This is a genomic window from Bacillus sp. 204(2023) (genome assembly GCF_037027505.1).
Classification (GTDB): Bacteria; Bacillota; Bacilli; order Bacillales; family Bacillaceae; genus Bacillus; species Bacillus subtilis.
In genome coordinates this window covers 1-57,671 of record NZ_JAXCHE010000008.1, presented here as the reverse complement: position 1 = coordinate 57,671, position 57,671 = coordinate 1, and the positions used below count along the sequence as shown (strand labels likewise).

Annotated in this window: 39 protein-coding genes and 1 pseudogene (1 of these 40 running past the window's edge); 24 read left to right on the top strand and 16 right to left on the bottom strand. The window is 44.6% G+C overall.

The window, feature by feature from the left end; all coding sequences use genetic code 11:
• From ppsB to nrnB, 16 genes and pseudogenes are all read left to right on the top strand, one after another.
• Positions 1–1,063 carry the end of a plipastatin non-ribosomal peptide synthetase PpsB gene (ppsB, locus tag WA279_RS16040; RefSeq protein WP_336155970.1) on the top strand. Its footprint begins 6,620 nt before the window's first position, so only the last 1,063 of its 7,683 coding nucleotides appear in the window; its start codon lies beyond the left edge, outside the window; its stop codon occupies positions 1,061–1,063.
• A 17-nt stretch (positions 1,064–1,080) separates the two neighbouring features.
• On the top strand, positions 1,081–8,748 hold the full coding sequence (gene ppsC / locus WA279_RS16035; RefSeq protein WP_336155969.1) for a plipastatin non-ribosomal peptide synthetase PpsC: 7,668 nt from the start codon (positions 1,081–1,083) through the stop codon (positions 8,746–8,748).
• Positions 8,749–8,773: 25 nt separating this feature from the next.
• Positions 8,774–19,588 (top strand): plipastatin non-ribosomal peptide synthetase PpsD, encoded by a 10,815-nt coding sequence (gene ppsD / locus WA279_RS16030; RefSeq protein WP_336155967.1) that lies wholly within the window; start codon positions 8,774–8,776, stop codon positions 19,586–19,588.
• 7 nt (positions 19,589–19,595) lie between these two features.
• On the top strand, positions 19,596–23,435 hold the full coding sequence (ppsE, locus tag WA279_RS16025; RefSeq protein WP_336155966.1) for a plipastatin non-ribosomal peptide synthetase PpsE: 3,840 nt from the start codon (positions 19,596–19,598) through the stop codon (positions 23,433–23,435).
• Between the two features lie 107 nt (positions 23,436–23,542).
• Complete coding sequence (locus WA279_RS16020) at positions 23,543–23,935, top strand: DUF1360 domain-containing protein (RefSeq protein ID WP_014476970.1); 393 nt, start codon at positions 23,543–23,545, stop codon at positions 23,933–23,935.
• 135 nt (positions 23,936–24,070) lie between these two features.
• Positions 24,071–25,603, top strand: a complete 1,533-nt coding sequence (locus WA279_RS16015; protein ID WP_251188418.1) for a glycoside hydrolase family 10 protein — start codon at positions 24,071–24,073, stop codon at positions 25,601–25,603.
• A gap of 111 nt (positions 25,604–25,714) precedes the next feature.
• A complete protein-coding gene (locus tag WA279_RS16010) occupies positions 25,715–25,879 on the top strand; it encodes a hypothetical protein (protein WP_336156055.1) in 165 nt (54 codons plus the stop codon).
• Positions 25,869–26,172: pseudogene (locus tag WA279_RS16005) on the top strand (DUF5367 family protein). Before WA279_RS16010 ends, WA279_RS16005 begins: the two are co-directional and overlap by 11 nt.
• A 51-nt stretch (positions 26,173–26,223) precedes the next feature.
• Positions 26,224–27,366 carry an acyl-CoA dehydrogenase gene (locus WA279_RS16000; protein ID WP_047182687.1) on the top strand — a complete coding sequence of 381 codons (1,143 nt, stop codon included), beginning with the start codon at positions 26,224–26,226 and terminating at the stop codon, positions 27,364–27,366.
• Between the two features lie 45 nt (positions 27,367–27,411).
• Positions 27,412–29,061: an AMP-binding protein gene (locus tag WA279_RS15995; RefSeq protein ID WP_336155964.1), complete on the top strand. Its 1,650-nt coding sequence runs from the start codon at positions 27,412–27,414 to the stop codon at positions 29,059–29,061.
• A gap of 9 nt (positions 29,062–29,070) precedes the next feature.
• A complete protein-coding gene (locus WA279_RS15990) occupies positions 29,071–30,405 on the top strand; it encodes an acetyl-CoA carboxylase biotin carboxylase subunit (protein ID WP_251188421.1) in 1,335 nt (444 codons plus the stop codon).
• Positions 30,406–30,419: 14 nt separating this feature from the next.
• Positions 30,420–30,641 (top strand): acetyl-CoA carboxylase biotin carboxyl carrier protein subunit, encoded by a 222-nt coding sequence (locus WA279_RS15985; RefSeq protein WP_014476962.1) that lies wholly within the window; start codon positions 30,420–30,422, stop codon positions 30,639–30,641.
• 14 nt (positions 30,642–30,655) lie between these two features.
• Positions 30,656–31,555, top strand: a complete 900-nt coding sequence (ldeG, locus tag WA279_RS15980) for a hydroxymethylglutaryl-CoA lyase (protein WP_336155961.1) — start codon at positions 30,656–30,658, stop codon at positions 31,553–31,555.
• A gap of 20 nt (positions 31,556–31,575) precedes the next feature.
• The gene (locus WA279_RS15975; RefSeq protein WP_336155960.1) at positions 31,576–32,358 is read left to right on the top strand and encodes an enoyl-CoA hydratase; all 783 of its coding nucleotides are present in this window, start codon (positions 31,576–31,578) and stop codon (positions 32,356–32,358) included.
• A 10-nt stretch (positions 32,359–32,368) separates the two neighbouring features.
• Positions 32,369–33,904 carry an acyl-CoA carboxylase subunit beta gene (locus WA279_RS15970; protein ID WP_072174027.1) on the top strand — a complete coding sequence of 512 codons (1,536 nt, stop codon included), beginning with the start codon at positions 32,369–32,371 and terminating at the stop codon, positions 33,902–33,904.
• Between the two features lie 169 nt (positions 33,905–34,073).
• Positions 34,074–35,273: an oligoribonuclease NrnB gene (gene nrnB / locus WA279_RS15965; protein ID WP_336155959.1), complete on the top strand. Its 1,200-nt coding sequence runs from the start codon at positions 34,074–34,076 to the stop codon at positions 35,271–35,273.
• Positions 35,274–35,321: 48 nt separating this feature from the next.
• On the opposite strand, the gene WA279_RS15960 is transcribed toward nrnB, so the two are convergent.
• The 3 genes from WA279_RS15960 to WA279_RS15950 form a co-directional block, all read right to left on the bottom strand.
• On the bottom strand, positions 35,322–35,918 hold the full coding sequence (locus WA279_RS15960; RefSeq protein ID WP_003231529.1) for a DedA family protein: 597 nt from the start codon (positions 35,916–35,918) through the stop codon (positions 35,322–35,324).
• Between the two features lie 72 nt (positions 35,919–35,990).
• Positions 35,991–36,884 (bottom strand): UTP--glucose-1-phosphate uridylyltransferase GalU, encoded by an 894-nt coding sequence (gene galU, locus WA279_RS15955; protein ID WP_003245127.1) that lies wholly within the window; start codon positions 36,882–36,884, stop codon positions 35,991–35,993.
• A 6-nt stretch (positions 36,885–36,890) separates the two neighbouring features.
• Positions 36,891–37,295, bottom strand: a complete 405-nt coding sequence (locus WA279_RS15950) for a GtrA family protein (RefSeq protein WP_041518234.1) — start codon at positions 37,293–37,295, stop codon at positions 36,891–36,893.
• Between the two features lie 718 nt (positions 37,296–38,013).
• On the opposite strand from WA279_RS15950, the gene xynD reads away from it, so the two are divergent.
• Together xynD and xynC are read left to right on the top strand one after the other, a co-directional pair.
• Positions 38,014–39,555, top strand: coding sequence for an alpha-L-arabinofuranosidase (gene xynD / locus WA279_RS15945; RefSeq protein ID WP_336155957.1), 1,542 nt, complete (start codon positions 38,014–38,016; stop codon positions 39,553–39,555).
• A 130-nt stretch (positions 39,556–39,685) separates the two neighbouring features.
• Positions 39,686–40,954, top strand: coding sequence for a glucuronoarabinoxylan endo-1,4-beta-xylanase XynC (xynC, locus tag WA279_RS15940; protein WP_029317861.1), 1,269 nt, complete (start codon positions 39,686–39,688; stop codon positions 40,952–40,954).
• 240 nt (positions 40,955–41,194) lie between these two features.
• Here the strand turns inward: xynC and WA279_RS15935 are convergent, their stop codons facing one another.
• The 3 genes from WA279_RS15935 to WA279_RS15925 all read right to left on the bottom strand — a co-directional run bounded on the left by WA279_RS15935 (position 41,195) and on the right by WA279_RS15925 (position 44,722).
• Complete coding sequence (locus tag WA279_RS15935) at positions 41,195–41,458, bottom strand: YnfE family protein (RefSeq protein ID WP_251188425.1); 264 nt, start codon at positions 41,456–41,458, stop codon at positions 41,195–41,197.
• Positions 41,459–41,524: 66 nt separating this feature from the next.
• The gene (gene eglS, locus WA279_RS15930; RefSeq protein ID WP_336155956.1) at positions 41,525–43,024 is read right to left on the bottom strand and encodes an endo-1,4-beta-glucanase EglS; all 1,500 of its coding nucleotides are present in this window, start codon (positions 43,022–43,024) and stop codon (positions 41,525–41,527) included.
• Positions 43,025–43,324: 300 nt separating this feature from the next.
• The gene (locus WA279_RS15925; protein WP_336155955.1) at positions 43,325–44,722 is read right to left on the bottom strand and encodes an alanine/glycine:cation symporter family protein; all 1,398 of its coding nucleotides are present in this window, start codon (positions 44,720–44,722) and stop codon (positions 43,325–43,327) included.
• Positions 44,723–45,232: 510 nt separating this feature from the next.
• On the opposite strand from WA279_RS15925, the gene WA279_RS15920 reads away from it, so the two are divergent.
• Both WA279_RS15920 and WA279_RS15915 read left to right on the top strand, forming a co-directional pair.
• A complete protein-coding gene (locus WA279_RS15920; RefSeq protein WP_014476950.1) occupies positions 45,233–45,586 on the top strand; it encodes a hypothetical protein in 354 nt (117 codons plus the stop codon).
• A gap of 25 nt (positions 45,587–45,611) precedes the next feature.
• Positions 45,612–45,737 (top strand): hypothetical protein, encoded by a 126-nt coding sequence (locus WA279_RS15915; RefSeq protein WP_003231548.1) that lies wholly within the window; start codon positions 45,612–45,614, stop codon positions 45,735–45,737.
• A 46-nt stretch (positions 45,738–45,783) separates the two neighbouring features.
• On the opposite strand, the gene parC is transcribed toward WA279_RS15915, so the two are convergent.
• The 3 genes from parC to WA279_RS15900 all read right to left on the bottom strand — a co-directional run bounded on the left by parC (position 45,784) and on the right by WA279_RS15900 (position 50,982).
• A complete protein-coding gene (parC, locus tag WA279_RS15910; protein WP_014479945.1) occupies positions 45,784–48,204 on the bottom strand; it encodes a DNA topoisomerase IV subunit A in 2,421 nt (806 codons plus the stop codon).
• Between the two features lie 3 nt (positions 48,205–48,207).
• Complete coding sequence (parE, locus tag WA279_RS15905) at positions 48,208–50,175, bottom strand: DNA topoisomerase IV subunit B (protein ID WP_336155953.1); 1,968 nt, start codon at positions 50,173–50,175, stop codon at positions 48,208–48,210.
• A 399-nt stretch (positions 50,176–50,574) separates the two neighbouring features.
• A complete protein-coding gene (locus WA279_RS15900) occupies positions 50,575–50,982 on the bottom strand; it encodes a CoA-binding protein (protein ID WP_335388988.1) in 408 nt (135 codons plus the stop codon).
• Between the two features lie 169 nt (positions 50,983–51,151).
• On the opposite strand from WA279_RS15900, the gene plsY reads away from it, so the two are divergent.
• Together plsY and WA279_RS15890 are read left to right on the top strand one after the other, a co-directional pair.
• The gene (gene plsY, locus WA279_RS15895) at positions 51,152–51,733 is read left to right on the top strand and encodes a glycerol-3-phosphate 1-O-acyltransferase PlsY (RefSeq protein ID WP_003231560.1); all 582 of its coding nucleotides are present in this window, start codon (positions 51,152–51,154) and stop codon (positions 51,731–51,733) included.
• 87 nt (positions 51,734–51,820) lie between these two features.
• Positions 51,821–52,108: a HesB/YadR/YfhF family protein gene (locus WA279_RS15890; protein WP_003231562.1), complete on the top strand. Its 288-nt coding sequence runs from the start codon at positions 51,821–51,823 to the stop codon at positions 52,106–52,108.
• 30 nt (positions 52,109–52,138) lie between these two features.
• Here the strand turns inward: WA279_RS15890 and WA279_RS15885 are convergent, their stop codons facing one another.
• From WA279_RS15885 to acnA, 7 genes are all read right to left on the bottom strand, one after another.
• Complete coding sequence (locus WA279_RS15885; protein WP_021479774.1) at positions 52,139–52,438, bottom strand: hypothetical protein; 300 nt, start codon at positions 52,436–52,438, stop codon at positions 52,139–52,141.
• A 15-nt stretch (positions 52,439–52,453) separates the two neighbouring features.
• Positions 52,454–52,870 carry a YbgC/FadM family acyl-CoA thioesterase gene (locus WA279_RS15880; RefSeq protein WP_017696516.1) on the bottom strand — a complete coding sequence of 139 codons (417 nt, stop codon included), beginning with the start codon at positions 52,868–52,870 and terminating at the stop codon, positions 52,454–52,456.
• A gap of 83 nt (positions 52,871–52,953) precedes the next feature.
• A complete protein-coding gene (tlp, locus tag WA279_RS15875; protein ID WP_251188430.1) occupies positions 52,954–53,205 on the bottom strand; it encodes a small acid-soluble spore protein Tlp in 252 nt (83 codons plus the stop codon).
• Between the two features lie 35 nt (positions 53,206–53,240).
• On the bottom strand, positions 53,241–53,387 hold the full coding sequence (gene sspN, locus WA279_RS15870; protein WP_003221249.1) for an acid-soluble spore protein SspN: 147 nt from the start codon (positions 53,385–53,387) through the stop codon (positions 53,241–53,243).
• Between the two features lie 64 nt (positions 53,388–53,451).
• Positions 53,452–53,577, bottom strand: a complete 126-nt coding sequence (locus WA279_RS15865; protein WP_003244964.1) for an FbpB family small basic protein — start codon at positions 53,575–53,577, stop codon at positions 53,452–53,454.
• 79 nt (positions 53,578–53,656) lie between these two features.
• Positions 53,657–54,169 (bottom strand): redoxin domain-containing protein, encoded by a 513-nt coding sequence (locus tag WA279_RS15860; RefSeq protein ID WP_336155952.1) that lies wholly within the window; start codon positions 54,167–54,169, stop codon positions 53,657–53,659.
• 71 nt (positions 54,170–54,240) lie between these two features.
• The gene (gene acnA, locus WA279_RS15855) at positions 54,241–56,970 is read right to left on the bottom strand and encodes an aconitate hydratase AcnA (protein ID WP_336155951.1); all 2,730 of its coding nucleotides are present in this window, start codon (positions 56,968–56,970) and stop codon (positions 54,241–54,243) included.
• 227 nt (positions 56,971–57,197) lie between these two features.
• Here acnA and sspO point away from each other — a divergent pair, with 227 nt between their 5' ends.
• Both sspO and WA279_RS15845 read left to right on the top strand, forming a co-directional pair.
• The gene (gene sspO, locus WA279_RS15850) at positions 57,198–57,344 is read left to right on the top strand and encodes an acid-soluble spore protein SspO (RefSeq protein WP_003244839.1); all 147 of its coding nucleotides are present in this window, start codon (positions 57,198–57,200) and stop codon (positions 57,342–57,344) included.
• A gap of 31 nt (positions 57,345–57,375) precedes the next feature.
• The gene (locus WA279_RS15845) at positions 57,376–57,522 is read left to right on the top strand and encodes a small acid-soluble spore protein P (RefSeq protein ID WP_003221237.1); all 147 of its coding nucleotides are present in this window, start codon (positions 57,376–57,378) and stop codon (positions 57,520–57,522) included.
• The last annotated feature ends 149 nt before the right edge of the window (positions 57,523–57,671 follow it).

Below are 57,671 nucleotides of genomic sequence, written 5' to 3'. Positions count from 1 at the left end.
TGGATTGTTTAGAACCGAGAATGGTGACCATTTATTTCTGACGATTCATCACTTAGTTGTTGATGCGGTTTCCTGGCGAATTTTGTTCGAGGATTTTTCAGCTGCTTACAAACAGGCAGTCTCAGGAGAATCTATTAAACTGCCGCAAAAAACAGATTCATATTTAACGTATTCACAAAGAATAGCTGACTACTCTAAAAGCCGCCAGGTGCAGCGCGAAGCAGCGTACTGGGATGAGTGCGAGAACCGTCACATCCAGCCTGTTCCAAAAGACAATGACGCAGCATCTAACACATTCAAAGATACAGAAGTGATTGATTTTGAGCTATCTCGCCATCACACAGAATTACTATTAACGGCTGCACATAAAGCTTACAGCACGGAGATGAATGATATCCTTCTGACAGCTTTAGGTCTTGCTTTGCAGAAATGGACGGGAAATAACCAATTTAAAATCAGCATGGAGGGCCACGGAAGGGAATCATATCTTGAGGACATCGATATTAGCAGAACTGTTGGCTGGTTCACCTCCATTTATCCTGTGTGGCTTGATATGAGAGATTCCGATCATAAGGACAAAGAAGAGCGGCTGGGCCACCTTATTAAACAGACAAAAGATATGCTGCACCGTATACCGCATAAAGGCGCGGGCTACGGCGTGCTGAAATATATCAGCAAAAGATGGGGCTCTCAGAAAAACAGCCCAGAAATCAGCTTTAATTATTTAGGCCAGTTTGATCAGGATATTCAATCAAATGCCTTTGAGGTGTCTGACATCAAGCCAGGAAATGAGATCAGCCCGAACTGGGAGCGTCCTTATGCACTGGATATCAGCGGCGCCGTTTCTTCGGGGTGCCTGAACATGCACATCATCTATAACAGGGTTCAATTTGAGGAAAAAAGAATCCAAACATTTTCCAGGCATTTTAAACAGACTCTGGAAAACATCATTGAGCATTGTACCGGCAAAGAAAACCGAGAGTGGAGCGCATCTGATTTCACTGATGAAGACTTAACGCTTGATGAATTGAGTGAGATTATGGGAGCCGTCAACAAACTATAGGGAGAGGAGATTCACTGATGCCGCAGCAACCTGAAATACAGGATATATACCCTTTGTCATTTATGCAGGAAGGGATGCTTTTTCACTCATTGTATGATGAACAGTCGAGAGCTTATTTTGAACAGGCTTCTTTTACGATCAATGGACAGCTTGACTTGAAGCGTTTCCAGAAAAGTATGGATGCTGTTTTTGACAGGTACGATATCTTTCGAACAGCATTCATCTATAAAAATGTAGCCAAACCTCGTCAAGTCGTGCTCAAGCAACGTCATTGCCATGTTCATGTTGAAGATATTTCTCATCTCAATGAAAAAGATAAAGAACATTGTACAGAGGCATTCAAAGAGCAGGATAAATCCAGGGGCTTCGATCTCCAAACGGATGTACTGATGAGAATATCTATTTTAAAATGGGCGCCTGATCATTATGTCTGTATCTGGAGCCACCATCATATTTTAATGGATGGCTGGTGTTTAGGCATCGTCATTAAAGACTTTCTCCATATTTATCAAGCGCTTGGAAAAGGGCAGTTTCCTGATTTGCCTCCCGTACAGCCGTACGGGACGTATATTAAATGGCTGATGCAGCAAGACCGGGAAGAAGCAGCTGAGTATTGGAAAAAGAGGCTTCAGCATTTCGAAAAAGCTTCACCTCTGCCTAAAAGAACAGATCAAATGTCGGATGGGACATTACAGCAGATCACGTTTACCATTCCTGAAAAAGAAACCTCCGAATTACAGAAAATCGCTGCAGCATGTGGTGCGACACTTAACACTGTTTTCCAAGCTTTATGGGGAATCATGCTCCAAAAGTTCAATCGCCGCGACGATGCTGTGTTCGGATCAGTTATATCAGGCAGACCTTCTGAGCTAAAAGATGTGGAAAACATGGTCGGACTTTTTATCAATACCATTCCTATTCGAGTCCAAAGTGATTTTCTGTCTTTTTCTGACCTAGTCAGCGGAATGCAAAAGGACATGACTGAAGCAGAAGCGTATAGTTACTTCCCTTTATATGACATTCAGGCGCAGAGTGCTCTTAAACAAGAGCTGATTGATCATATTATCGTCTTTGAAAATACACCTACTCAACAAGAGATTGAAGAGCTGAATCAAGCTGGATCATTTGATTTCTCCGTGAAAGATTTTGAGATGGAAGAGGTAACTAATTATAGATGCAGTGTCAAAGTGATCCCAGGGCGTACTTTGTACGTTCGGATTCATTTTCATACAGGCGCTTATCAACCAAATATGATGTCTGAAATAAAAGATTATTTACAGCACATGATCTCTGACGTCATCTCTGATCCATCTCTTCCTGTGTCAAAGATGACGTTGCTAGATGAGGACAAAACACGGAAAATCGTTTCTCAAAATAACAGGACAGTATCTGTTTCACCTGAAGCCCCAACCCTGCATGGGCTGTTTGAGCGACAGGCGGCAGTCACACCGGAGCGGCCAGCGATTCGCTTTTCCGGCGGTTCGCTGACATACGCTGAGCTTGACATGTACGCCAGCCGGCTGGCTGCGCACCTAGCGGCACGCGGCGTCACAAACGAAAGTATCGTCGGTGTCCTGTCTGAACGCTCACCTGACATGCTGATCGCTGTCCTTGCTGTCTTGAAGGCCGGAGGGGCGTATTTGCCGCTTGATCCTGCGTATCCAAAGGAGCGGCTGAGCTACATGCTGAAAGACAGCGGGGCATCGCTCTTGCTGACACAGCCGGGATGCTCCGAACCAAACTTTTCTGGCGAAACGCTTGAAGTGGACATGACATCTCTTGCGAGCGAAAAAGCAGAAAACCATGAGTTTACTCCTGCTGACGGCGGATCTCTCGCCTATGTCATCTATACATCGGGCTCTACCGGGCAGCCGAAAGGAGTGGCCGTTGAGCACCGCCAGGCTGTTTCCTTTCTGACCGGCATGCAGCACCAGTTTCCGCTTTCGGAAGATGACATTGTCATGGTGAAAACCTCTTTTTCCTTTGATGCGTCTGTGTGGCAGCTGTTTTGGTGGACTCTTTCCGGTGCTTCGGCGTATCTGCTTCCGCCCGGCTGGGAAAAAGACCCCGCGTTGATCGTACAAGCCATTCATCAGGAAAAAGTGACAACGGCTCATTTTATTCCGGCTATGCAGAACAGCTTTCTCGATCAAGCTGAAATGTTAGCGCTCGGTGACGGAACAAACCTAAAGCGTGTATTCGCCGGAGGTGAACCGCTTGCGCCGCGTACGGCAGCCCGTTTTGCTTCTATCTTGCCGCAGGTATCATTAATCCATGGTTACGGGCCGACAGAAGCAACGGTAGACGCGGCATTTTACGTGTTGGACCCAGAACGGGACAGGGACCGCTTGCGGATTCCGATCGGGAAGCCCGTACCCGGTGCGCGTTTGTATGTTTTAGATCCGCATTTAGCCGTACAGCCTTCTGGTGTCGCCGGCGAACTGTACATTGCCGGAGCGGGTGTTGCCAGAGGTTATTTGAATCGGCCGGCATTAACGGAGGAGCGTTTTCTTGAAGACCCGTTTTACCCGGGGGAACGCATGTACAAAACCGGGGATGTGGCGCGCTGGCTCCATGACGGGAATATTGAATTCCTCGGGCGGTTGGATGATCAGGTGAAAATCCGCGGCTACCGGATTGAGCCGGGAGAAATTGAAGCGGCACTAAGAAGCGTTGAAGGCGTAAGGGAGGCGGCTGTGACCGTACGGACAGACAGCGGGGAGCCGGAATTATGCGCTTATGTAGAAGGGCTCCAAAGAAACGAAGTGCGGGCACAGCTTGAGAGACTGTTGCCGGGCTACATGGTCCCAGCCTATATGATAGAGATGGAACAGTGGCCGGTTACGCCAAGCGGAAAGCTCGACCGAAACGCCCTGCCAGCTCCTGGCGGAGCGGCAGATGCGGAGACCTACACGGCGCCGAGAAACGTGACTGAGATGAAGCTTTCTCAGCTGTGGGAGGACGTGCTGAAAAATGGCCCTGTCGGGATTCACGATAACTTTTTTGACCGCGGGGGGCATTCCTTAAAAGCAACAGCGCTTGTCTCACGGATCGCCAAAGAATTCGATGTACAGGTGCCGCTAAAAGATGTGTTTGCCCATCCGACGGTAGAAGGACTGGCTACCGTTATCCGTGAAGGAACGGACAGTCCATATGAAGCGATTAAGCCCGCTGAAAAACAGGAAACCTATCCGGTTTCCTCTGCCCAAAAGCGGATTTATGTCCTTCAGCAGCTGGAGGACGGAGGAACAGGCTACAATATGCCGGCTGTGTTAGAGCTCGAAGGGAAGCTCAACCCTGAAAGGATGGACAGAGCTTTCAAAGAGCTGATCAAGCGCCACGAGTCGCTTCGGACCTCCTTCGAACAGGACGAAGGCGGCGATCCGGTGCAGCGCATCCATGACGAAGTGCCGTTTACGTTACAGACTACAGTTCTCGGCGCACGAACCGAAGAGGAGGCCGCAGCCGCATTTATCAAACCGTTTGATCTCAGCCAAGCGCCGCTGTTCCGTGCCCAAATCGTAAAGGTATCAGATGAGCGGCACCTGTTGCTGGTTGATATGCATCACATCATTTCAGACGGTGTTTCCGTCAACATTCTGATTCGGGAATTCGGCGAGCTGTACAATAATCGAAATCTTCCGGCACTGCGCATTCAATATAAAGATTATGCCGTATGGCAAGAAGGATTCAAAACAGGAGACGCGTACAAAACGCAAGAGGCGTACTGGCTGAAGCAGCTCGAGGGCGAGCTGCCTGTGTTGGATCTTCCGGCTGATCATGCCCGCCCGCCGGTGCGAAGCTTCGCGGGTGACAAGGTCTCATTTACGCTGGATCAAGAGGTTGCATCAGGCCTTCACAAGCTGGCACGAGAAAACGGAAGCACACTGTACATGGTGCTCCTTGCGGCTTACACCGCGTTCTTGTCACGCTTAAGCGGACAGGAAGATATCATTGTGGGCTCGCCAATTGCCGGCCGGCCGCACAAGGATCTTGAGCCGATACTCGGCATGTTTGTGAACACGCTGGGGCTTCGGACGCGCCCGGAGGGCGGGAAGCCATTCGTACAGTATTTGCAGGAAGTGCGTGAGACAGCATTGGAAGCCTTTGAGCACCAGGATTACCCATTCGAAGAACTTGTCGATAAGCTTGAATTGACACGGGATATGAGCCGGAATCCGCTGTTTGACGTAATGTTTGTTCTTCAAAACATGGATCAGGAATCGTTGGAGCTGAATGAACTTTGTCTCAAACCTGCAGCAAACAATGGGCATCAAACGTCCAAATTTGATTTAACCCTATATGCCCAGGAACAGCCCCACGGTTTGCTGACGTTCCAAATGGAGTTTAGTACTGACTTATATAAGAAAAAAACGATAGAAAAGTGGCTTCAATACTTCATCAATATGTTACGCGCCATCATCCAAGACAACAAAGCCGCTCTCGGAACAATAAATATCCTGAATGAGGATGAGACCCATTACCTTATCCACGAGCTCAATCGTACAAAAATAGATTATCCAAGAAATGAAACCATCAGCAGACTCTTTGAAATGCAGGCTGAACAAACACCTAATGCTGTAGCTATTGTCAGCGACACCCAAGTATTCACTTACGAGGACCTGAACAGCTGGGCAAATCAAATTGCCTCAGTTCTACAGATTAAGGGCGTAGGGCCTGATAGTGTTGTAGCCTTGTTGACAGGCAGAACACCAGAACTCATTGCAGGAATGCTGGGCATTCTGAAAGCCGGGGGAGCCTATCTGCCTATTGCTTCTGATCTGCCTGTTGAACGAATAGCTTATATGCTGTCAGACAGCGGGGCGGCATTACTCCTTCAATCTGAAAAAACAGAAAAACAGCTATTAGACATTGAATGTGAACAAATCATAATCGAAGATATTCAAAAGCAAGGAGAAACGAAGAACGTTGATTCTTCAGCAGAGCCACATTCACTTGCATATATCATTTATACCTCTGGATCAACCGGTAAACCAAAGGGTGTCATGATTGAGCAGCGAAGTGTAATTCGTCTTGTTAAAAACAGCAATTATATTACATTTACACCTGAAGACCGCCTTTTGATGACATCATCAATCGGTTTCGACGTTGGGTCATTTGAAATTTTCGGACCGTTGCTAAATGGTGCCGCTTTGCATCTGTCCGATCAACAAACATTTCTCGATTCCCATCAGCTTAAGAGGTACATAGAACATCAAGGAATCACAACGATTTGGCTGACATCTTCTCTATTCAATCATTTGACAGAACAAAATGAACAAACATTTTCACAGCTGAAACATTTGATTATAGGCGGAGAAGCTTTGTCGCCGAGCCACGTCAATCGAATCAGAAATGTCTGCCCTGAAGTATCTATATGGAATGGATATGGCCCTACCGAAAATACAACTTTTTCGACATGCCTTCACATTCAAAAAACATATGAACTTTCCATTCCGATCGGGCGGCCGGTTGGTAATTCCACCGCTTATATCTTAAATCAATGGGGAGTGCTGCAGCCGGTCGGAGCTGTCGGTGAACTTTGTGTCGGCGGAGATGGCGTCGCCAGAGGATATTTGGGCCGTCCTGATTTAACGAAAGAGAAATTTGTCCCACATCCATTTGCACCTGGCGATCGACTGTATCGCACAGGTGATCTGGCGCGCTGGCTTCCTGATGGCACAATTGAGTACATTGGCCGTATTGATGATCAAGTAAAAGTCAGAGGCTATCGGGTGGAGCTGGGTGAAATCGAATCAGCACTTCGTCAAATAGACGGGGTCAAAGAAGCCGCAGTGTTAGCACGTACAGCCCAGACCGGGAGCAAAGAGCTGTTTGGCTATATCAGCGTAAAAGCAGGCACGAATGCTGAACAAGTGCGTTCACTTCTCGCGCGTTCGCTGCCAAACTATATGATCCCGGCGTACATTATTGAAATGGAGACTCTTCCGCTCACATCAAACGGCAAATTGAACCGAAAAGCACTTCCTGAACCAAATTTCACATCTAAACAAACGTACGCTCCACCTCGAAATGACCTTGAAGACCAACTTGTGTTGATCTGGCAGGAGGTTCTCGGCATCCAGAGGATCGGAATAGAGGATTCGTTTTTTGAATTGGGCGGAGATTCAATCAAAGCGCTTCAAGTTTCTGCACGCCTTGGGCGCTATGGGCTAAGCTTGCAGGTAAGTGATTTATTCCGTCATCCAAAGATAAAGGACTTATCACCATTTATCCGTAAGTCAGAGAAAATCATAGAGCAAGGACCCGTTCAGGGAGACGTTCCTTGGACGCCTGTTCAGCAATGGTTTTTTTCACAAGATATTGAAGAAAGACACCATTTCAATCAGTCTGTCATGCTATTCCATTCTGGACGTTTGTCTGAAAACGCCCTTAGACCAGCCTTGAAAAAACTGGCGGAGCATCATGATGCGCTTCGGATGGTTTATCGCAACGATGATAGGCGATGGATTCAAATCAACCAAGGCATTCATGAGTCACAGCTATACAGCTTAAGAATCTCTGATCTTTCACAGTCAGAAAGCGGCTGGGAGACGCAAATCAAACAAGAAGTTGCAGATCTTCAGCAAAGCATCAATTTGCAGGAAGGACCATTGTTGCACGCCGCTTTGTTTAAAACACTGACCGGAGATTACTTGTTCCTTGCGATCCATCACCTTGTCGTTGATGGTGTCTCATGGCGGATTTTGCTGGAGGATTTGTCAGCCGGATATCAACAAGCTGATGCAGGCCAGACGATCCAGCTTCCGCCTAAAACGGATTCCTACCAGGAATACGCAAGACGCATACAGGAATATGCCCAAAGCAGTAAGCTGATTCGCGAAGAGGCGTATTGGCGAAGTGTAGAAGAACAGCAAGCCGCAGAACTGCCCTATGAAATACCGCATCATGTGAACATCGACTTCAGCAAAAGGGACTCATTAAGCTTTTCACTGACTGAAGCAGACACCGCCGTCTTGCTGCAAAACGTCAATCACGCCTATGGCACAGATACACAAGATATTCTGTTAACCGCAGCATCCTTGGCGATTTGTGAATGGACAGGAGGAAGCAAGCTCCGTATCGCTATGGAAGGACACGGGAGAGAACACATTCTGCCAGAGTTAGATATCAGCAGGACGGTCGGCTGGTTTACATCCATGTACCCGGCCCTCATAAGCTTTGAAAATCATAGGGATGAGCTCGGAACCTCAGTAAAAACCGTTAAAGATACACTGGGCCGGATACCAAACAAAGGGGTAGGTTACGGTATGCTGAAATACCTTACACACCCTGAAAATAAAAGCATTACGTTTTCAAAAACACCTGAAATCAGCTTTAACTATTTGGGCCAGTTCAACGACATCGAAAGACAGGACACCTTCCGCCCATCAAGCCTTGGTAGCGGAAAGGATATCACTCATACATGGAAGCGTGCGCAAATCATCGAGATGAGCGCAATGGTAGCAGACAAAAAGCTCCATTTCAATCTTAGTTATCCGCCAGCCCGCTTTCACAAAAACACAATGGAGCAGCTTATTAACAGGATTGAACACTTTTTGCTGGACATTATGAAACACTGCGCCGGTCAACAGAAAGCAGAAAAGACACTGAGCGATTTCAGCAGTCAATCATTAACGGCAGAGGACTTGGACAGCATATCCAGCTTGGTGGAAGAATTGTAGAAAATCGTGACAGGGAGACATGAACATGACAAAAGCGAATTCAATTCAGGATATTTATCCGCTGTCTTACATGCAGGAAGGGATGCTTTTCCATTCCCTCCTGCAAAAAGATTCACAGGCGTATGTTGAGCAAGCTTCTTTTACAATAGAAGGGAAAGTCAACCCGCAGTTTTTTCAAAACAGCATCAACGCTCTTGTAGAAAGACATGATATTTTCAGAACGATTTTTATCAGCCAAAATGTTTCCTCCCCCCAGCAGGTTGTTCTGAGAGAACGAAATGTCATCGTACTGGAAGAAGACATTACTCATTTAAACGAGGCGGAGCAATCACAGTTTATCGAGCAATGGAAAGAAAAGGACCGGGACCGGGGGTTTCATTTGCAAAAGGATGTGCTCATGTGCATCGCTCTGATTCAAACAGGAGAGAGCCAGTACTCTTGCATTTGGACCTTTCATCATATCATGATGGACGGTTGGTGTCTCAGCATTGTGCTAAAGGAGTTTCTGCATATTTACGCATCTTATGTAAATGCATCCCCAATAACATTGGAGCCGGTCCAGCCATACGGAAAGTATATCAAATGGCTGATGGAGCAAGACAAAGAGCAGGCGGTTTCTTATTGGGACCATTATCTTTCCGGCCACGAACAGCAAACCGTGCTCCCGAAGCAGAAAAAAACAAAGGGAAAAAGCAGGCAGGAACACGTTACATTTTCATTTTCTAAGGAAGAAAGCAGCAGACTTTCAGAGCTTGCTGCAAGAGAAGAAGTGACACTCAGTACGATTTTTCATACCATTTGGGGCATTCTGCTACAAAAATATAATAATAACGATGACGCCGTATTCGGTTCTGTCATTTCAGGAAGACCCGCAGAAATCGAAGGCATTGAACATATGGTAGGTCTTTTCATTAATACGATGCCGGTTCGGGTGCAGGGAGCAAAAACGCCTTTTCTTCAACTTATAAAAGATATGCAAAAAGACCGTCTTGCCGCTGAAGCGTACAGCTACCATCCTTTATATGAGATTCAATCCCGCTCAGCTGTTAAACAAGGGCTGATTGATCATATTCTCGTATTTGAAAACTATCCGGTGCAGCAAGAGATTCAAATGCTGAACAAACAGGAACATGCTTCTGATCTTTTTCAGATTCATAATTTCACTGTCGCAGATGAAACCAACTACAGCTTTTATCTTATGGTGGCGCCAGGGGAAGAAATTCATATCAAAATGAACTATGATGCGGAGCAGCACGATCGGTCTTTTGTGCTCTCTGTCAAAGAGCATCTTCTGAATGCTGTATCACAAATCTTAAATAATCCGAATCTTCCACCTGAAGAAATCGATATCACGACAGATACTGAAAAGCGGCAGCTGATTGGAGAAATCACAGATCAAACACCAGTTTACGAAACCATCCATGCCATGTTTGAAAAGCAAGCGGAAAAGACACCAGATGCTCATGCTGTAATTGATCAAGCCTGCTCATTAACATACAGAGAACTAAATAAAGCGGCTAACAGATTGGCACGGCATTTACGAATGAAAGGCGTTGTGAGACAGGAACCCGTTGCGATTATGATGGAACGCTCTGCGGCGTTTATCACCGGCGTTCTTGGAATCTTAAAGGCAGGCGGCGCCATTGTTCCGGTTGATCCGCATTACCCGGCTGACAGAATCCGTTATATTCTGCATGATTGCGGCTGTTCGCATGTTGTTTCACAAGCGCATCTTTCCTCATCGTTAGAAGACAATTACATTATCACTCATCCAGAAGATATCGAAAGCAAAGTAGACGGCAGTAACATAAAGTCAGTCAACAATGCTGACGATCTGCTGTATATGATTTATACATCAGGCACAACAGGTAAACCAAAGGGTGTTCAATTTGAGCATCGAAACATGGCTAACTTGCTGAAGTTCGAATATACTCACTCCGGCATTGACTTTGAAGCAGATGTTCTGCAATTTGCGACACCTTCCTTCGACGTCTGCTATCAAGAAATATTTTCTGCGCTTCTGAAAGGCGGCACACTCCACATCGTGCCAGAAGCCATAAAAAGAGATGTGCCTCAGCTGTTTGCATTTATAAACAAGCATCAGACGAATATTGTGTTTCTCCCAACTGCTTTTATCAAAATGATTTTCAGCGAGCGTGAACTAGCAAACTCGTTTCCTGATGGCGTCAAACACCTGATCGCAGCCGGGGAACAATTAATGATTTCAGACCTTTTCCAAGATGTATTGCGTGAACGCGGCATACACCTGCACAATCATTACGGACCTTCAGAAACTCATGTGGTATCTACGTATACCATTCATCCTGGAGATCCTATTCCTGAGCTTCCGCCAATCGGTAAACCGATAGGCTGTACTGATCTATATATTTTGAATCATCAAAAACAGCTTCAGCCATGCGGCGTACCAGGCGAACTCTATATTTCCGGCGCAAGTGTTGCCAGAGGATATGTCAATCACGATAAACTGACAAGCGACAAATTTTCATCCGACCCATTCAGGCCTGGTGTGATCATGTACCGGACAGGTGATTTGGCCAAACGGCTTGAAGACGGCAACATCGAATATATCGGACGGGCAGACAATCAAGTGAAAATCAGAGGTTATCGAATCGAGCCGCAAGAAATCGAAGTCACGTTAATGAATCATCCGGACATTAGTGAGGCTGCCATTCTCATCTGGCAAGATCAAAACGGTGAACATGAATTATGCGCTTACTATTGCAGTGTACAAAAGCTGAATGCAATAGATTTACGCAGTTATATGGCTAGTGAGCTCCCAGAATACATGATTCCGGCGAAATGGATATGGGTTGACAGCATACCTCTTACCCCAAACGGAAAAGTAGATCGCGCAGCACTTCCGGAGCCAGATGCTTCAATCAGCGGAAACCCATATACTGCCCCTCGAAATCTGTTAGAGGCAAAGCTTTCGCAACTATTTGAAGATGTGCTAAAGAATGGACATATAGGCATCCAAGACAACTTTTTTGACAATGGCGGTCACTCGTTAAAAGCAACAGTGCTTATGTCACGGATCGCAAAGGAATTCCATGTGCAAGTTTCGCTTAAGGACATCTTTGCTCATCCGACTGTTGAAGGATTAGCTTTAATCATTCGAGAGGCAGAACAAAATCCGTATGCAGCAATTGAACCAGCAGAAAAAAGGGATACATATCCTGTATCTTCGGCCCAAAAACGAATCTATGTGCTTCAACAGCTTGATGAGGGTGTCGCCTATAACATGCCTGCGGTCTTAGAACTGGAAGGTGCACTAGATGTCGCCAAACTGTCTGCTGTATGTAAAGAATTGATCAGCCGGCATGAGCCGCTTCGAACTTCCTTTGTATCCGGAGCTGATGACGAGCCGGTTCAGCGTATCCACACCGAAGTGCCGTTTACATTAAGTAAAGAGACCACTATCGAGGGATTTGTCCGTCCCTTTGATCTCAGCCAGGCGCCATTATTTAGAGCAGGCCTTATAGAAGTGTCAAACGAGAAGCATGTATTGCTGGTGGATATGCACCATATCATTTCAGATGGCGTATCCGTTCAGCTCCTAATCCGAGAATTTACCGATCTTTATGCAAACCGGCAGCTTAAGCCATTGCGGATCCAATATAAAGATTACGCCGTATGGCAGCAGAAATTTAAAAAGGGAGACTCGTACCAAAAGCAGGAGACTTACTGGCAGCAGCAGTTTAGCGGGGATCTTCCTATACTGGAGCTTCCAACAGATAAACGACGTCCGGCAGAACGGCAATTCATAGGCGGAAAAGTAACCTTTCAATTGGACAAAGAGATCACGGCCCGCATAAAGCGGCTCGCCCATAAAAACAGAAGCACGCTTTATATGACGCTTCTCGCTTTGTATTCAGCCTTTTTGTCTCGGTTAAGCGGTCAGGATGATATCGTGATTGGTTCACCTATCGCCGGACGGCCCCATGCCGACCTTGAAGCTGTTCTTGGGATGTTCGTCAATACATTGGCTCTCCGCACACGCCCGGCGGGTAATAAGACATTTGAGGAATTTCTGAAAGAAGTCAGACAGACGGCACTAGAAGCGTATGAGCATCAGGATTACCCGTTTGAAGAGCTTGTGGACAAACTCGGTGTGCAGCGGGAGATGAGCCGGAATCCTTTGTTTGACACAACGCTAGTCCTTCAGAATATGGAACAGCAAAAGCTAAAAATGAATGATGTACAGCTTCAGTGGAACGACTTGGAGCACCCAATATCAAAATTTGATATTTCCCTATACGTTACAGAACATGATTCCGAGCTTTTCTGTCAGTTTGAATACAGTACAGCTTTGTTTGAGAAAGAAACCATCCAAAGGTGGGCCAGCCTTTTCACCACGCTTGTGGAACATACAGCTGCCAGCCCTGAAACAGAATTGGACGATATTCCAATCTTAACAAAAGAAGAAGAGAGAGATTTCATTGAAGCATGCCATCCGTTTGAGGAGACGGGCTATTCAATGAATCAAACGCTCCACTATGCACTTGAACAGCAGGCAGCAAAAACGCCTGATCAGGCGGCCGTTATCTTCGAAGATGGAGTGATGACCTATAAAGAATTGAACGAACAGGCTAACCGTATCGCCTGGGAGCTGATCGGACGGGGGGTAAAACCCGAAACGACTGTGGCTATTATAGGAAAGCGTTCACCTGAAATGCTGCTTGGCATTTATGGCATTCTTAAAGCTGGCGGCGCTTATCTGCCCATTGACCCGGATTATCCGGAAGAACGAATCAGCTTTCTGCTGGAGGACAGCGGTACAAACATTCTCCTCGTGCTTCAGTCTGCCGGTCTCCATGTTCCGGCATTTACAGGAGAGATTGTCTATCTCAATCAGACAAATAGCGGACTGGCACATCGTTTGTCCAATCCGAATGTGGATGTTCTCCCGCAATCTTTAGCCTATGTCATCTATACATCCGGCTCTACCGGGATGCCTAAGGGTGTTGAAATTGAACATCGATCAGCGGTGAATTTTTTGAATTCCCTACAGTCCCGCTATCAGCTAAAGCATTCAGATATGATTATGCACAAAACATCTTATTCATTCGATGCTTCAATATGGGAGCTGTTTTGGTGGCCTTATGCCGGAGCTTCTGTTTATCTGCTTCCTCAGGGGGGCGAAAAAGAACCTGAAGTGATCGTGAAGGCCATAGAAGAACAAAAGATCACAGCTATGCATTTTGTGCCTTCAATGCTCCATGCATTTTTAGAACATATAAAATATCGCTCTGTACCGATTAAGACAAACAGACTCAAGCGAGTATTTTCTGGGGGAGAACAGCTGGGGACCCATCTTGTCTCCCGATTTTACGAGTTGCTTCCAAATGTTTCAATAACCAATTCCTATGGGCCAACGGAAGCAACCATAGAAGCTGCATTCTTTGATTGTCCGCCGCATGAAAAACTTGAACGGATTCCAATTGGAAAACCTGTTCATCATGTCAGATTATATATCCTGAATCAGAATCAGCAGATGCTGCCTGCTGGATGTATCGGCGAACTGTACATTGCCGGAGCGGGTGTTGCCAGAGGTTATTTGAATCGGCCGGCATTAACGGAGGAGCGTTTTCTTGAAGACCCGTTTTACCCGGGGGAACGCATGTACAAAACCGGGGATGTGGCGCGCTGGCTCCCTGACGGGAATGTTGAATTCCTCGGGCGCACGGATGATCAGGTGAAAATCCGCGGCTACCGGATTGAGCCGGGAGAGATTGAAGCGGCACTAAGAAGCATAGAAGGCGTAAGGGAGGCGGCCGTTACCGTACGGACAGACAGCGGCGAGCCGGAATTATGCGCTTATGTAGAAGGGCTCCAAAGAAACGAAGTGCGGTCACAGCTTGAGAGACTGTTGCCGGGCTACATGGTCCCAGCCTATATGATAGAAATGGAACAGTGGCCGGTTACACCAAGCGGAAAGCTCGACCGAAACGCCCTGCCAGCTCCTGACGGAGCGGCAGATGCGGAGACCTACACGGCGCCGAGAAACGTGACTGAGATGAAGCTTTCTCAGCTGTGGGAGGACGTGCTGAAAAATGGCCCTGTCGGGATTCACGACAACTTTTTTGACCGCGGGGGACATTCCTTAAAAGCAACGGCGCTTGTCTCACGGATCGCCAAAGAATTCGATGTACAGGTGCCGCTAAAAGATGTGTTTGCCCATCCGACAGTAGAAGGACTGGCTACCGTTATCCGTGAAGGAACGGACAGTCCATATGAAGCGATTAAGCCCGCTGAAAAGCAGGAAACCTATCCGGTTTCCTCTGCCCAAAAGCGGATTTATGTCCTTCAGCAGCTGGAGGACGGAGGGACAGGCTACAATATGCCGGCTGTGTTAGAGCTCGAAGGGAAGCTCAACCCTGAAAGGATGGACAGAGCTTTCAAAAAGCTGATCAAGCGCCACGAGTCGCTTCGAACCGCCTTCGAACAGGACGCAGGAGGCGATCCGGTGCAGCGCATCCATGACGAGGTGCCGTTTACGTTACAGACTACAGTTCTCGGCGCACGAACCGAAGAGGAGGCCGCAGCCGCATTTATCAAACCGTTTGATCTCAGCCAAGCGCCGCTGTTCCGTGCCCAAATCGTAAAGGTATCAGATGAGCGGCACCTGTTGCTGGTTGATATGCATCACATCATTTCAGACGGTGTTTCCGTCAACATTCTGATTCGGGAATTCGGCGAGCTGTACAATAATCGGAAGCTTCCGGCACTGCGCATTCAATATAAAGACTACGCCGTATGGCAAGAAGGATTCAAAACAGGAGACGCGTACAAAACGCAAGAGGCGTACTGGCTGAAGCAGCTCGAGGGCGAGCTGCCTGTGCTGGATCTTCCGGCTGATCATGCCCGCCCGCCGGTGCGAAGCTTCGCGGGTGACAAGGTCTCATTTACGCTGGATCAAGAGGTTGCATCAGGCCTTCACAAGCTGGCACGAGAAAACGGAAGCACACTGTACATGGTGCTCCTTGCGGCGTACACCGCGTTCTTGTCACGCTTAAGCGGACAGGAAGATATCCTTGTGGGATCGCCAATCGCCGGCCGTCCGCACAAGGATCTTGAGCCGATACTCGGCATGTTTGTGAACACGCTGGCTCTGAGGACACGCCCGGAGGGCGGGAAGCCGTTTGTGCAGTATTTGCAGGAAGTGCGCGCCACTGCATTAGAAGCTTATGAGCATCAGGATTATCCGTTCGAAGAGCTTGTCGATAAGCTTGGAGTGACGCGGGATATGAGCAGAAACCCGCTATTTGATACCATGTTAGTTGTTCAAAATAATGATTACGAGCCATTGCATCTTCATGATTTGCAAATGAAGCCGGCACAAGTTTCTCATCTCGTTTCTAAATTCGATTTGACACTACAGGCAATTGAAGGCGACGGAAACATTCATTTCCTTTTTGAATATTCAACCGCATTGTTCGAGAAAACCACCATTGAACGCTGGGTATCGCATTTAACAAATGTACTTAGCATCATCGGCAAAAACCCGGAGGTGACACTCAACCATATCGACATCCTGACCCAAGAAGAGCGGCACCAGCTGCTTAATGAGTTTAACACCGGGCAAGCGAATCAATACGGAGTTCAAACAATCAGTCAATTGTTTGAGCAGCAAGCTGCACGAACACCAAAAGCTTCTGCACTTGTCAGCGGAGACAAAACACTGACGTATCAAGAGTTGGACGAGTGGTCCAATGGAATCGCACGTGCATTGCGCAACAGAGGTGTTAAGCCGGACACACCAGTAGGCATCATGATGCATCGTTCGTTCAGTATGATAGCAGCCATACTTGGTGTGTGGAAAGCAGGCGGCTGTTACGTTCCCATTGATCCTGAATACCCGACAGAACGCAAACGCTATATCCTTAGCGACAGCGGAACGAAACTGCTGATGACAATAAATGAAGCGGATCGGGGAGTACTTGCTGACTTTGAAGGAGAGATCTTGACGATAGAAAGCGTAGAGGAAGACGACAAATCGCCGCTGCCGCAAATGTCGTCTGCCCATCATTTGGCTTATATCATTTATACCTCTGGAACGACGGGCCGTCCAAAAGGGGTAATGGTCGAGCATAAAGGTATTGCCAACACTCTTCAGTGGCGGCGAAACGCTTATGCATTCAACGAGACAGATACCATTCTGCAGCTCTTTTCTTTCTCATTTGACGGCTTTATAACTAGTATGTTTACACCGCTTTTGTCAGGTGCAAAAGCCGTTTTGCTTCATGAAGAGGAAGCGAAGGATATTCTGGCCATTAAGCATCAGCTGTCTCGTCAACGGATTACACATATGATTATTGTGCCTGTTTTATATCGAGCGCTTTTGGACGTAGTGCAGCCGGAAGATGTAAAGACGCTTAGAGTCGTCACACTGGCGGGAGAAGCGGCTGACCGCGAATTGATCGCCCGCAGCTTAGCTATATGTCCGCATACCGAACTCGCCAACGAATATGGACCGACAGAAAACAGCGTGGCGACTACCGTCATGAGACATATGGAAAAGCAGGCATACGTAAGCATCGGCCAGCCGATTGACGGAACTCAAGTGCTGATTTTAAATAGCAATCATCAGCTTCAGCCAATCGGTGTTGCGGGCGAGCTTTGTATAGCAGGAACAGGGCTTGCAAGAGGGTACGTCAATCTTCCAGAACTGACAGAGAGAGCATTCACGCAGAATCCATTTAAACCCGAAACACGAATGTACCGAACAGGAGACGCCGCCAGATGGATGGCCGACGGTACACTCGAATATCTCGGAAGAATCGATGATCAAGTCAAAATCAGAGGATACCGTGTAGAAACGAAAGAAATTGAATCGGTCATCCGGTGTATAAATGGTGTAAAAGACGCCGCAGTAGTTGCTCATGTAACAGCGTCAGGACAAACCGAATTAAGTGCTTATGTGGTGACAAAACCAGAGTTGAGCACAAATGCTGTACGCTCAGAATTACAAAACAAGCTGCCGGTGTTTATGCACCCTGCGTTTATTGAAAAACTGGACTCACTTCCATTGTCACCAAATGGCAAGCTGGATCGCGGAGCACTTCCAAAACCTGTATACAACCACGAAGGTGAACGTCCATTCCTCCCGCCAGCCAGCAAAATGGAACAAATACTGGCAGATATATGGAAAGAAGTACTGGGGGCAGAAAAGATCGGAACAGCTGATTCGTTCTTTGAACTTGGCGGAGATTCGATCAAAGCGTTACAGGTATCTGCGCGGCTTCACCGGATAGGCAAGCAAATGGCAGTGAAAGATTTGTTTAGCCATCCGACCATTCAAGAATTGGCAGCTTATATCCGTGATTCAGATACAAGTTCCAGCCAAGCTGCGGTTGAGGGAAACGTACAATGGTCGCCTGTTCAAAAATGGTTTCTTTCTCAAGATATAAAAGAAAAACACCATTTTAATCAGTCCGTAATGCTGCATCGAAGCACCTCTGTACAAGAAGACGCACTGCGAAAAACGTTAAAAGCAATAACGTGTCATCATGATGCGCTGCGAATGGTGTTTACACAGAATGAACAAGGAAAGTGGGATCAATATAATCGGCCGCTCAGTCATTCGGACGACGCGTTGTACGGCCTTCAGATGATTGATTTATCAGCTCCGGACGGCACTGATGGAAATAGAGCGTATGAGCCTATTATCAAACGTCATGTACTTGATATTCAGCAGAAAATGGATTTGAAGAATGGTCCGCTGCTGCAAGCCGGTCTTTTCCACACAATTGACGGTGATTTCTTATTTTTATCGGCTCATCACCTCGTTGTTGACGGCATCTCATGGCGGGTTCTGCTTGAAGATTTGGCTTTAGGGTATCGCCAAGCTGCAGGCGGGGAAGAGATTCAGCTGCCTCCTAAAACAAGCTCATTTAAAGCGTATACGAAAAAGCTCTCTGACTACGCTGAAAGCCAGCAGCTAATGAAACAGCTCAAGTATTGGCGCGAAGCCGAAGAGTATCAAACAGAGGCATTGCCTTTTGATCACATCGATGGCACTAGAGCAGACGAGGGACAACGGTCCACGATTTCGTTTACCTTAAACGAGAAAGAGACAGCAGCACTCTTAAAAGATGCCAACAGCGCATACAACACAGATACGCAGGATTTGCTTCTCGCTTCTGTCATTCTCGCGCTGCGCCATTGGACCAATCAATCCGCCTTCAAACTATCATTAGAAAGCCACGGGCGAGAGGATGTATTAGACGGGATAGATGTGAGCCGTACGGTTGGATGGTTTACCGCCATTTATCCGTTATTGATTAAACTGAACGCAGACTTGCCAGATTCGGAAGAAGGCATGGTTCATGTGCTAAAAACAACAAAAGATACACTGAGACGTGTACCTGACAAAGGATTCGGCTACGGTGTCATCAAATATTTGACGCCGCCTGGCAAAAAAGACATCGATTTCACAGGGGCACCAGAAATCAGCTTCAATTATCTTGGTCAATTTGAAAGCGGCCGCACAGCTGAAGTACCTGAGGAGGACGCCTTCTCATTCTCTCCGCTGGGTGCCGGAGGTGATATCAGCACAACATGGAACCGTGAACAGTCGCTGGATATCAGCGCAATCGCTGCAGAAGGAAAATTGACTGTCAATATGACTTATGACAATGCCCGCTTTCAGCACAAAACCATCGAACAGCTTAGCGAAACATGCCGTCAATTTTTATTACAACTGATCGAACACTGCCAGAACAAAAGCGAAACAGAAAAGACGATCAGCGATTATGATGATCAAGAACTGACCGAGGACGCGCTGCAAGAGATCGCTGATATGCTCAGTTTTCACTAATGAAACTGTGAAGAAAGGTGCAGACACTATGGATAACATCAAAAAAATCAAGAACATTTATCCTCTGAGTCATATGCAGGAGGGAATGCTGTTTCATTCCTTCCTCCGTAAAGAGGAGGGGGCGTATATCGAGCAGTCGCTCTTCACCATTAAAGGAAGCCTCAGCTATGACTGGTTCCAGCGCAGCATTCAAGCCATTATCGACCGCCATGATATTTTCAGAACCGTGTTTTTGCCGCACGTCCCGCATTTGTCGGGACCTCGGCAAGTCGTGATGACAGAACGTGAATTCTATTTGTACAGCGAAGACATTTCTCATCTGCCAACAAACGACCAGAATGAGTATATTGAACGCTTTAAGGAGAAGGACAAGCAAAAAGCCTTTGATCTGCAAAAAGACATGCTGATGCGGATTTCTCTATTCAAAACAGCTAAAGATGAGCATGTCTGTATCTGGAGTCACCATCATATTTTAATGGACGGATGGTGCCTAGGTATTGTTATGCAGGAATTTATGCAAATTTATCAATCGATTCATGCAGGAAAACCGCTTTCATTAGAACCTGTCCGTCCGTACAGCACCTATATTTCCTGGCTGACAAACCGAGACAAAGAAAAAGCAGCAGCCTACTGGGATACCTATTTAAAAAACTACAGCACTCCATCACCTCTGCCCCGTGTGTCTGATAAAGAAACAAAAGAAGGTTATCACCGTGAAGATTTGATATTTTCATTAAATAAACCACTGACAGACAAGCTGAAAGAGACTGCAAAACAACACGGCGTCACGCTCGCTACCCTAATTCAGGCGGTCTGGGGTGTGATGCTGCAGCAATATAACCGCACAGACGACGTTGTGTTTGGCGCAGTTGTATCAGGAAGACCGTCAGAAATCCCAGGCGTGGAGCAAATGATAGGGTTGTTTATCAATACCATACCGATTCGAATTAAAACACATCAAGACGAAACGTTTCACGAGCTGCTCATACGATGCCAGAAAGAAATGCTGGAAGCTGAGCCGTTTACCTGCCAGCCTTTATTTGATATTCAGGCAAACACCGCATTAAAACAGGAACTGATTGATCACATTATCGTCTTTGAAAACTATCCGTTACAGCAGAAAATCGCCGATTCCGCTGATCAAACCGATTCACCGCTGCAAATCTCTCAAGTTCAAGTATCCGAGCAATCAGGATATAACTTTAATCTTGTCGTTGCTCCCGGCGAAGAGCTTGTCGTCAAGTTCAGCTATAATGCATTCGTTTACGATGCTGCCTGGATCAGCTGTATCAAGAGGCAATTTACGCAAGCGCTTAGCACAGCGGCACAGCACCCTCATATGCCAATTGCTGATTTTTCTTTTCTTGATGCAATAGAAAAAGAGCAGATTGTCACACAGTTCAACAATACAAAAACGGAGTATCCAAAGAATCATACAATTATCGATTTATTTCGCGAACAAGCAGAAAAGACGCCAGACCATACCGCACTTGTGTATGGCAATATGTCTATTTCGTATAAAGAGCTTGATAAACGCTCTAATGCGCTCGCCAGAGAGTTAATTCAAAAGGGATTTCGGAAAAACGAGACAGCCGGAATATTGGCTGCACATTCTCCCGAATTCATGATCAGTGTGCTCGCCGTATTAAAAGCAGGGGGAGCATACCTCCCGCTTGATGCGGAGCTTCCGCCTGAACGAGTCAGCTTTATGCTTGAGGAAACGCAAGCAAAAATGCTGATTGTTCAAAAGGGGCTGGAGCAAAATGCTGCGTTCTCAGGAACATGTATGATTGCAGATGCGCAGGCATTGATGGGAGAGAACCATTTTCCTATCAACACCATCTCCAGTCCAGACGATCTTGCATATATCATGTATACCTCAGGATCAACAGGCCGGCCGAAAGGGGTCATGATCACGAATCGCAATGTCGTGTCCCTTGTCAGAAACAGCAATTACACGTCTGCGTCCTGTGATGACCGGTTTATTCTGACTGGATCTATCAGCTTTGACGCCGTCACCTTTGAAATATTCGGGTCACTTTTACATGGCGCAAGCCTTCATATCATTGATAAATCGACAATGCTGACACCTGATCGGTTTGGAGCGTATTTGTTTGAAAATGACATCACAGTGCTATTTTTAACGACAGCTCTTTTTAATCAGCTGGCACAGGTACGAGCTGACATGTTTCGCGGACTCCATACGTTATATGTCGGAGGAGAAGCACTCTCTCCTGCCCTGATGAATGCCGTCAGACACGCCTGTCCAGATCTCGCGCTTCATAATATTTACGGTCCTACGGAAAACACGACTTTTTCAACCTTTTTTGAAATGAAGAGAGACTATGCGGGGCCGATTCCGATTGGAAAACCAATCAGCAATAGCACCGCTTACATCTTAGATACAAAAGAACGTCTTTTGCCAATAGGCGTTCCCGGCGAGCTTTGTGTTGGCGGTGATGGAGTCGCTAAAGGCTATTTGAACAGAGAAGACCTGACAAATGCTGTTTTTTCTCCTCATCCTTTCTTGCCTGGAGAAAGAATATACCGTACCGGTGATTTGGCGCGCTGGCTGCCTGATGGAAACTTAGAATACATCAGCAGAATTGACAGGCAAATGAAAATCCGCGGCAAACGAATTGAGCCTGCCGAAATAGAAGCGCGCCTGTTAGAAATGGAAGGCATTCAAGAAGCAGCAGTGACATTGAGAGAAAAAGATGGAGAGGCGCAGCTGTACACTCATTACGTCGGTGATCACACAAAAACAGATACGGATTTTCGCGCCGATTTGGCGCGTGTGCTTCCAGACTATATGATCCCGCAGCACTGGGTGCGTGTGGAGCGGATGCCGCTTACCGGAAACGGAAAAATAGACCGCAGCGCGCTGCCTATTCCAGAAAATAAGCCTGCCAAACGACAGAACATCATATTGCCAAGAAACTTGGTTGAAGAAGAGTTGGCGAACATTTGGAAGCAAGTCCTCGGTGTTAACACAATCAGTATTGATGATGACTTCTTTGCTATTGGCGGACATTCACTAAAAGCACTGCAAGTCATACATACACTAAAACATCAGCAGAACATTGATATACCGATTGATTTCTTGTTCGAACATCCGACAATCGCTCAGCTTGCCGAAAAACTTTATTCTAAACAGCTGACAGCGGCAGATGAACAGCATGTGATCAAACTGAACCAGCACGGCGCGCAAAATCTTTTCTGCTTCCCGCCGATATCAGGATTTGGCATTTATTTTAAAGACCTTGCTTTATTACTGAATGAGAAGGCAGCCGTATACGGGTTTCACTTTATTGAACAAGACACCCGCATTGAACAATATGTTAATTGCATGACGGACATACAGCCTGAGGGCCCATACGTTTTATTAGGCTACTCTGCAGGCGGAAACCTGGCTTTTGAAGTGGCACAGGCTATGGAGCGCAAAGGATTAGAAGTCAGCGACTTCATTATCGTGGACGCTTATCTAAAAGAACAGCCTTTGCCTATTGATACCGAGAATGACGAATCTGCAGCATATCTGCCTGAAGCAGTCAGAGAAAAGGTGATGAAGAAAAAAAGAAACTATCAAGAATATTGGGCACAATTGCTGAATGAAGGGCACATCAAAGCAAGCATTCATTTCATCGAAGCTGGAATTCAAATCGAAACCAGCGAGAATACAGGCTTAACGAAATGGGAAGGCGCCTGTGGAAACTACAGCGAGTACACGGGTTTTGGCGCTCATAAAGACATGCTGGAAGGAACATATGCTGAAAAGAATGCTGACATCATCCTTGACATTTTAGAAAAGATCACTTCAAATAAAGCAATCCCGCACAAACAATAGAACAGATTCGCGGACAGAGGCATTCTCTGTCCGCTTCTTTTTGTATCAAAGAATGGATCGATGACACTAGGGAATGATAACATCATCCTTTTTCTTGGAGGCTTGTCATGGATCATCTATCTTTTCTTACGTTTATCATGCTGATTCTAGCCAGTTACAGGCTGACACATTTGATTGTATTCGACAAAATCACAGAATTTATCCGAAAACCTTTTATGAAAAAGAAAAGGATTGTTGATCAAAATGGGCATGTAGATGAAAAAAGCGTGCCGGCTTCTAACTTTGGATACATGCTCAATTGCTACTGGTGTGCCGGTGTTTGGTGTGCCATCTTGATCGGACTTGGCTATCTTTTTTTGCCTCGTATTGCAATACCGCTGATCTTTATTTTAGCTATTGCCGGAGCACAAGCGATCCTTGAAACGGCTGTCGGAGTCGGCGTAAAACTTATTGACGTGTTAAAAAGTCTGCAAACCATGATGAATGATAAAAAGTCCTAAAAGCGGCTCACAACATGCTTTAGGACTTTTTTCGTTTATTTAGTGAGATAGACATTCTGTTAATCACCCTTTTATAGCCCGGGAATACCGTAATAGCGAATAGTGAAAGTGATGTAATGGGGGAGAAGAAACAGAATGAAGGTTTGCCAAAAGTCGATTGTCCGTTTCCTTGTCAGCTTGATCATCGGAACGTTTGTCATTTCCGTTCCGTTTATGGCCAATGCGCAGTCTGACAGGGAGCTGAGAGCCGTATGGATTGCTTCCGTATTAAATATTGATTGGCCGTCCAAAAAAGGGTTATCTGTGAAAGAGCAAAAACAGGAGTATAGCAAACTGCTGGACGATGTGCAAAAAATGGGAATGAATGCCGTTATCGTTCAGATTAAACCGACGGCTGATGCCTTTTATCCGTCAGCTTACGGGCCTTGGTCGGAATACTTAACCGGTGTCCAAGGGAAGGACCCGGGCTATGATCCTCTTGCATTTATGATTGAAGAAACCCATAAACGAAATTTGGAATTTCACGCGTGGTTTAACCCTTACCGTATTACAATGAATCATACAGATCTTAATAAATTGTCTGAGAGTCACCCGGCAAGAAAACATCCAGATTGGGTTGCCGCCTACGGAAACCAGCTGTATTATCATCCAGGCATTCCAGAAGCGAGAGATTTTATCGTCAAAGGCATTGAAGAAGTCGTAAAACATTATGATATCGATGCTGTTCATATGGATGATTATTTTTACCCTTATAAAATAGCAGGACAGGAATTTCCTGATCAAGCACAGTATGAACAATACGGAAAAGACGCTTTTTCTAATATCGATGACTGGCGGCGGGACAATGTGAACCAGCTTGTCAAACAAATCAACCAAACAATTAAAGCTGCAAAACCGTATGTCAAATTCGGCATCAGTCCCTTTGGAGTATGGAGAAACGCCGCAGATGACCCGACCGGATCGAATACAAAAGCAGGCGTCAGAAATTATGACGATCTATATGCAGACACAAGACATTGGATCCAAGAAGGCGACATCGATTATATTGCTCCGCAAATTTATTGGAGTATCGGCTTTAACGCAGCGGCTTACGACGTGCTGGCTGATTGGTGGAGCAATGAAGTCAAAAATAGACCTGTTCACTTATATATTGGCCAGGCAGCATATAAAATCAATAACAATTTTGATCCGCCTTGGTCCGACCCTGAGGAATATGTGCGGCAAATCACTTTGAACCGCCAGCTTGAACTGGTGAAAGGAAGCATGCATTTCAGCCTCAAGGACCTCAACAAAAATCCGCTTGGCATCAAAGACAGGCTTATCGCCGATCTTTACAGCAAGCCGGCACTGGTTCCGCAAATGCCTTGGCTTGACAATACCGCCCCAAAAAAACCGAAGCTTACGAAAGTCACCGAAGACAAAAACGGCAATCTTCTGCAGATTAAAGATCACCCATCAAATCAAAAAACGAAAGAAACAGCCTATTATGCGATATACAGAGCCGAAGGGAAAAAGCAGAGAACATTGCTGGAAACGCAAAGAAAAACACATGAGCAGCAAACCTTCTTAGATAACACGGCAGATCCCAACAAGAAATATACGTATTATGTCACTTCAGCAGACCGGCTTCATAATGAAAGCAAGGCTTCCAAACGAACAACAAAATAAGAAATGAGAAGGACGGCTTTCTAAGTCGTCTTTTTTTAAAAGTGATTTTGGAGACAGGAAACGATGGTAAACCGCTGAATTTTTTAAAAAACAAAGGTGAGATTCACATGAATATTGGAGGCGGTGTTTGGACATTTTCCATTATTGGAATCTGAGAAACTAGTACTAAGTAAAATCGAAGAGAAACACGTACAGGACGTGTTTTACGTTTTCATTTCTAGTCTGGTTAGGTGCCACATTATTTTTTGTGCTGTTCGAAGATGCTGTGTTGACTGATCCGGCTGAAGAAGCCTTTTTGACGAACTTTCTTCTCTTGGAAGCGGGCACCGCTCTTGTTTTATGCCTTGTGTTCTTTCTCTATCAAAAACTCGATCAATCACAGTTCGCGGTGATCAAGCTATATATGGGGATCAGCGGTCGGTTTATTGATTTGATTGATACGATTTCCCTTTGGAATCTCCCTCATCCTCCCGGCTTTATCAAAGGGCCAAGTTATTGCGTTTGCGATATGGATGGTATGCGCCTACGGATTCAGTTTTAATTTTCAGACTTTTCTTGTCAGGGAATGATTATAGAACTCGCCTAATAGGATGTTACAAAGATGTGAAGGAGGAAACGATGTGAATTTTGAGCTGACAAAAGAACAACAAATGGTGCGTGAAATGGTAAAAGATTTTGCGAAAAAAGAAATTGCTCCTCACGCTGAACATGTAGATCAAACAGGCGAGTTCCCGATCCAAACATTTAAAAAAATGGGTGAACTCGGTCTGATGGGTATTCCATTTCCAGAAGAATACGGCGGATCTGGCGGTGATACGATTTCATATGCCTTAGCGGTTGAAGAAGTCGGCAAAGCCTGCGGCAGTACTGGATTAAGCTATGCTGCAGCGGTCTCGCTAGGCGCAAGCCCTCTTTACTACTTCGGAACAGAAGAACAAAAACGGATGCATTTGACGCCGCTGGCTTCAGGCACAGCACTCGGATCATTCGGCCTGACGGAACCAAATGCCGGCTCAGATGCAGGAGGCACTCAAACAAAAGCAATTTCAAATGGTGACGAGTATGTAATCAACGGCGAAAAGTGCTGGATCACGAATGCAAGCTACGCACGCACAGTTATTGTAACCGCCGTAACAGGCAAAAACAAAGACGGAAAAAACATCATCTCCGCATTAATCGTGCCAACTGACACACCCGGACTTACGATTACGAGCCCGTACGATAAAATGGGCGTCCGCGGTTCGAATACAGCGGAAATTTTGCTTGAGGATGTAAGAGTGCCTGCGGCCAACTTACTTGGCGATCCAACAAAAGGGTTTAAACAGTTTCTATATACGCTGGACGGAGGGCGAATCTCCATCGCTGCTCTTGCAGTCGGCATTGCCCAAGCGGCCCTTGACGCATCATTGGCATATGCGAAAGAACGAAAGCAGTTTGGACAGCCGATTTCTTCCTTTCAAGCGATTCAATTTAAGCTTGCTGACATGGCGATGGAAATTGATCTGGCACGGCAAATGGTGTTAAAAGCCGCCTGGCTGAAAGACCATAACCGCCCGTTCACCAAAGAAGCGGCGTACGCCAAGCTATTCGCATCTGAAATGGCGACAAGAGCTTGCAATCAAGCCATTCAAATCCATGGAGGTTCAGGCTATATGAAAGAGTATGGGGTGGAACGGATGCTGCGGGACGCAAAATTAATGGAAATCGGTGAAGGCACATCTGAAATTCAGCGTCTCGTGATCGCCAGACAGCTTTTAAAATAAAAAAATGTAAACGCTTTCCGATCATTAAGAAAGGAGGAGCAATGAATGGCTGAACTCATCCATTCCACAATCGGCAGGCTGCTGGAACAAACAGCTGATACGTATCCCGATCGAGACGCTGTTGTGTATCCAGACCGAAATATCCGCTATACGTACGCCGAATTTGACAGTCTGTGCCGTCAAACCGCTAAAGGGCTCATGCGAATGGGGATTGGAAAAGGAGACCACGTCGCCATATGGGCTTCTAATATCCCTGAATGGCTTGCCGTCCAGTTCGCAACTGCGAAGATCGGAGCCGTGCTCGTGACCGTCAATACCAATTATCAAGCACACGAGCTGGACTACTTGTTAAAGCAATCGGATGCCTCCGCGCTTATTATCATGGATTCATACAGGGGCACTTCTTATCCAGACATCGTGAGCAGTTTAATTCCAGAACTGCAAGAAGCAAAACCCGGCCAACTGAAATCAGAACGCTATCCCTTTTTAAAAACGCTGATCTATATTGGCAATAAACGGTTGCCTGGCATGTATCATTGGGACGATACAGAGATATTGGCGAAAACAGTGACAGATGCTGAGCTTGAAGAGAGAATGAACAGCCTGGATAAAGACGATGTGATTAATATGCAATACACATCAGGAACGACAGGGTTTCCAAAAGGCGTGATGCTAACCCATTTTAATGTCATTAATAACGCTGCCAATATCGCTGAATGTATGGTTTTAACTTCTCAAGACCGCATGTGCATCCCGGTTCCGTTTTTTCACTGCTTTGGATGCGTCCTTGGGGTTTTGGCATGTGTATCCGTCGGGGCAGCCATGATACCCGTGCAAGAATTTGATCCCGTTACCGTCCTTAAAACGGTAGAAAAAGAGAGATGCACAGCGCTCCATGGTGTGCCTACCATGTTTATCGCCGAGCTGCATCATCCGAATTTTGATGCATATGATCTATCGACGCTCCGAACAGGAATCATGGCCGGCTCTCCCTGTCCAAGTGAAGTGATGAAAGCTGTGATTGAAAGGATGGGCATGAAAGACATTACGATCGCCTATGGACAAACCGAAGCCTCGCCAGTCATTACGCAAACGAGAGCAAATGATTCCTTCATAAGAAGAGTCGAAACAACCGGCCGCGCCCTGCCACATACTGAGGTGAAAATTGTAGAACCTAGGACATGTCAAGAAGTTCAAAGAGGCATGCAGGGAGAACTGTGCACCCGTGGCTATCACGTCATGAAAGGCTATTATAAAGACAAAGATGCGACCAGAAAAGCAATCAATCATGACGGATGGCTGTTTACCGGAGATCTTGCTGTCATGGACGAAGACGGGTACTGCCGCATCACCGGGAGATTAAAAGATATGCTCATCAGAGGCGGCGAGAACATTTATCCGCGGGAAATTGAAGAATTTTTATACCGGCATCCCGCTGTTTTAGATGTACAGGTCGTTGGTGTGCCTGACGCCAAATTCGGGGAGGAAGCCGCAGCCTGGATTAAACTGAAAGACGGTAAAAGCGTATCACCTGATGAGCTTAAAGCCTATTGCAAAGGGAAAATCGCCCGCCACAAAATTCCGCGTTATGTTATTTTTACGGATGACTATCCGATGACGGCCTCAGGCAAAATTCAAAAATATAAACTGCGAGAAAAAACGATTGAAATGTTCAACCTATCATCAAGTCAATGAGGTGAAATCATGTTTACAAAAGTACTGATCGCCAACCGCGGAGAAATTGCAATGAGAATTATCCGAACATGCAGCCGTCTCGGCATTAAAACGGTCGCTGTTTATTCAGAAGCAGACAAGGACGCGCTCCATACAAAAGCCGCTACAGAGGCTTATTTGATCGGGGAATCGAGAGTCAGTGAAAGTTATTTAAATATAGAGAGAATCATAAAGACGGCGAAAAAAGCAAATGCCGACGCGATCCACCCTGGATATGGATTGTTATCAGAAAACAGCCGATTCGCTGAACGCTGCAAGCAAGAAAACATCGTGTTTATCGGACCTTCCCCTGATATCATCGCAAAGATGGGCAGCAAAATTGAAGCGCGAAAAGCAATGGAGGCTGCAGGTGTCCCTGTGGTGCCGGGCGTTTCTGAATCCCTCGGAGATATAGAGGCAGCCTGCCGCACCGCAAGTCAAATCGGCTATCCTGTCATGCTGAAAGCTTCAGCGGGCGGAGGGGGCATCGGAATGCAGCGTGTTGAAAATGAAGAAGCATTAAAAAAAGCGTACGAGGGAAACAAAAAGCGCGCAGCAGATTTTTTCGGTGACGGGTCGATGTATATAGAAAAAGTTATTGAACATGCGCGTCACATCGAGGTTCAGCTTTTGGCCGATCAACACGGCCATACAGTACATCTGTTTGAACGTGATTGCTCTGTTCAGAGGCGCCACCAAAAAGTCATTGAAGAAGCACCGTCTCCATTTGTAGACGATGAACTAAGAATGAAGATCGGGCAAACAGCGGTAAAAGCAGCGAAGGCAATCGGCTATACGAACGCAGGCACCATCGAATTTATAGTTGACCAGAAGCAAAATTTTTATTTCCTCGAAATGAATACGAGACTGCAAGTTGAACACCCCGTGACTGAAGAAATAACAGGCCTGGACTTAGTTGAGCAGCAGCTGCGGATTGCTGCGGGCCATACACTCACATTCTCCCAAAAAGACATCCAACGGAACGGGCATGCGATAGAGGTTCGAATATACGCGGAAGATCCCAAGACCTTCTTCCCGTCACCGGGTACGATCACTGCGTTTTCACTTCCTGACCAAAAAGGAGTCAGACACGAATGTGCGGTAGCAAAAGACATCACCGTTACCCCTTTTTATGACCCGATGATCGCTAAGATGATTGTCAAAGGCCAAACCAGAACAGAAGCAATTGAAAAACTGGAGACAGCGCTCCGCGACTATCGTGTAGAGGGAATCAAAACAAATCTTCCGCTTCTCATACAGGCTGCGGCAACAAAGGCATTTAAAGAAGGGGATGTCACGACTGACTTTTTGAAACAACACCTATAAAGGAGGCAGTTGTCATGACGGTTAGCATACAAATGGCAGGAAACCTGTGGAAAGTCCACGTCAAAGCCGGCGACCAAATCGAAAAGGGCCAGGAGGTAGCCATTTTGGAATCGATGAAAATGGAAATCCCGATCGTTGCAGATAGAAGCGGAATCGTAAAAGAAGTCAAAAAAAATGAAGGCGACTTTGTAAATGAAGGAGACGTACTGCTCGAACTGAGCGATTCCACTCAATAATTTGGAGGAAGACCATGTCATATCCTAAAAAAGTGACAATCAAAGAAGTCGGCCCGCGTGACGGCTTACAAAACGAGCCCGTATGGATCGCAACAGAGGATAAAATAACCTGGATCAACCAGCTTTCCCGGACAGGGCTGTCGTATATTGAAATCACATCCTTCGTTCACCCGAAATGGATTCCGGCGCTTCGAGATGCTATCGACGTAGCAAAAGGCATCGACCGTTTAAAAGGGGTAACGTACGCGGCACTTGTCCCGAATCAAAGAGGACTGGAGAATGCGCTTGAAGGAGGCATTAACGAGGCTTGCGTTTTTATGTCCGCCAGCGAGACGCACAACAGAAAAAACATCAATAAATCCACTTCTGAATCCCTTCATATACTCAAACAAGTAAACAACGACGCAAAAAAAGCAAACCTCACAACCAGAGCCTACCTCTCGACTGTTTTCGGCTGTCCGTACGAAAAAGATGTCCCCATTGAACAAGTCATTCGCCTTTCAGAAGCTCTATTTGAATACGGGATTTCTGAACTGTCGCTTGGAGATACGATTGGAGCGGCTAATCCCGCCCAAGTGGAAACTGTACTTGAAGCTCTTTTGGCACGATTCCCGGCTAATCAAATTGCCCTGCATTTTCATGATACGAGAGGAACCGCTCTTGCCAACATGGTCACAGCACTCCAAATGGGCATCACGGTGTTCGACGGCTCGGCAGGCGGGCTTGGTGGATGCCCATATGCGCCAGGTTCATCAGGAAACGCCGCAACTGAGGATATCGTGTACATGCTTGAACAGATGGATATCAAAACAAATGTAAAGCTAGAAAAACTGCTATCTGCGGCCAAATGGATAGAAGAAAAAATGGGCAAACCGCTGCCGAGCAGAAATTTACAGGTGTTTAAATCATCTTGATAAAAGGGAGGACGCATACAATGGGAGAATCTATTCTTTTTACTGTTAAAAATGAACATATTGCGTTGATCACCTTAAACAGGCCTCAGGCAGCAAATGCTCTTTCAGCGGAAATGCTTAGAAACCTGCAAATGATTCTTCAGGAAATTGAATTCAACTCAAACATCCGCTGCGTCATCCTCACAGGCACCGGTGAAAAAGCGTTTTGTGCAGGGGCAGACCTGAAGGAACGGATAAAACTGAAAGAAGATCAGGTTCTGGAAAGTGTATCTCTCATTCAAAGAACGGCGGCTTTACTTGATGCCTTGCCGCAGCCGGTCATAGCTGCGATAAATGGAAGCGCATTAGGCGGCGGACTAGAATTGACATTGGCATGCGACCTTCGAATCGCAGCTGAATCAGCTGTGCTGGGACTTCCGGAAACAGGATTAGCTATTATCCCGGGCGCTGGAGGGACCCAAAGGCTGCCCCGGCTGATTGGCAGAGGAAAAGCAAAAGAATTCATTTATACAGGCAGACGCGTGACCGCACACGAAGCAAAAGAAATAGGCCTTGTAGAGCATGTCACGGCTCCTTGTGACCTTATGCCAAAAGCAGAGGAACTGGCCGCAGCCATTTCTGCCAACGGGCCGATCGCTGTCCGTCAGGCTAAATTTGCAATCAATAAAGGATTGGAGACAGATCTCGCTACAGGCCTTGCGATTGAACAAAAAGCGTATGAACAAACCATCCCGACAAAAGACAGGAGAGAAGGGCTTCAGGCCTTTCAAGAAAAAAGACGGGCCGTATACAAGGGAATATAAAAGGGAGGCAATGCTGATGGATTATGAAAAGGAACGAACAGAACGGGCTGAACGGATTCGAAAAGGCGGAGCGGAAAAGTATCATCAAAGCAATCGGGAAAAAGGCAAGCTCTTTGTCAGAGAGCGGCTTTCCCTTCTCTTTGACGATGACATTGAGCTAGAAGACGCTTTTTTTGCGGAATGTATGTCAGACGGGCTTCCCGCTGACGGAGTTGTAACCGCTATCGGCAAAATCGGCGGCCAAACCGTTTGCGTCATGGCGAATGATTCAACAGTGAAAGCGGGGTCATGGGGAGCTAAAACAGTTGAAAAAATCATCAGAATTCAAGAAACCGCCGAAAAATTAAACTGTCCGCTCATTTATTTAGTCGATTCGGCAGGCGCCCGAATTACCGACCAAATCAATGTCTTTCCAGGGAGACGCGGTGCAGGAAGAATTTTTTACAATCAAGTCAAATTATCAGGACGCATTCCGCAAATCTGTCTGCTTTTCGGACCATCTGCAGCAGGTGGCGCTTATATTCCGGCCTTCTGTGATATCGTCGTTATGGTAGACGGTAACGCCTCCATGTATTTAGGCTCGCCAAGGATGGCGGAAATGGTTATTGGCGAAAAAGTGTCTCTTGAAGAAATGGGTGGCGCCCGTATGCATTGCTCAATCTCCGGCTGCGGAGATATTCTTGCAGAAACTGAAGAAGAAGCCATACAGCTGGCGCGGGCTTATTTGTCTTACTTTCCGGCAAATTTTCAAGAAAAAGCGCCCATTCATAAGAAACGCCCGCCAAAACACTTCGACACTCCGCTTGCCGACGTCATTCCGCAAAATCAAAACGCACCTTTTGATATGCATGAGCTGATTGAGCGGGTCATAGATGAAGACTCATTTTTTGAGATCAAAGCCTTATTTGCACCGGAATTATTGACGGGCCTCGCACGAATCCACGGACAGCCTGTCGGCATTGTTGCAAACCAGCCGAAGGTAAAAGGAGGCGTCTTATTCCACGATTCAGCAGACAAAGCGGCTAAGTTTATTACCTTATGTGACGCTTTTCATATCCCATTGCTGTTCTTAGCCGATATCCCCGGTTTTATGATTGGCACAAAAGTAGAACAGGCTGGGATTATCAGACACGGAGCGAAAATGATTTCTGCGATGTCGGAGGCAACTGTTCCAAAACTCTCAGTCATTGTCCGAAAAGCTTACGGGGCTGGGTTGTATGCAATGGCAGGGCCGGCATTTGAACCGGATTGCTGTCTAGCGCTCCCAACCGCCCAAATCGCCGTCATGGGCCCTGAGGCAGCTGTAAACGCTGTCTACGCTAAAAAAATCGCCGAGCTGCCAGAAGAAGAGAGAGCCGCATTTATCAGCAGCAAACGGGAAGAATATAAAGAGGACATCAATATCTACCGTCTGGCTTCAGAAATGATCATTGATGCTGTTATCCCAGCCAATTCGCTGCGTGATGAGCTGGCCAAACGGCTCAAGGCATACATGACAAAGGAAATGACATTTACCAATCGAAAACATCCGGTTTATCCGGTGTAAAAGCAAGAACTTAGGAGCGCAAAAAAAGCGCTCCTTTATATATTTACAATAACAACATTATGTCAACTAATTACCATTGCATAAAACGCTTGGTTTTTTAGAATAGTAAATAAAGGCTGCCGCACCTCTAGTGGCAATTGTCAGTTTATCATAAAAAGGGGCCTACATTATGTATCATTTATATTCACATAACGACTTGGATGGAGTAGGATGCGGAATCGTAGCAAAATTGGCGTTCGGAAAAGACGTAGAGGTCCGGTATAACTCTGTCAACGGCTTAAACGCACAGGTGCAGTACTTTTTAGAAAAAGCGAAGGAGAGTAACAGACAGGACGCGTTATTCATCACCGATCTCGCCGTCAATGAAGAAAACGAAGAGAGATTGAATGAGTATGTTCATGCAGGGGGCAAAGTGAAGCTCATTGACCATCATAAAACAGCCCTTCATTTGAATGAGCATGAATGGGGATTTGTCCAGGTGGAATACGATGATGGAAGGCTCACATCCGCGACATCGCTTTTATATGGCTATCTCGTTGAAAATGGCTTCATGAAACCGACAAACGCCTTAGATCAATTCACAGAGCTCGTCCGCCAATACGATACATGGGAGTGGGAGCGGTACGACCAAAAACAGGCGAAGCGGCTTAATGATCTTTTCTTTTTGCTGTCAATCGATGAATTTGAAGCAAAAATGATCCAGCGCCTTTCCACGCATGACGAATTTTTCTTCGATGATTTTGAAGAAAAACTGCTTGATTTAGAAGACGAAAAAATCGAGCGCCACCTCCGCAGAAAGAAAAGGGAAATGGTACAAACCTTTGTTCACGAACACTGTGTAGGCATCGTTCACGCTGAATCGTACCATTCAGAGCTGGGGAACAGGCTAGGGAAAGATAACCCGCACCTCGATTACATTGCGATTTTGAGCATGGGGTCAAAACGAGTCAGTCTCCGCACCATTCATGATTACATCGATGTGTCAGAAATCGCCGGCCGATATGGCGGCGGAGGGCATGCAAAAGCGTCCGGCTGTTCAATAACCGATGAAGTATACGAGTTGTTTGTAGCTGAAGCTTTCCGCATTGATCCTGTACGGCCGGATGCCTTCCGTAACATCTATAATCTAAAGGGATCTGCGAATGGATCATTATATGAAAATCGCGCACAAATGAGATTTTTTCTTTTCCCTTTAGACAACGAATGGAATATTCAAATTAACGGAGAAACCCAAGACGAAACATTCGCAGCGTTTGAAGAGGCAGAATGGTTTATTAAGAGAAATTATGCCGCATCGCTCGTGCGGGATGAAGTGTTTGTCGCATTTTTAGCGGAGAATCTGAAGCTGGCAAATCAACATCGGAAGTAAAAAAATATGCATAGGGGAGCGTCAGTCACCCCTATGCATATCCGCTAGCTATCGTTTAAATATGGCTGTACGTTTCTTAATCACAAAATAAAGGGCTATCACGACAACAGCCAATATCATAATCGGTGTTGTATAAGTGCCTGCTATATTCTCAACATCATCCCACTGGCTTCCTAGCTGTATGCCTAAATAAACAAACAGAATAGACCATGGAATGATAGCAAGCACAGTCAGTACCACAAATTTGAGAAAAGGCATTCTGGCAATACCTGCCGGAATGGATATGGCATGTCTGACAACCGGTATAAAACGAGCCGAGAAGACAACTCCGGCGCCGTATTTCTGAAACCAGTTTTCCGACATGTCGATATGATGCTTTTTAATCAATAAATACTTCCCGTATTTGTCCAGAAATGGCCTGCCGCCATAGCGGCCGATCCAGTAAATAAAGATCTGGGCAATGGTGCCCCCGATAACACCCGCAATAATTGCGCCAATAAATCCAATCGTGCCCTCCGATACCATATAGCCGCCATAAGCTAATACAATCTCACTCGGAATGATTTCAATCATTAACCCAATCGCAATACCCGCATATCCCATGTTCGTCAGCCATGTTAAAATTTCGCTTATCAAACTGCCCACATTCTTCACAACCTGTCCTAATCTTTTTCACTATTATATGACTGATTGACGAGCAAGATGGTTACAATTTTTTTACCGCAGCATTTCTTTCGTTTCCCGTTTGATCACATCTTCTAAATAGGCCAAAAGCTGAGATCTCATTTCGGGACGCATTAAGCCGATTTCGGTGCTCGCTTTAAAACAGCCCAGCTTATCGCCAATGTCATATCGATTTCCTTCCAGCAACCGGGCATGGATCGGCTCCTTACGGCAAACCTCACGAAGCGCATCTGTCAGCTGAATTTCGTTGCCCGCGCCTCTGCCAATTGTCTTCAAAACGGAGAAGATCGAAGAATTCAGCACATAACGTCCCATTACTGCGATTTCCGAAGGTGCTTCTTCAGGAGAAGGCTTTTCCACTAAATCGTTCACTTCATATACATGCCCTTGAGACCCTGATGTATTTATAATACCATATTTGCTGACATCCTCAGGGAGAACTGACTGTACACCGACAACCTCTGTGCCATAAACGTCATATACATCCATTAATTGCCGAAGAGCCGGTGTTTCAGACACCATAATATCATCACCTAAGAGAACAGCAAAAGGCTCATCTCCGATAAAATGCTCCGCACACAGCACCGCATGGCCTAATCCGAGCGGTTCTTTCTGGCGGATGTAATGAATGTTGGCCAAATCGGCAATCTGCTGCATTTCCTTAAGTGTCTCCGTCTTGCCTTTTTCCCGGAGATTGAATTCCAATTCCGCCGACCGATCAAAATGATCTTCAATCGAGCGTTTGTTTCTCCCTGTAATAATCAGTATATCTTCAATTCCTGACTCTGCGGCCTCTTCTACAATATATTGGATTGCTGGTTTGTCGACGATTGGGAGCATTTCTTTAGGCTGCGCCTTTGTCGCCGGCAGAAATCTCGTTCCTAAACCCGCTGCGGGAATAACTGCTTTTCTCACTTTTTTTCTCATTCATCCTCACTCCTGATCCTGTATGTTTTTCATCGAATCTCCAAATACCCAGATTCGGTTTCCGATAAAATTCATCATCATTCCGCCGATAGTGGCGGCGAGCTTACTCACCAAAAGCGAGCAGCCGCAATTTTGAAACAAATAAAGCAGCAAAAAGGTGATCCCTGACGCGGCAATATTAATCATGAGAAAACGCACGATCTCTTTCCCGTCAGCCTTACGTTTCACACAAAACGTCCAATTCCGGTTCCACACATAGCTGTTGACGATACCTGCAGTATAGGAGCAGATCTGCGCCGGCAGATAAGAGACATGACAAGCGGTAAGAAGAAAGAAGACACCAAAATCTATCAGCGTATTGCCGACGCCTACGGTGCAAAAACGGCCTAAGGTCTTTATTTTTTCTTTCAGCGTAACGGACCTCCTTTCTTAAAAGATGCGAGTGGCAGTCATATTTGTTGATATGGATTACTATAGCGGACAGTGTTGAATAAACAATTAATAAAATATGAACAAAACATGAAAAAAGCGGGTATACCGCTCAATAGTTCTTATACTCTTTAAAAAGCAGCGGCATGAACGGCTGATTTTTCGAAAACGCTCATTACATAAAGATGAAAAAATATGACATATTTCGCGGGGAAGAGGGCGAAATGATAACGAAAGGTCTTGCAAAGAAGAGAACAATACTTCAATAGATTGAGTGGTTTTAAGCCTTGATTCCCTATCAGCAGAGATGATGTCTATTATGTCAATAATCGAGGGAACAGTCTAAGCGAAGAAAAGTCGGTAACAGCCGTATATGTAGCCCCATCTAAACAATGAATAAATGTATCCAGTTCCTTTGTAGAATCGAACACGAATTCCTCCAAAAGTATTCTATACACTATTTTTTTAATAATGTAGGATGTTAGATAAAGGGATTTTTTTGAATAAATATACATACCTGCTCGAGCGTTATAGGGGACTTGAACAATTCGCCATTTTATTTTCTGGACAATGACCGCTAGGAATGGGGGAACTTTTCTAGATTGATCTTGAAGAAACAAGTGGTGCAGTCTTCATGACCTGTTGTTAACAAATTTCAAAAGAACCCTTCATTATTAAGGAAAAAGGAGGATGTGAAGTGATGAGGAAAAAGTGTAGCGTATGTTTATTTGTTTTTGCTTTATTATTGAGCTGTTTATCTGGAAAGTCTGCGTATGCTGCCACCAGTAGTACAATTGCAAAACATGTAGGGAATTCAAATCCGCTTATCGACCATCATTTGGGAGCGGATCCGGTTGCGCTGACCTATAACGGGAGAGTCTATATTTATATGTCAAGTGATGACTATGAATATAATAGCAACGGAACGATTAAAGATAATTCATTTGCCAATTTGAATAAAGTATTCGTCATTTCTTCAGCGGATATGGTGAACTGGACAGACCACGGAGCCATTCCGGTAGCAGGTGCCAATGGAGCTAATGGTGGCCGTGGGATAGCAAAATGGGCAGGGGCGTCATGGGCACCGTCAATCGCAGTAAAAAAAATCAATGGCAAGGATAAATTCTTCCTTTATTTCGCAAACAGCGGCGGAGGTATCGGGGTTCTCACCGCAGACAGCCCGATTGGTCCATGGACCGACCCAATCGGAAAACCGCTCGTAACGCCAAGTACGCCAGGAATTTCTGGTGTTGTATGGCTTTTTGATCCGGCAGTATTTGTAGATGATGACGGCACCGGTTACCTGTATGCCGGGGGAGGCGTTCCTGGCGGTTCAAATCCAACGCAGGGACAATGGGCCAATCCTAAAACGGCAAGGGTCATAAAATTGGGGCCTGATATGACGAGTGTTGTTGGAAGTGCATCTACAATTGATGCGCCTTTCATGTTTGAAGATTCGGGATTGCACAAGTATAACGGAACATATTATTACTCCTATTGCATTAATTTCGGCGGCACGCACCCGGCCGATAAACCCCCAGGTGAGATCGGCTACATGACCAGTTCAAGTCCCATGGGCCCCTTTACATATAGAGGGCACTTCCTGAAAAATCCGGGTGCATTTTTCGGAGGTGGCGGAAACAACCATCATGCTGTTTTCAATTTTAAAAACGAGTGGTATGTGGTGTACCACGCGCAAACTGTCAGTTCCGCTCTGTTCGGGGCCGGCAAAGGATACCGTTCTCCCCATATTAATAAGCTGGTGCATAACCCAGATGGATCCATCCAAGAGGTAGCAGCAAATTATGCAGGTGTAACACAGCTTTCCAATTTGAATCCTTATAACCGGGTAGAAGCTGAAACGTTTGCCTGGAATGGACGCATTTTGACAGAGAAGTCCACAGCACCCGGCGGGCCAGTTAATAATCAGCATGTAACAAGCATTCAAAATGGAGACTGGATTGCTGTAGGAAATGCAGACTTCGGAGCGGGCGGTGCCAGGTCATTTAAAGCAAATGTAGCATCCACTTCAGGCGGGAAAATAGAAGTTCGCCTCGACAGTGCTGATGGTAAGCTTGTTGGAACTCTGAATGTACCTTCCACAGGTGGAGCGCAAACGTGGAGAGAAATAGAAACTGCAGTAAGCGGGGCAACCGGTGTGCACAAAGTATTCTTTGTATTTACCGGAACAGGTACAGGAAACTTGTTTAATTTTGATTACTGGCAGTTTACGCAAAGATAGTACTCGTAATGGGACCGCTTAAAAACGAGGCGGGTGAAGTACGGGCCAGCACCGGAACAGCCCGTCATTATGGATATGCCATGCAGATTTTTTAATACCGTAAAAGACACATAACGAAGGAGAGGAATAAATGATTCCACGCATAAAAAAAACAATTTGTGTACTATTAGTATGTTTCACTATGCTGTCAGTCATGTTAGGGCCAGGCGCTACTGAAGTTTTGGCAGCAAGTGATGTAACAGTTAATGTATCTGCAGAGAAACAAGTGATTCGCGGTTTTGGAGGGATGAATCATCCGGCTTGGGCTGGGGATCTTACAGCAGCTCAAAGAGAAACTGCTTTTGGCAATGGACAGAACCAGTTAGGATTTTCAATCTTAAGAATTCATGTAGATGAAAATCGAAATAATTGGTATAAAGAGGTGGAGACTGCAAAGAGTGCGGTCAAACATGGAGCAATCGTTTTTGCTTCTCCTTGGAATCCTCCAAGTGATATGGTTGAGACCTTTAATCGTAATGGTGACACATCGGCTAAACGGCTGAAATACAACAAGTACGCAGCATACGCGCAGCATCTTAACGATTTTGTTACCTTCATGAAGAATAATGGTGTGAATCTTTACGCGATTTCGGTACAAAACGAGCCTGATTACGCTCACGAGTGGACGTGGTGGACGCCGCAAGAAATACTTCGCTTTATGAGAGAAAACGCCGGCTCGATCAATGCCCGCGTCATTGCGCCTGAGTCATTTCAATACTTGAAGAATTTGTCGGACCCGATTTTGAACGATCCGCAGGCTCTTGCCAATATGGATATTCTCGGAACCCACCTGTACGGCACCCAGGTCAGCCAATTCCCTTATCCTCTTTTCAAACAAAAAGGAGCGGGGAAGGACCTTTGGATGACGGAAGTATACTATCCGAACAGTGATAACAACTCGGCGGATCGATGGCCTGAGGCATTGGATGTTTCACAGCATATTCACAATGCGATGGTAGAGGGGGACTTTCAAGCTTATGTATGGTGGTACATCCGAAGATCATATGGACCTATGAAAGAAGATGGTACGATCAGCAAACGCGGCTACAATATGGCTCATTTCTCAAAGTTTGTGCGTCCCGGCTATGTAAGGATTGATGCAACGAAAAACCCTAATGCGAACGTTTACGTATCAGCCTATAAAGGTGACAACAAGGTCGTTATTGTTGCCATCAATAAAAGCAACACAGGAGTCAACCAAAACTTTGTTTTGCAGAATGGATCTGCTTCAAACGTATCTAGATGGATCACGAGCAGCAGCAGCAATCTACAACCTGGAACGAATCTCACTGTATCAGGCAATCATTTTTGGGCCCATCTTCCAGCTCAAAGCGTGACAACATTTGTTGTAAATCGTTAAGAGCACAAAGACACACATAATTGGCGATTTTCCGATGGGAAATCGCTTTTTTATTTTGTTGCTGAATTACAGGAAGAAGAAAGGATGTACATAAAAACAGCAAAGCTTTAATCTTCATCTTTTCTAGTTTACATAATATATATTCTAGGAAGTAAACAAAATAAATAAATTTCTGTCTCAATATAAAAGTATACTTAAGTTAGTGAGACAGAAATTGAAATTTTTCTGCTGAATGACAAATCAAAAAAATGGCGTTGTCAATCCATAATAAACGGCTTCTAAATCCTCCAGCGTCATATCGCCATATGCGCATTTGATAACAGAGTCAGCAAACACATCATAGTCATAATCTGTAGAAAATCCTTGCTGCAGCTGTTTTTCGTAAACTTCGATCTGATCTTTTTGATGCTGGATGTCTTTTTCCTTACCTGGATAGTCCGGACCATTTATCACATTACTCATTTCTTTGTACATCACCATATACTGTTTCAGTATTTCATCCACAACGCAAACCTCCTATTAGATGATAAAAACGGACATCGTTACTGATGTCCGCCAAAAAAAGCTTAACTAATTTGGTTCTGTTCCCCAAATCAGTTTTCCTTGATCATATAATGTGATTTTTTTCGTTGTTTTAAACGTATTTGATTTGAAAAAGGAATAATCGCCGCTTTGTGCATAATTGCTCCAGTCATCATTGTGAAGACGAAGCTGAATATTCCCTGTGCTTGCTCCTGGTGCCAGCGTTCCGTTTTTAAACCCAAGTTCCAGATAGGTATCTGCACCTTGCTTTGGTTTATGCAACGTCACAAACTTGTGTGTCATATTGCCGCATCCAAGCTGCGCGTAGTCACAGTCAAAATTTTGGCCTTTGTTTTTCGCGTTATACCAGTAACGGGCAGTGACATCTTTTAAATCAACCGTGGTATTGCCGTTATTTTTTATTTGAAGCTGCGGACTGATTTGGTTGCTGTTCATACCCCCATCCCCTGCTCTGTATTGTACAGAAATACCGTTTTCCTGTGTGGGTTTATCTTGTGCTGGCTTTTCAGGAATGTCCTTCGTCGAATCTTTGGTGCCGAGAATGTTTTCTCTAACGAATGTTCCTGAAGCAGATAAATCTGACAACCGCCAGCCGCCTGTTTTAGATGCCCCCGGCTTTAAAGCTGAGGATGATTCCTGCTTATCAGAAAGATTCCAGTTCACCCAGCTAATGGTCTTGCTATCGAGATATTTCAGCCATTCCCGCGATTGATCAAGGAATACACCGCCATTTCCGGAAGCATCACTTGTCCCCCATTCTGTCACAAAAATAGGCGCTCCTTTGCTGAGTGCATAGTTTGCTTTATCCCGTAAAAACTGGCCGTGTGTGCCGGCGTAAAAATGAAGTGCGTACATAACGTTTGCATCTTTTAGCTGGTCATCGGCAGCATCATTTACATCCTGGCTCCATGTACCGGTTCCGACAATGATAATGTTGTCTGGATCATTTTTGCGGATAACGGAAATCACTTCTTCCGCATACGGTTTAATATCACGCTTCCAGTTCACATCACCGTTTGGTTCGTTTGCAATTTCATAAATGACGTTTGGCGTGTTTCCGTAAAGACTTGACATTTCCTTGAAGAATTCTTTTGCCTTCTCTTTATTTTGGTTTGGATTACCGTCATTTAAAATATGCCAGTCAATGATGACGTATATCCCAAGCTCTTTTGCCGCTTCAACCGCTTCTTTTACTTTATTTTTCACGGACGGGTTGTCAATATAACCGCCATCTGCCGTATACATCGCTGCACGGAAAACGGTGATACCCCAATCGTCCCTCAGCCATTTTAAGCTGTCTTTATTGACATATTCTCCATACCATTGCAATCCGTGTGAACTGATCCCCTTCAGCTGTACCGCTTTACCGTCTCGGTTAACGAGCTGTGTACCTTTTATGCTAAGCTGGCCATTCTTGGCTACTGGCGTTTTTGTCCCTGCTGCTGATGCCGGCGAAGCCATCATGCCGCCCATTGTCAATAACGTAATCAATAAACACGTAATAAAAATCGAGATTGACCGTTTCATATCTGATCTTTTCCTCCTTCGCATCATTTTGGCTCTTCACTTCTTATGAGCACGAACTCATTGTAAAAATCTTTCTCATGATTGTCTATCAACCTAATTTCTTGTTTTTGGGAGGTTTAAAAGCCTGTCAATTTGCTCTATATTCATTGAATAAGACACACATGACACATATAGAACAAAGAAAACTGGACTGAATTGGGACTTTACACGTCATTTTTCATTCGAGTCGAAAAATTAAATTTATTTCCAATAGTAAAAAAGCTGCATTCAACTATTGAATGCAGCTTTGTTTTATATTTATTATGCTTCTTGTTTCTCATCTTCCCATGTTTCAGCGTTTTTCAGCCCTGGGATGTTTTTCGCTTTAAACACAGGATCAAGTCCTTGCTTACGCTGTTTCGCGTAATCTTTATACACTTTGTAAGCAACGTTTGACAGCAGCGTAATCACAATTAAGTTGATCAGCGCCATGATACCCATAAAGAGGTCCGCCATATCCCAAACGATTTGGAAGCCTGATAAAGATCCATACACAACCATAGCAATTACAGCGATACGGTAAATGTTCAGCCATGTTTTGCTTGTTTTAATAAATTCAATATTTGTCTCACCATAATAATAGTTGCCGACAACTGAACTGAATGCAAACAAGAACATTGCGACTGCGATGAAAGTCGGCGCCCAGCCTCCAATGTGATGGTTAAGGGCAGCCTGTGTGACTTGGATACCATCGCCTTTTGGTGTTACACTATACAGCAAAATGATAAATGCTGTGGACGTACATACGATAAATGTATCGAAAAATACGCCTAATGTTTGAATAAATCCTTGCTTAGCCGGATGGGATACATGAGCTGTTGCAGCCGCATTTGGAGCGCTTCCCATCCCTGCTTCGTTTGAGAAAAGTCCGCGCTGCGCACCGATAACGATGATGCCGCCAATTCCGCCGCCGACAACTTGTTCAAAACCTAAAGCGTTTTTAACAATTGTAGCGATAACACCAGGGAAAGCCGTAATATTCGTGATGACAACAAATAAAGCGATAAGGATATAAATGCCTGCCATAACCGGCACAATTAGCTGTGAAACAGCGACAACACGTTTTAAACCGCCGAAAATGATAAACGCAGTTAAAACCGCCAGAACTATGGCTACAACTATTTTATTCACATGGAATGCGCCATCCAATGCTCCAGCAATGGTATTTGTTTGAACAGCGTTAAAAATCAAGCCGAATGAAACGGTAATTAAGACAGCAAAAACGATCCCAAGCCATCTGACTCCAAGACCTTTTTGAATGTAGTAGGCCGGGCCTCCGCGAAAATCGTCCCCGTCTCTCACCTTATAAAGCTGCGCTAACGTACTCTCAACAAAGCTTGAAGCCATACCTACAGCAGCTACTACCCACATCCAAAATACAGCGCCTGGTCCGCCTGTCGCGATTGCTAAGGCTACACCAGTCAAATTCCCTGTACCGACTCGGGATGCGGCCGAAATAAAGAATGCCTGCATAGATGAAACACCTTTATTTCCTTCCGGCTTCTCCCCTACTATTCTGAACATTTCAATAAAATAACGGAATTGGATAAAACCAAAACGTATGGTAAAAAATAATCCAAGCCCTATTAAAATATAAAATAGGTATTTCCAGATGAAATCACTTGGAATATTAATCAAACTATTGAAAAAAGACTCCATATTTACCTCCCGTTTTCATCAATTCAATACGAATTCGATTTTGATGTTAGATTTTTTAACATAACGAGTTTTATTATATCACAATATGACGAATTAGGAAGTTTTTTCGAGAAGAATATTGTTATAGCCAGATGTTACTCTGTCGACCCCTTCTCTATTATTTTCCTACGAATAAAAACATTCCTTGCAAGCTGGCATTTAATTAAGAGTGCCCTATTAACAATGTAATCATTTCTTCCCATTCTCTTGCCTTTCTCTTTGATTTAGCACATAAATAAAGTAATAAACCCTAAACAACAAACATATCATTTAAAATATGTTTTTATTCACACCATAAACCGGGTATACATATGCTAATAAAAGAAGTTTTCTCTTTCAAAAATAAGCAAAAAGATATATACTTAACAAGGTTAAATTTATTTTTAAATTTAATAAATCAGGTTTACTTTTAGGATGGATTGGGGTATTATTATAAAAATATTCAGTAATATTAAAGGAGGGGGAGATCATTTGAAAAAAGTAACGATATTGAAAGCATCCATCTTATTCTTGGCGATTGCCAGTTTTCATTTGCTCTCAATTCCCCACGCCTTTGATATCGGTCATCATTATAAAGCCGTAGCCGACCAGCAGGAAATGCATGAGATGAAAGCCGGCCAAAATGCTGATGATGAGAAGAAATCCATCACAGGGGCATTTACACTGACCGCTTTATGGGCAATGGCTGTTCTGCTGCTGACCGCTGAAAGCAAAAGTACGGGATACTCCCGCAGACGTCAGCGGAAAAAAAGCTTTATACTGGCCAAATTTTATCAATCGTCTTATTTCGGCAAACTTCATGTTCAACATCACCCGATTATGTAACGAAAATATGAGGAGGCTGTTTAACATGTTGTTTATCTTAAGAATGGTGATTTTAGGCTTATTCTCTTTCACAGCGCTGAATTTATTTGTATGGCAGGGAATTGAAGTCATTCATGCGGTAACAGATCTATTCACCAACCATGAAAGCTGATAAAAAACAAACGAAACCCGCTCATATAGTATGAGCGGGTTTTTTATTATTGTTCTGTATGAAGGCGCCAAACAGCTGTAACCTTGCCTGATTCCTCTTCATCAAAAAAGAAAGAGCCATTGCTGTATCTGTCGTTTGTCCGTAACTCTTTTGCCTGCAGTTCTTTTCTGTCGCCTTTTTCTGTTTCTGCCATTAGTCGCTGTTCAAGACCGCAAGCGAACAGTGCTACAACTCGGTGAGGATTCTTTTTCAGTTCCCTTAGCATTACGACACCGCGTTTTGCGCGGGATGTCTTCTCGAACTCAGAAAGACTCATGCGTTTTACCGCTCCCCGCTGTGTGAACAAGACAATTGAATCAGATTGTTGAAGGATCTCACCGGAGACAACAAAGTCATCCTCTTTTAAGTTAATCCCTTTGACACCTGCCGCACGCGCGCCAACTACATTCACTTCGTCTTCTCCAAACCATAGACCGTACCCTAAGTGAGTGGCCATAAAGATCTGGCTTTCCCCATTTGTTACATGTACATCAATCAGTTCATCTTCACCCTTCAGATTTAAGGCCACAAGCGCCTTAGAATAACGCTGTGCTTTATAATGGGTGAGCTCTGTCTTTTTCACCATGCCGTTTTTCGTAAAGAATAGAAGATATGCCGACGGATCAAATTCTTTTATCGGTATGGCCTTTACAATCGTTTCATCACGGTCAATAGTGATCAGATTTGAAAAATGCTGGCCCATGTCCTTCCATCTGATATCAGGCAGCTGGTGAACAGGACAATAGATGTAGCTTCCTTTGTTTGTAAAGAGCAGCAGCACGTCCGTCGTATTCATTTCAAACTGATGCAGCATCCTGTCCGTATCTTTCATTCCGAAGTCCTGACCGTTGGAAGCGGCAAATGAGCGCTGGCTCGTCCGTTTTAGGTAACCATCCTTCGTAACGGTTACATATACATCCTCAGATGCAACCATGACTTCGAGATTGATTTTAATTTCTTCAATTTTTTCTTCAATCACGGAGCGTCTCGTATCTGCATATTTCTTTTTCAGTGCTTTTAAGCTGTTTGTAATCACTTTTAGCAGTTTTTTATCATTGCTCAGAATAGATTCGAGCTCTTCAATTTTTTTACCGAGCTCTTCTGCCTCTTCCTTAAGCGCTGTGATATCGGTATTGGTTAAACGATATAGCTGCAATGACACGATGGCTTCAGCCTGAGGCTCTGTAAATTCATATTTTGCGATCAAATTGTTTTTAGCGTCACGTTTATCGCTAGAAGAACGGATTGTTGCAATCACTTCATCCAAAATAGACAAAGCTTTCATGAGCCCTTCTACGATATGATGTCTGTCTTTTGCTTTTTGAAGCTCGTAAACGGACCGGTTTGTGACAACTTCCTTTTGGTGTCCGATATATGCATCCAAAATAGACGGCAGGCTCATCAGCATCGGACGGCGGTTATGGATAGCCACCATATTGAAGTTATATGTGATCTGCAAATCAGTATTTTTATATAAGAAATTCAAAATGCCTTTGGCATCAGCTTCTTTTTTCAGTTCAATGACCACTCTCAGCCCTGTTCGATCCGTTTCATCACGAACCTCTGAGATGCCTTCAACCTTTTTATCAATACGGAACTCGTCCATTTTTTTCACAAGGTTTGCTTTATTTACTTCAAATGGAATTTCAGTAATGACAATTTGTTCTCGTCCGCCTCTGATTGTTTCAATTTCAGCTTTTCCGCGGATAATGATTTTTCCTTTTCCTGTTTCGTAAGCTTTTCTTATGCCGTCAACGCCTTGAATAATACCGCCTGTCGGAAAATCAGGCCCTTTAATGACTTCCATGAGTTCATCAACAGAGCAAGATGGCATTTGAATACGCTTAATGACAGCATCAATGACTTCTCCCAGATGATGAGGGGGAATGTCGGTCGCGTATCCTGCTGAAATCCCGGTAGATCCGTTGACCAATAGGTTAGGAAACATCGCCGGGAGTACGACAGGCTCCTTGCTTGTATCATCAAAGTTCGGCACAAATTCAACCGTGTTTTTGTCAATATCCCGAAGAAGCTCAGATGCAATCGGAGATAATCGTGCCTCTGTATAACGCATGGCTGCCGGGGGATCTCCATCGATGCTTCCATTGTTTCCATGCATTTCGATTAACACATTACGAACTTTCCAATCCTGGCTCATCCGCACCATTGCTTCATAAACCGAGCTGTCACCGTGCGGATGATAGTTACCGATGACGTTACCGACCGTTTTGGCCGCTTTTCTGAAGTTTTTATCAAACGTGTTTCCATCTGTATGCATCGCATACAGAATTCTGCGCTGTACCGGCTTTAATCCGTCTCTCGCATCGGGCAGCGCCCTGTCTTGAATAATATATTTACTGTAGCGTCCAAAACGGTCGCCGATCACCTCTTCTAATGGTAAATCATGAAATAATTCTGGCTGTGACAATCATTAAACCTCCTCAGCGACCGATAAGTTTTCATTTTCTAAAATATTGCTTTCTTCATCTAAGCCGAAAGCGACGTTTTTCTCAATCCACTTTCTGCGCGGCTCTACTTTGTCTCCCATTAACGTCGTCACACGTCTCTCTACACGTGCCGCATCGTCAATTTTGACCCTAACAAGTGTGCGGGACTCCGGATTCATCGTCGTTTCCCACAGCTGGTCTGCGTTCATCTCTCCAAGACCCTTATATCGTTGAATGGTATAGCCTTTGCCGACTTTTTTCAGGACATCACCCATCTCTTCATCAGACCATGCATATTCAATGATTTCCTTCTTCCCGCTTCCTTTACTGACCTTATATAAAGGTGGCAATGCAATGAACACCTTGCCATGCTCAATGAGCGGTTTCATATAGCGATAGAAAAAGGTAAGAAGCAGCACTTGAATATGGGCGCCGTCAGTATCGGCATCGGTCATAATGATGATTTTGTCGTAGTTGATGTCATCGATTGAGAAATCTGCTCCGACTCCCCCGCCGATCGCATGAATGATCGTATTGATCTCTTCATTTTTAAAGATATCAGCAAGCTTAGCTTTTTCTGTATTAATGACTTTACCGCGTAAAGGCAGAACCGCTTGGAATCTGCGGTCTCTTCCCTGTTTGGCTGACCCGCCTGCTGAATCTCCCTCAACGAGATACAATTCATTTTTTGCCGGGTTTCTTGAACCCGCAGGCGTCAGCTTTCCGCTTAAAGTCGCTTCTGATTTTTTTCGTTTTTTGCCGCTTCTTGCTTCTTCACGGGCTTTGCGTGCCGCTTCGCGCGCCTGGCTCGCCTTGATTGCTTTTTTGACAAGAAGCGTTGCGGTGTCCCGATTTTCCTCTAAAAAGTAAGCAAGCTGCTCTGAAACAATCGCATCAACCGCTGATCTTGCTTCACTGGTACCGAGCTTTCCTTTTGTTTGTCCCTCAAATTGAAGAAGCTCCTCAGGAATGCGGACAGAAATAATGGCTGAAAGCCCTTCCCTTATATCGGTGCCTTCAAGGTTCTTATCCTTTTCTTTCAGCAAAGCCACTTTTCGCGCATATTCATTAAAAGCACGCGTCATCGCAGTTTTTGCACCTGACTCATGCGTCCCGCCGTCTTTTGTTCTGACATTGTTGACAAACGACAAAATATTTTCAGAATAACCATCGTTAAACTGGAACGCAAAGTCCACTTCTATAGAATGATGCTCACCCTCAAACGAGACCACTTCAGACAAGACGTCTTTTTCTTCATTTAAGTAAGTAACAAACGCTTCTATACCGTTTTCATAATAAAAGACCTCATGCTGGTCATTGCGTTCATCAATCAGCTCAATTTTCAGTCCTTTTAACAAAAACGCAGACTCTCTTAAGCGCTCAGAGAGCGTTTCAAAATTATAAGTGGTTGTGCTGAACATCGTTGGATCTGGCTTAAAGTGTGTAAGAGTTCCCGTCTTTTTTGTTTTGCCGATCTTTTCGAGAGATGTAACCGGTTTTCCTCCATTTTCAAATCGCTGCTGATAGACAAAACCGTCCCGCTCAATGGTAACCGTCAGCCATTCAGATAAAGCATTCACGACTGATGCACCAACTCCGTGGAGCCCACCGCTTGTCTTATAGCCGCCTTGGCCGAATTTTCCTCCGGCATGAAGCACCGTTAAAATCACTTCAGGGGTTGGTTTGCCGAGCTTATGCATTCCGGTCGGCATGCCGCGGCCTCTATCCTGTACAGAAATACTATTGTCTTTATGTATTTTGACGATTATGTGATCTCCATGGCCGGCAAGCACCTCGTCGACAGAGTTATCTACAATTTCATAAACCAAGTGGTGCAAACCTCGCGCGTCAGTAGAGCCAATATACATACCCGGCCTTTTCCTGACAGCCTCAAGGCCTTCGAGCACCTGTATGGCATCTTCGTTGTAATCAAATTGCTGTTTTCTAGCCAAACGTACAAACCCCTTTCAAAAACTAACATTGTCTTTCTCTTTTTCAGTGTTACACATCATTTGTATATAAGATATTTTTTATAAACCTCGCCTCGAGCCAGTACTGCCTTGGACTCCTCATTATAACCAATATGTTTGCAATCGCAACATAGAGCTAACGAATCAGTTCTTCTCAAAACATCGGCTAGTGCTGTTTTTACACTATGAGAACGTATGTTTGTTTATTATATATAAAGCAGCAGACCTTCGCAAATCGAACGGCCGAAACCCAGCTGGACAAGGTATTCAAAAAAAGCTGTTCAAGCTTTATTGTATCTGTTTCACCGTAATACGCAAACAATATCTTAAAATTAAAAAGCAAAAATCCTTGAATTTACAAGGATTTTTGCAGTTCTGCACCTATTTTGTTACAGCGTGTGCCACTTTTATGCACAGATCCATGATAACCGTTCTGCCTTTTTGTTTTAGCGTCTGGTATGCTTCCTCATTAACTAGCCCTTGCTGTGCCCAAAATACTGGCGCATCTGTCTCTAAAAACTCTTCCGCCACTTCAGGAAGCTGTTCTGAGCGCCGGAATACATTTACGATGTCAATCGGACCGTCAATCTCTTTTAAAGATGAAACGGCTTTGACACCTAGCGCCTCATCAATTGTCGGGTTCACAGGGATAATTTCATAACCCGCGTCCTGCATTGCTTTTGAAACCATATGTGACGTTCTATCCGGACGGTCTGAAAGCCCTACTACGGCTATACGTTTGCTTCTTTGAAGAATCTCTTTAATTTCCGCTTTAGAAGGGTTTTGCATCGTGTGTCACTCCTTTTTCACTTATTTTACACGATCAAAACAGGAGAAATCAAAATATGATGCATGTTTGATTGGATTTGTAAGCAAACTTTACAAAAAAACTTATCATCAGATCATGACATCTCATGTTAAAATAAAAAGAAGGGAATTTGAAAAAGGAGAAATGTAGATGTTAATTGCTTTATTGATTATTTTGGCCTACTTGATAGGCAGCATTCCATCTGGCTTAATTGTGGGCAAGCTTGCCAAGGGAATTGATATTCGGGAGCACGGAAGCGGCAACTTAGGCGCTACCAATGCATTCCGCACATTGGGAGTAAAAGCTGGTTCGGTCGTCATAGCCGGAGATATTTTGAAAGGGACACTGGCAACGGCATTGCCTTTTCTCATGCATGTTGATATTCACCCGCTTCTTGCAGGAGTCTTTGCGGTTTTAGGCCACGTGTTTCCCATCTTCGCCAAATTTAAAGGCGGTAAAGCCGTGGCGACATCAGGAGGCGTTTTGCTGTTTTACGCACCCCTGTTATTTATCACGATGGTTGCGGTATTCTTCATCTTTTTATACTTGACTAAATTTGTTTCTCTCTCATCGATGTTAACAGGGATCTATACTGTTATATATAGTTTCTTTGTCCATGATACGTATTTATTGATTGTCGTTACCCTGCTCACTATTTTTGTGATATACAGACACCGGGCGAACATTAAACGAATTATCAATAAAACAGAGCCTAAAGTAAAATGGTTATAAGCTTAAAAAACTTCTCTTTTGACACAGAATAGCCTAATACGTTTATAATAGAGAAAATTCAAATGAAGAACAAAGGGGTGTTCTGTTATGAATATGACAATTAACGAAGACGCATTGAACTGGTATAAAGAAGAACTCGATTTGGAAAGCGGAGACCAGGTTCGCTTTTTCGTCCGCTATGGAGGCTGCAGCAACGTTCAAAAGGGTTTTTCTCTCGGTGTAGCGAAAGATGCCCCACAAGAGGCTGGAGTCACTGCAGAAGCTGATGGCATTACCTTCTTTATTGAAGAAAGTGATTTATGGTACTTTGATAACCACGACCTTCTCGTCAGCTATTCAGAAGACGCTGATGAACCGGTTTTTGAATACCAATAAAAAAGAACGCACTTCATGTGCGTTCTTTTTTTACAAATGAAATCGTATAAGATGATCGGTTAGGTTTTCTTGTTCCAAAACATATTTTTGTGTTTCACCCAGCAGATCAAAGTGAGGAAATTCACTTTTCTTATGGATCCATTCTTTTTTTAACCCGTACGCCGCTCCCCACTGAACCAGCTTATCAATGTCTGCACAGCCGGCTTTTGTCACAGTCCTTGCTTCTGGAAATCGGTCATCCAGCCAGTAATGTGTTAAAAATGCGATTTCTCCTCTTTTCACTGCTTGTTTCCACCGGTTAAGTTCCTCCCGTTTCACACCAAACGCCATTTCCCGTTCACTTCCCTATTTTTTGGCCTTTTCATATGCTGTGTGCCAATCAGGAAAAGCTTTGCGGAATTGAATTGGCTTAAAGCTTTCTTTATCCACACAAATATGAGATGAGGTGGCTTTGATGGAAAGCTCACCGGCCGGATTATAAATGTGATAACCATAGACGGTTTTAAAGCCGTTATATTCCTCTATCCATGTATGTACAACCGCGGTTTCTCCGTAATGAAGCGGCTTTTTATAAGAAATATTGATATCAACGACTGGGGACAGAACGCCTCTCTTTTCCATATCACTATATAAAAATCCTAAGTCCTTGATTAAAGCTGTTCTGCCGACCTCCATCCACACAAGATAATTTGCGTGATAGACAATCCCCATTTGATCTGTTTCTGCATAACGCACTTCTATTTCTTTTTTTGATACATGCAAGATTACTCTGCTCCCTTAACGTCAATTTAGCCCCATTTTACCATAACCAAATCAGAAAGAAAAAAACCAGGTTTCCCTGGTTTTTAAGAACGGTATCCATTTTGTCTCGCTGCGGATTCGTCCTGTATTTCATTGCGAAATGCTTCAATGCTCTGTTCGCGTCTTGCATTTTTTTCTTTGATACGCTGTTTATCTTCTCCTGAAGCAAACTCCATTGATGCTTCTGCTTCTTCTATATTTTCAATTGTATTTTGAACCATATCCTGCAATTTTTCTACATTATCAGAACGATCATCAGGATTAGGCTGCTGATATTGATTTTTGTTCTTTGTCATCGGATGTACCTCCTAGAAATAAACTCGATTTTTCGCTACTCGCCTTTTGTCTGCATGATGATCGGCTGCTGTCCTGAAGTATCATGCATTTTTTCCCCTTTATTGGCTTTATATTTCACAGGCTTTGTACCCAAGTGGCTTGGAGCATATTGAGGCTGACCGTTTTTCTTGTTGTTTCCCATGCTTATCCCTCCTCAACAGATAGGTTTCTCAAAAGGAGGGGTAAACATGAATACAAATTAAAGGTTATTTTTGCTTAAATCGCTGTTCAAGCTTTTCCTCAAGCTGATTTAAATACTCTGTATTAGTCATCAGCTCTTTTTTGTTTTCCATGACGAGCTCATGAAAAGAACGTTTTCTCATCTTCTTCACGCTTCTCACCTCCGCATATTCTTTTATTTTTTCCAATTCTGAAAACTTGTAAGCATATCTGAACATAAAAAAACTGAATCTAATCAAGATCCAGTTTTTGTTCCATTTCTTTTTTTGTCATGGTGCCAATGTGTATGTCTTGAATAACACCTTTTTCATCCAAGATATATGTCGTTGGATATGACATCACGTTAAAATCAGCATTGATCCCTTTTTTATCAATCAGAATGGGGAACGTTAAATCATACGTATCAGCAAACGCTCGGACCTGTTTTTCACTTTTCTCAGCTGAAGTGAAATTTACCGCAACAACCGCAAGTTTGTCGGCGTACTCTTTTTGCAGCTCTTCCATCGCCGGCATTTCCTGACGGCACGGTTTACACCAAGTTGCCCAAAAATTGAGCAATACTTTTTTGCCTTGTGAATCCTTTAAGGAGCTTTTTTCTCCTGACAGCGTTTTCAAAGAAAAATCAGGTGCTTGTTGCCCCTCTTGAATTCCGACTTCTTTTTTGCTGTATGTTTGATATAAATTCCATCCCGTATAACCAGCAAGCATGATAAGCAGGATCCCTGCGAGCCATTTTTTCAGCATATGCCACCTCCGCAGCACATTGTGTCATAAAAAGAAGAGAAAGCGAAATGCCTTCTCTTCCTATTGATTCATCAGGACTGCTTCAATTTTTCACGAAGCACCATTTGAAGGATGCCGCCATGGCGGTAGTAATCAATTTCAACTTCACTATCAAAGCGGACGACTGCTTCAAAAGTTGTTACATTGCCGTCTTCATTGATTGCTCTTACAGTCACAAGGTCACGAGGACGAACTGTTTCATCAACATCTACCTCGATGACTTCTTTACCCGTTAAGCCGAGTGTATCCGCATTTTCACCTTGTTTAAACTGAAGCGGCAGCACACCCATGAATACAAGGTTGCTTCTGTGAATTCTTTCAAAGCTCTCTGCAATGACCGTTCTGATGCCGAGAAGGTTTGTTCCTTTTGCAGCCCAGTCACGTGAAGATCCCATACCATAGTCTTTTCCTGCTAATACGACAAGACCAGTTTTATCTTCTTTGTATTTCATGCACGCATCATAAATGGATGTTACTTCACCAGTTGGCCAGTACGTCGTAAATCCGCCTTCTGTACCCGGTGCGATTTGGTTTTTGATACGAATGTTTGCAAATGTTCCTCTCATCATGACTTCATGGTTTCCGCGGCGGGAACCGTAGGAGTTAAAGTCACGAGGTGAAACCCCTTTTTCTTGCAAATACTTTCCGGCAGGCGTATCTTTACCGATTGCACCAGCAGGAGAAATATGGTCAGTTGTGACTGAATCGCCGAATTTACCGACAACACGCAAACCTTTTAATGGTTCAACCTTGCCTGGTTCAACAGACATCTCTTCAAAGAATGGCGGGTTTTGGATGTAAGTTGACTCATTATCCCATTTATATAACGCTTCATCTGTTGTTTCAATCTCGTTCCAGCGCTCGTTGTCATCAAATACCGTTTCATACTCTTTACGGAAGAGCTCAGGCGTAACAGTTTGCTTAACAAGTGAATTGATTTCGTCTGTTGATGGCCAAATATCGTTAAAGTATACGTTTTGACCATCTTTACCCACACCGATCGGGTCGGTTTTCAGGTTAATGTTTACCGTTCCAGCCAGCGCATATGCCACAACAAGCGGCGGAGAAGCAAGGTAGTTTCCTTTAACAAGCGGGTGAATACGTCCTTCAAAGTTACGGTTTCCGGAAAGGACAGACGTAATCAGAAGATCATTTTTCGCAACCGCTTCTTCGATTTCTGGTGAAAGCGGACCCGAGTTTCCGATACATGTTGTACAGCCGTACCCAACGAGGTTAAAGCCAAGCTCTTTCATGTATGGAAGAAGGCCTGAATTCACAAGATATCCTGTAACGACTTTAGAACCCGGTGCAAGTGACGTTTTCACGTAATTAGGCACCTTAAGCCCTAACTCAACCGCTTTTTTCGCTACTAGTCCGGCGCCGATCAGAACATATGGGTTAGATGTATTCGTACAGCTTGTAATCGCAGCAATGGCAATCGCACCCGTTTTCATAACTGTTTCTTCGCCGTTAAGGAGTTTAAACTTAATTTCTTTATTTTCTTCCTCAGCGTTTAAACCGAACCCTTGGTTACCCGCAGGGCTGACTAAGTGCTTTTTAAACGTTTCCTGCATAGCAGAAAGCGGAATTAAATCCTGTGGACGCTTTGGACCTGATAAGTTCGCTTCAATTTGAGACAGATCAATTTCAACCACATCAGTAAATTGAGGGTCTTCCGCATCAGGAGTGTAGAACAAGCCATTGCTTCTGCAGTACGCTTCGACAACATCAATATGTTCAGGATCACGGCCTGTCAGGCGCATGTAGTTGAGCGCTTCTTCATCTACTGGGAAGAATCCGCATGTAGCACCATATTCCGGAGCCATGTTCGCAATTGTTGCGCGGTCTGCGAGCGGCAGTTCAGCAATTCCTGGCCCGAAGAATTCAACAAATTTACCGACAACGCCTTTTTCGCGCAGCACTTGTGTTACTTTTAACGCCAAGTCAGTAGCTGTTGTTCCGTTTGGAAGCTTGCCGACAAGTTTCGCGCCGATTACCTCTGGAACTGGGAAGTAAGAAGGCTGTCCAAGCATTCCCGCTTCAGCTTCAATTCCACCGACACCCCAGCCGAGAACACCGATACCGTTAATCATTGTTGTGTGTGAGTCTGTTCCGACAAGCGTATCAGGATACGTTACAAGCTCGCCGTCTTCTTCAATGGCATGGACAACACTTGCCAAGAACTCAAGGTTGACCTGGTGCACAATACCTGTTGCAGGCGGCACTGCCTGATAATTGTTAAACGCTTTCTTTGCCCAGCTTAAAAATTTGTAGCGCTCTGCATTTCTTTCGAATTCCAAGTCCATATTTACTGCTAATGCATCTTCTGTACCCGCTTTATCTACCTGTACAGAGTGGTCGATAACGAGATCAACAGGAATTTCAGGGTTGATTTTATCAGGATCTCCGCCGACAGCTGCCATTGCTTTACGCAGTGAAGCCAGATCTACTACTGCCGGAACCCCTGTGAAGTCTTGTAAAATAACACGAGACGGTTTGAACGGAACGTCGATATCCTTTAATTCGGCAGTTCCCCATTTTGCCAAATTTTCCACGTGTTCTTTTTTGATAACGAAGCCGTCAACTTGACGCAATACTGATTCTAAAAGAACTTTGATGGAATAAGGAAGCTTCGAAACCTTTCCTATACCTGAATCTTCTAACGCTTTTAAAGAGTAGTAATGATATGTTTTCCCATTTGTAGTAAACGTTTTTCTCGCTTGGAAAACGTCTTTTGCTGCAGTTTTTTGCTCGTTTGCCATTCTCCAAAATCCCCCTTCAGATCAGATCATTCTCAGATGAACATTATATTCCATCACAATTTTCTCACAATTTCATATTAAAACAAAATCATACATAAGTAAATATCAATGTTTTTATTAAATACAATAAGTTCGACTTATGAGAAAAATGTACCGGTAATTTTTACTGTTTACGCTCTCTCATATAACACAATAAAAGGAGCCATATTATGATTGAGGTGATAATGATGGTCAAAAGAAAAGCGAATCACGTCATTAACGGAATGAATGACGCAAAAAGCCAAGGCAAAGGCGCCGGCTATATTGAAAACGACCAGCTTGTACTGACTGAAGCAGAACGCCAAAATAACAAAAAAAGAAAAACCAATCAATAACACCGAACTCTTTTAAGGAGGTTCTCATTTTATGACCAATAAGAATACAAGTAAAGATATGCATAAAAACGCCCCTAAAGGACACAATCCCGGCCAACCTGAGCCTCTAAGCGGAAGCAAAAAAGTAAAGAACCGAAACCATACAAGACAAAAGCACAACTCAAGCCATGATATGTAAGAAAAGCAGACCTTAGTGTCTGTCAGGCTGTCGAGAAAATCTCGACAGCCTTTATTTTTCCCTTAAAATATCAATTCCCCTGTAATAAAATAAAAGAAAGACTGAAAAGGACGGTGTCTTTCTCATGTTCCACACAAGAAACTCTTCTC

Excerpts from the sequence above, each read along its gene's own strand:
- ppsC (WP_336155969.1), top strand. The coding sequence starts at position 1,081 with ATGCCGCAGCAACCTGAAATACAGGATATATACCCTTTGTCATTTATG.
- ppsD (WP_336155967.1), top strand. The coding sequence starts at position 8,774 with ATGACAAAAGCGAATTCAATTCAGGATATTTATCCGCTGTCTTACATG.
- WA279_RS16020 (WP_014476970.1), top strand. The coding sequence starts at position 23,543 with ATGGATCATCTATCTTTTCTTACGTTTATCATGCTGATTCTAGCCAGT.
- WA279_RS16015 (WP_251188418.1), top strand. The coding sequence starts at position 24,071 with ATGAAGGTTTGCCAAAAGTCGATTGTCCGTTTCCTTGTCAGCTTGATC.
- WA279_RS15995 (WP_336155964.1), top strand. The coding sequence starts at position 27,412 with ATGGCTGAACTCATCCATTCCACAATCGGCAGGCTGCTGGAACAAACA.
- WA279_RS15990 (WP_251188421.1), top strand. The coding sequence starts at position 29,071 with ATGTTTACAAAAGTACTGATCGCCAACCGCGGAGAAATTGCAATGAGA.
- WA279_RS15985 (WP_014476962.1), top strand. The coding sequence starts at position 30,420 with ATGACGGTTAGCATACAAATGGCAGGAAACCTGTGGAAAGTCCACGTC.
- ldeG (WP_336155961.1), top strand. The coding sequence starts at position 30,656 with ATGTCATATCCTAAAAAAGTGACAATCAAAGAAGTCGGCCCGCGTGAC.
- WA279_RS15975 (WP_336155960.1), top strand. The coding sequence starts at position 31,576 with ATGGGAGAATCTATTCTTTTTACTGTTAAAAATGAACATATTGCGTTG.
- WA279_RS15970 (WP_072174027.1), top strand. The coding sequence starts at position 32,369 with ATGCTGATGGATTATGAAAAGGAACGAACAGAACGGGCTGAACGGATT.
- nrnB (WP_336155959.1), top strand. The coding sequence starts at position 34,074 with ATGTATCATTTATATTCACATAACGACTTGGATGGAGTAGGATGCGGA.
- galU (WP_003245127.1), bottom strand. The coding sequence starts at position 36,884 with ATGAGAAAAAAAGTGAGAAAAGCAGTTATTCCCGCAGCGGGTTTAGGA.
- xynD (WP_336155957.1), top strand. The coding sequence starts at position 38,014 with ATGAGGAAAAAGTGTAGCGTATGTTTATTTGTTTTTGCTTTATTATTG.
- xynC (WP_029317861.1), top strand. The coding sequence starts at position 39,686 with ATGATTCCACGCATAAAAAAAACAATTTGTGTACTATTAGTATGTTTC.
- eglS (WP_336155956.1), bottom strand. The coding sequence starts at position 43,024 with ATGAAACGGTCAATCTCGATTTTTATTACGTGTTTATTGATTACGTTA.
- WA279_RS15925 (WP_336155955.1), bottom strand. The coding sequence starts at position 44,722 with ATGGAGTCTTTTTTCAATAGTTTGATTAATATTCCAAGTGATTTCATC.
- WA279_RS15915 (WP_003231548.1), top strand. The coding sequence starts at position 45,612 with ATGTTGTTTATCTTAAGAATGGTGATTTTAGGCTTATTCTCTTTCACA.
- WA279_RS15900 (WP_335388988.1), bottom strand. The coding sequence starts at position 50,982 with ATGCAAAACCCTTCTAAAGCGGAAATTAAAGAGATTCTTCAAAGAAGC.
- plsY (WP_003231560.1), top strand. The coding sequence starts at position 51,152 with ATGTTAATTGCTTTATTGATTATTTTGGCCTACTTGATAGGCAGCATT.
- WA279_RS15890 (WP_003231562.1), top strand. The coding sequence starts at position 51,821 with ATGAATATGACAATTAACGAAGACGCATTGAACTGGTATAAAGAAGAA.
- WA279_RS15885 (WP_021479774.1), bottom strand. The coding sequence starts at position 52,438 with ATGGCGTTTGGTGTGAAACGGGAGGAACTTAACCGGTGGAAACAAGCA.
- tlp (WP_251188430.1), bottom strand. The coding sequence starts at position 53,205 with ATGACAAAGAACAAAAATCAATATCAGCAGCCTAATCCTGATGATCGT.
- sspN (WP_003221249.1), bottom strand. The coding sequence starts at position 53,387 with ATGGGAAACAACAAGAAAAACGGTCAGCCTCAATATGCTCCAAGCCAC.
- WA279_RS15860 (WP_336155952.1), bottom strand. The coding sequence starts at position 54,169 with ATGCTGAAAAAATGGCTCGCAGGGATCCTGCTTATCATGCTTGCTGGT.
- acnA (WP_336155951.1), bottom strand. The coding sequence starts at position 56,970 with ATGGCAAACGAGCAAAAAACTGCAGCAAAAGACGTTTTCCAAGCGAGA.
- sspO (WP_003244839.1), top strand. The coding sequence starts at position 57,198 with ATGGTCAAAAGAAAAGCGAATCACGTCATTAACGGAATGAATGACGCA.
- WA279_RS15845 (WP_003221237.1), top strand. The coding sequence starts at position 57,376 with ATGACCAATAAGAATACAAGTAAAGATATGCATAAAAACGCCCCTAAA.